A 55278-nucleotide genomic window follows, 5' to 3' on the forward strand; every position below is an offset into this window, starting at 1 on the left:
GCAACTCGTGCCACATCCACATCAGCCTGCGCTCCGCCGCGGGTGAACCCGTCCTGGCGGGCGACGGTCCCGGCGGGTTCTCGCCGCTGATGGAGCACTTCCTCGCGGGCCAGCTCGCCGGGCTGCGTGAGCTGACCTACTTCTTCGCGCCGAACATCAACTCCTACAAGCGTTTCGTCCCCGGCAGCTTCGCACCGACGGCCGTCGCGTGGGGCACCGACAACCGCACGTGCGCGCTCCGCGTCGTCGGCCACGGGGATTCGCTGCGCACCGAGAACCGCGTCCCCGGCGGCGACGTGAACCCGTACCTCGCGGTGGCCGCGCTGATCGCGGCCGGGCTGCACGGCATCGAGAACGAGCTGGAGCTCGAACCGGAGTTCCAGGGCAACGCCTACGTTTCCGGCAAGCCGACCGTGCCGACCACCTTGCGGGAGTCCGCGGCGCTGCTGGACGGGAGCGAGCTCGCGAGGTCCGCGTTCGGGGACGAGGTCGTCGACCACTACCTGAACGCGGCGAAGATCGAATTGGCCGCGTACGACGCCGCCGTCACCGACTGGGAGAGGATTCGTGGCTTCGAGCGGCTCTGAACCCCTGATCGGGCTGACGTCCTATCTGGAGCCCGCGAAATTCCTGGTGTGGGAGACGGAAGCGGCGCTGCTCCATCGGGTCTACGTCGACGGGATCGTCGCGGCGGGCGGCATCCCGGTCCTGCTGCCGCCGGTGAGCGGGGCACACGATCGGCTGATCTCCGCCGTGGACGGGCTCGTGCTGGTCGGCGGCGCCGATGTCGACCCGGCGCGCTACGGCCAGGAGCAGCACGCGACGACGTACACGAGGCCGAACCGGGACGCCTTCGAGTTCGGCCTGCTGCGGTCCGCTTTGTCCGCCCGTAAGCCGGTGCTCGGCGTGTGCCGGGGGCTCCAGGTGCTCAGCGTCGCTCTGGGCGGCACGCTCGCGCAGCACCTGCCGGACACTTTGGACAGTGCGGATCACCAACCCGCGCCAGGGACCTTCGGCACCACTACGGTGAGGCTTGCCGAGGGCAGCCGCGTCGCGTCGATCCTCGGCGCCGAGACCAAGGTGCCGTGTTACCACCATCAGGCGATCGACAAGCTCGGCGACGGGCTGGTCCCGGTCGGCTGGGCCGCCGACGGGACCATCGAGGCGGCCGAACTGCCCGGCGACGGGTTCGTCCTCGGCGTCCAATGGCATCCCGAACAGAATCCCGACGACATCAGGCTTTTCGAGGCACTCGTGGAAGCAGCTAAGGAGCGCGCATGACGTTCGAGGTGATCAACCCCGCCACCGAAGAGGTGGTGCGGTCGGTCGAGCTGACCTCGGCCGAGGAGGCCGACGCGGCGATCGCCCGCGCGCACGCGGCGTTCCCCGCCTGGCGTGCGGTGGCCCCCGGCGACCGGGCGCGGCTGCTGCGCCGGTTCGCCGACGCCGTCGACGCCGACATCGAGAACCTCGCCCAGCTGGAGGTCGCCAACGCCGGCCACACGATCGGCAACGCGCGCTGGGAAGCGGGCAACGTCCGCGACGTGCTGACGTACTACTCCGCGTCCCCCGAACGGTTGAGCGGCAAGCAGATCCCGGTACCCGGCGGCGTGAACATGACGTTCCACGAGCCGCTCGGCGTGGTCGGGGTGATCGTGCCGTGGAACTTCCCGATGCCCATCGCGGGCTGGGGGTTCGCACCGGCGCTCGCCGCGGGGAACACCGTCGTGCTCAAACCCGCCGAGCTCACCCCGCTCACTGCGATCCGCCTCGGCGAACTCGCCCGCGAGGCGGGGATCCCCGAGGACGTCTTCCAGGTGCTTCCCGGCAAGGGATCGGTGGTGGGGCAGCGCTTCGTGGACCACCCGGCGGTGCGGAAGGTGGTGTTCACCGGCTCCACCGAGGTCGGCAAGCAGATCATGGCGGGCTGCGCCGCGCAGGTGAAGCGGGTGACGCTGGAGCTCGGCGGCAAGAACGCGAACATCGTCTTCGCCGACGCCGACCTGGACAAGGCCGCGGCCACCGCGCCGTACGGCGTCTTCGACAACGCCGGGCAGGACTGCTGCGCGCGGTCGCTGATCCTGGTGCAGTCGAGCGTGTACGAGAAGTTCATGGAGCTGCTGGAACCGGCGGTGAACGGTGTGGTCGTGGGGGATCCGCGGCTGGAAGTGACCGAGATGGGGCCGCTGATCTCGGCGGGGCACCACGCGAAGGTCTCGTCCTATGTGGACGAATCCGCGCCGGTCGCCTTCCGGGGCAACGCGCCCGTCGGCCCCGGATACTGGTTCGCGCCGACCGTCGTCACCCCACCGGACCTGCGGCATCCGCTGGCGTCCGAGGAGATCTTCGGCCCGGTCGTCGCCGTGGTCCCGTTCGACGGCGAGGCGGACGCGGTGACGATGGCCAACCAGACCGAGTACGGGCTGTCCGGCTCGATCTGGACCCGCGACGTCGGCCGCGCCTTCCGCGTCGCGCGCGGTGTCGAAGCGGGGAACCTGTCGGTCAACTCGCATTCGTCCGTCCGGTACTGGACGCCGTTCGGCGGATTCAAGCAGTCCGGGCTCGGCCGCGAACTCGGTCCCGACGCCGTCGACGCCTTCACCGAGACCAAGAACGTCTTCATCAGCACGGAGGAATAGGAAATGGTTCAGCGTTTCGAGGGCCGGGTCGCGGTCATCACCGGCGGCAGCAGCGGCATCGGCCTCGCCACCGCGCGGCGGCTGGCGAGCGAAGGCGCGAAGGTCGTCATCGGCGACATCTCCGCCGAGGCGGGCAAGGCCGCGGCCGACGAGGTCGGCGGGCTGTTCGTGCAGGCCGACGTCACCGACGCCGAGCAGGTCGAGGCTCTGTTCCAGACCACTGTGGACACTTTCGGCTCGGTCGACGTCGCGTTCAACAACGCCGGCATCTCCCCGCCCGAGGACGACTCGATCCTCACCACGGGCATCGACGCGTGGGAGAAGGTCCAGAAGGTCAACCTGACGTCGGTGTACCTGTGCTGCAAGGCGGTGCTGCCGCATATGCAGCGGCAGGGCAAGGGCTCCATCATCAACACGGCGTCGTTCGTCGCGGTGATGGGCGCGGCGACGTCGCAGATCTCCTACACCGCGTCGAAGGGCGGGGTACTGGCGATGAGCCGGGAGCTGGGCGTGCAGTTCGCGCGGGAGAACATCCGGGTGAACGCGCTGTGCCCGGGTCCGGTGAACACGCCGCTGCTGAAGGAACTGTTCGCGAAGGACCCAGAGCGGGCGGCGCGGCGGCTGGTGCACGTGCCGGTCGGGCGGTTCGCGGAGCCGGAGGAGATCGCGGCGGCCGTCGCGTTCCTGGCGAGCGACGACGCCTCGTTCATCACGGCTTCGCAGTTCCTGGTGGACGGCGGTATCTCGGGCGCCTACGTCACCCCGCTCTGATCGCCCGCGTTTAGTCCTCTGAATGCGGTGCTCCCCGGCTGCTCTGTCCGTGAAGGCCTCCTTCCCTACTCTCAAGGTAGGGAAGGAGGCCTTCACGGACTCGGAGCCTGCCCCGGCGCGTTTAGTCCTCTAAATGCGCGGCGTCACTCGTCCCGGTGGCTGGGATGGCGGGCCGCTGACCTGCGCTGTAGTCCTGACAACGCGTAGCCAGCATCCAGGACCACCAGGAGGCCCAGCATGACCCGGCAGATGAGCACCGCCATGCGTGACTGCATCGACCTGTGCAACGAGTGCCACGCCAGGTGCGAAGAGATGATGACGCGCTGCATGGAGGTGGGCGGCGCGAAGCTCGGCATGATGATGGTGACCTGCGCGGACATGTCCCGCATGTGCGCCGACATGATGATGCGCTGCTCCGCCATGGTCGCCGACCTCGAGATGATGCGCATGTGCGCGAAGATGTGCGGCCTCGCCTCCCAGATGATGCGCATGTGCGCCGACGAGTGCGCCAAGACCGGTGACGCCGAGCTCGCCGACGCGGCCGACATGATGACGCGGTGCGCCGAACTCTGCGGCACCATCACCGCCGAGATGATGATGGAGAACGCGTAACTCGCGTGCTCAGAGCCGTCACTCGCGTGATTGAAGGCGTAACTCACGAGTTACGCCTCCGATCACGCGAGTTACGGCTCCAAGCACGCAAGTGACGTGCTCGGCTGGAAGTAGACGCGCGCTGAACACGCCAGGTACGGTGTGCGCACAACTTCAGACAGGGCCGTCGAGCTGGAGCGGGAGAGCCCCCACGAACGTGGTGGGGCACCGAAGGAGCAAACTCCCCGGAATCTCTCAGGTACCCACTACCGCTTCACGCGAGGCCACTCTGGAAAGCAGGCGCGCAAGTGCGTCTCACCCAAGGTGAAAGCCACCCCGTTCACGGGTGGTGAAACTCTCAGGTGCCATGACAGAGGGGGAGTTCCCAGCGCACCGGTCTATCCGGCGCCTGACCCAAGGAGCTCCCTTGACCAGTACGTCCTTCGACGACCGGCACATCGGCCCCTCGGAGTCCGAGCAGGCCAAGATGCTCGCCGAGGTCGGCTACGGCAGTCTCGATGCCCTGGTGCAGGCCGCCGTGCCGTCCGCGATCCGGGTCACTCGCGACCTCGAACTTCCCCCCGCCGCGTCCGAAGAGGACGCCATCGCCGAGCTTCGCGCGCTCGCCGCGCTCAACAAGCCGATGACCCAGATGATCGGCCTCGGCTTCCACGACACGGTCACCCCGGCGGTCATCCGCCGCAACGTGCTGGAGAACCCGGCCTGGTACACGGCGTACACGCCGTATCAGCCGGAGATCTCGCAGGGCCGTCTCGAAGCCCTCCTCAACTTCCAGACCATGGTCTCCGAGCTGGCCGGTCTCGCCACCGCGAACGCCTCCCTGCTCGACGAGTCCACCGCCGTCGCCGAGGCCGTCATGCTGATGCGCCGCGCGTCGAAGGCGAAGTCGAACAAGGTCGTCCTCGACGCCGAGTGCCTGCCGCAGACCATCGCCGTCGTCCGCACCCGCGCCGAGGCGATGGGCGTCGAGGTCGAGGTCCGTGACCTGCTCACCGGCCTGCCGGAGGAGTTCTTCGGTGTCGTCGTCCAGTACCCGGGCGCTTCCGGTGTGCTGCGCGGCGCGGGCTTCTACTCCGCCATCTCCGAGACCGCGAAGGCCGCCGGCGCGCTGTACACCGTCGCCGCCGACCTGCTCGCCCTCACGCTGATCACCGCGCCGGGTGAGTTCGGCGCCGACATCGCCGCCGGTTCCACCCAGCGCTTCGGCGTCCCGCTCGGTTACGGCGGCCCGCACGCCGGGTACATGGCCGTCCGCGCCGGGCTCGAGCGCTCGCTGCCGGGCCGCCTGGTCGGGGTCTCGGTCGACGCCGACGGCAACCCCGCGTACCGCCTGGCCCTGCAGACGCGTGAGCAGCACATCCGCCGCGAGAAGGCGACCTCCAACATCTGCACCGCGCAGGTCCTGCCCGCCGTGCTCGCCGCGATGTACGCGGTCTACCACGGTCCGGACGGCCTCAAGCGCATCGCGACCCGCGTCCACGGGCTCGCCGCCGGCCTGGCGGACGCCCTCCGCACGGCAGGCGTGGAGGTCGTCCACGAGGGCTTCTTCGACACCGTCCTCGCCCGCATGCCCGGGCAGGCCGAAGCGGTCGTCGCGGTCGCGCGCGAGAACGGGATCAACCTCGGCCCGGTCGACGCCGACCACGTCCGCGTCGCCGTCGACGAGGTCACCACGCCCGCGATCATCGCCAAGGTGCTCAACGCGTTCGGTATCGACACCCCCGCCGCCGACGCCAGCGCGCTGCCCGCCGGCCTCGGCCGCGAGAGCGACTACCTGACCCACGAGGTCTTCCACTCCCACCGCTCCGAGACCGCGATGCTGCGCTACCTGCGCAGCCTGTCCGACCTGGACTACGCGCTCGACCGCGGCATGATCCCGCTCGGCTCCTGCACGATGAAGCTCAACGCCACCACCGAGATGGAGCCGATCAGCTGGCGCGAGTTCGCGGGCATCCACCCGTTCGCCCCCGCCGACCAGGCCGAGGGCTACCACACCCTGGTCGAGCAGCTGTCGAGCTGGCTGGCCGAGGTCACCGGCTACGACAAGGTGTCGCTGCAGCCGAACGCGGGCAGCCAGGGCGAGCTCGCCGGCCTGCTCGCGATCCGCGCGTACCACCACGCGAACGGGCAGGCCGAACGCGAGGTCTGCCTGATCCCGTCGTCCGCCCACGGCACGAACGCCGCCTCCGCGGTCATGGCCGGGATGCGCGTCGTCGTGGTGAAGTGCACCGCCGAGGGCAACGTCGACCTCGAAGACCTGCGCGCCAAGGTCGAGGCCAACCGCGACACGCTGTCCGCGATCATGGTCACGTACCCGTCCACGCACGGCGTGTACGAGCACGGCATCGACGAGCTGGCCAAGATCGTCCACGACGCGGGCGGCCAGGTCTACGTCGACGGCGCGAACCTCAACGCGCTGCTCGGGCTCGCCAAGCCGGGTGAGTTCGGCGGCGACGTCTCGCACCTGAACCTGCACAAGACCTTCTGCATCCCGCACGGTGGCGGCGGCCCCGGCGTCGGCCCGGTCGCGGTCCGCGCGCACCTCGCGCCGTACCTGCCCAACCACCCGATGCTGGAGAAGGCCGGTCCCGAAACCGGTGTCGGCCCGATCAGCGCCGCCCCGTACGGCTCGGCGTCGATCCTGCCGATCTCCTGGGCGTACGTCCGCATGATGGGCGCGGGCGGGCTCACCGCCGCGACGCAGGTCGCCGTCCTCGCGGCGAACTACGTGGCCAAGCGGCTCAACCAGCACTACCCGGTGCTCTACACCGGCCAGGACGGCCTGGTCGCGCACGAGTGCATCCTCGACCTGCGCGGGCTCACCAAGGAGACCGGCGTCAGCGTCGACGACGTGGCGAAGCGCCTGATCGACTACGGCTTCCACGCCCCGACCATGTCGTTCCCGGTCGCGGGCACGCTGATGGTCGAGCCGACCGAGTCCGAGGACCTCGGCGAGATCGACCGCTTCATCGCGGCGATGATCGCCATCCGCGCGGAGATCGACGCCGTCGCGCAGGGCAAGTGGGCCGCGGACAACAGCCCGCTGCGCAACGCCCCGCACACCGCCGAAACCCTGGTCGGCGAGTGGGACCTGCCGTACGGCCGCGAACTGGCGGTGTACCCCGCCGGGGTGAACCGCAAGTCCAAGTACTGGCCCCCGGTGCGCCGCATCGACGGAGCGCGCGGGGACCGTAACCTCGTCTGCTCCTGCCCGCCGCTCAACGCCTACGAGAACTGAGGCACTTGATGTCGAAAGAGACGTCCCTGCACGGAGTCCACAAAGGACTGGGTGCGCTGTTCACCGATTTCGCGGGCTGGTCGATGCCGATCCGCTATTCCAGCGAGCTGGCGGAGCACAAGGCGGTCCGCGAGGCCGCGGGCCTGTTCGACCTCTCGCACATGGCCGAGATCGAGGTGACCGGCCCGCAGGCCGCCGACACCCTCGACTTCGCGCTGGTCGGCAACCTGTCGGGCGTCAAGCCGGGCCGGGCGCGCTACACGATGATCTGCGACGAGAACGGCGGCGTGCTGGACGACCTGGTCGTCTACCGCCTCGCCGACGAGAAGTTCCTGGTCGTTGCCAACGCCGGCAACGCCGACGTGGTCGCGGCGGCGCTGGCCGAGCGGGTCTCCGGGTTCGACGCGGTCGTCGAGAACAAGTCCGAGGACGTCGCGCTGATCGCCGTCCAGGGCCCGAAGGCCGTCGAGATCGTCGGCGCCGTCACCGACGCCGACCTGGGCGCGCTCAAGTACTACGCGAGCGTCCCGGCCGTCGTGAAGGGTCACGACGTCCTGCTCGCCCGCACCGGCTACACCGGCGAGGACGGCTTCGAGCTGTACGTCCCGGCCGGTGAGGCTCCCGCCGTCTGGCGCATCCTGACCGACGCCGGCGAGCCGCACGGCCTGCTCCCGGCCGGTCTCGCCTGCCGCGACACGCTGCGTCTCGAAGCCGGAATGCCGTTGTACGGCAACGAACTCAGCCTCCAGCTGAGCCCGTTCGAAGCCGGTCTCGGCCGCGTGGTCAAGTTCGAGAAGCCGGGCGACTTCGTCGGCAAGGCCGCGCTCGAAGAGCTGTCCAAGAAGGACGTTCCCCGCGTGCGTGTCGGGCTCAAGGGCTCCGGCCGCCGCGCGCCGCGTCACGGCTACACCGTCCTGGCGGGTGACACCGAGATCGGTGAGGTCACCAGTGGTGCCCTTTCGCCGACGCTGGGTTACCCGATCGCCATGGCCTACGTGGACCGGGAGCACTCCGAGCCCGGCACCGAGCTTTCCGTCGACATCCGGGGCCGTATCGAGCCCGTCGAGGTCGTCGCCCTGCCCTTCTACTCCCGCGCCTGAAAGGCCCTTTTTCGATCATGAGCATCCCCCAGGACCTGAAGTACACGAAGGAACACGAGTGGCTGAACGTCGCGGACGGCGTCGCCACCGTGGGCATCACCGCCTTCGCCGCCGAGTCGCTCGGTGACATCGTGTTCGTCCAGCTCCCCTCGGTCGGCGACACCGTCACCGCGGGTGAGGTGTTCGGTGAGGTCGAGTCGACCAAATCGGTCAGCGAGCTGTACGCACCCGTGGACGGCGAGGTCGTCGAGGTGAACGAGGCCACAACGGACACCCCCGAGCTCATCAACTCGGACCCGTACGCCGAAGGATGGCTCCTGAAGGTGCGTCTGTCCGGCGACGTGCCCGCCCTGCTCGACGCCCAGGCGTACGCCGTCTTGACCCAGGAGAACTGAGACTCACATGGTGAACGCTGCTGTGTTCAATTCAAGCCTGTCCGAAGTGGACCCCGAGGTCGCCGCGGCCGTCGCCGCCGAACTCGACCGGCAGCAGTCGACCCTGGAGATGATCGCCTCGGAGAACTTCGCCCCGGTGGGCGTGCTCGAGGCGCAGGGTTCGGTGCTGACGAACAAGTACGCCGAGGGCTACCCCGGCCGCCGCTACTACGGCGGTTGCGAGCACGTCGACGTCATCGAGCAGCTGGCGATCGACCGCGCGAAGGCCCTCTTCGGCGCGGAGCACGCCAACGTCCAGCCGCATTCGGGCGCGCAGGCCAACGCCGCCGCCATGGTCGCGGTGCTCAACCCCGGCGACACCATCCTCGGTCTCGACCTCGCGCACGGCGGGCACCTGACCCACGGGATGAAGATCAATTTCTCGGGCAAGCTCTACAACGTCGTCGCCTACCACGTCGACAAGGAGACCGGGATCGTCGACGTCGAGGAGATCGAGCGCCTCGCCAAGGAGCACAAGCCGAAGCTGATCATCGCCGGCTGGTCGGCGTACCCGCGTCAGCTCGACTTCGCCGAGTTCCGCCGTATCGCCGACGAGGTCGGCGCGAAGGTCATGGTCGACATGGCGCACTTCGCCGGTCTCGTCGCCGCCGGGCTGCACCCGAGCCCGGTGCCGTACGCCGACATCGTCACCACGACCACGCACAAGACCCTCGGCGGACCGCGCGGCGGCATCATCCTGTGCCGCCAGGAACTCGCCAAGAAGATCAACTCGGCGGTGTTCCCCGGCCAGCAGGGCGGTCCGCTGGAGCACGTCATCGCCGCCAAGGCCGTCGCACTCAAGATCGCCGCGAGCGAGGAGTTCCGCGAGCGTCAGCAGCGCGTGCTCGAAGGCGCGAAGATCCTGGCCGACCGCCTTTCGCGCACGGATTGCTCCGAAGCCGGCGTCCGCGTCCTGACCGGCGGTACCGACGTGCACCTGGTGCTCGTCGACCTGGTCAACTCCACTTTGGACGGTCAGCAGGCCGAGGACCGGCTGCACTCGGTCGGTATCACGGTCAACCGCAACGCCGTCCCGTTCGACCCGCGGCCGCCGATGGTCACCTCCGGCCTGCGGATCGGCACCCCGGCGCTGGCGACCCGCGGCTTCGGCGCCGAGGACTTCGCCGAGGTGGCCGACGTCATCGCCGAGGCGCTGCGCCCGGACTTCGACGAGGCCCTGCGCCAGTCGCTGTCCGCCCGGGTCGAGCTGCTGGCCAAGAAGCACCCGCTGTACGCGGATCTCAACCGATGAGCGCGCTCCCCGAGGGGCGCAAACTTCTCCGGCTCGAGGTCCGCAACGCGCAGACCCCGATCGAGAAGAAGCCGCCGTGGATCAAGACCCGCGCGCGGATGGGTCCGGAGTTCACCGAGCTCAAGGGACTGGTCAAGCGCGAAGGCCTCCACACCGTCTGCGAAGAAGCCGGGTGTCCCAACATCTACGAGTGCTGGGAAGACCGTGAAGCTACCTTCCTGATCGGCGGTGACCAGTGCACCCGGCGCTGTGACTTCTGCCAGATCGACACCGGCAAGCCGGCGGCGCTGGACCGGACCGAGCCGCGCAAGGTGGCGGAGTCGGTGCAGGCGATGGGCTTGCGCTATTCGACGGTGACCGGTGTCGCGCGTGACGATCTCGAAGACGGTGGCGCGTGGCTGTACGCGGAGACCGTGCGGCAGATCCACGCGTTGAACCCGGGCACGGGTGTCGAGCTGCTGATCCCGGACTTCAACGCGGATCCCGACCAGCTGGCCGAAGTCTTCGGCTCCCGCCCCGAGGTGCTGGCGCACAATGTCGAGACGGTGCCGCGGATCTTCAAGCGGATCCGGCCGGGCTTCCGGTACGCGCGGTCGCTGGAGGTCATCACCCGCGCTCGCGAGGCCGGTCTGGTGACGAAGTCGAACCTGATCCTCGGCATGGGCGAGACCCCCGAAGAGGTCGCGCCCGCGATGAAAGACCTGGTCGACGCGGGCTGCGAGATCCTGACGATCACCCAGTACCTGCGGCCGTCGCCTCGTCACCACCCGGTGGACCGGTGGGTCAAGCCGGAGGAGTTCGTCGAGCACTCGAACGCCGCCGAGGCGATGGGCTTCGCCGGCGTGATGGCCGGGCCGCTCGTACGCTCGTCTTATCGGGCCGGGCGGCTGTTCGCGCAGACGAAGGCCCACCGCGGCGAGCCGCTGTCGGAGAACTTGGCCCATCTCGCCGCCGAAGGGCCCGCGGCCCAAGAAGCCAGCTCACTGCTGGCCAGATAGGAAGGAGGGCAGATCAATGGCGATCAGCGTCTTCGACCTGTTTTCGATCGGCATCGGCCCCTCCAGCTCCCATACGGTGGGCCCGATGCGCGCCGCACTGACCTTTGTGGACGGTCTGGCCGCCGACGGCGACCTGACGGCCACGACGCGTGTCCAGAGCGAGCTTTTCGGCTCGCTGGGCGCCACCGGGTTCGGGCACGGCAGCGACAAGGCCGTGCTGCTCGGGCTGTCGGGGGAGCGTCCGGAGGAGATCGACACCGACACGGTGCCCGGCAAGATCGCGGAGATCCGCGAATCCTGCCGGTTGAAGGTGCGTGGTGAGCACGAGATCGTGTTCACCGAGGACACCGACCTGACCATGCACCGGCGGAAGTCGTTGCCGGCGCATCCGAACGGGATGATCTTCCGCGCGTTCGACGCCGACGGGAAGGTGCTGCGCGAGCGCACCTACTACTCCGTCGGCGGCGGGTTCGTGCGGGACGAGTCCTACGAGACCGACACTGTCGTCGTCGAGGACTCGACCCGGCTGGAGTTCCCGTTCCGCACCGGCGCGGATCTGCTGAAGCACTGCGAGGACACCGGGCTGCCGATCAGCGAGATCATGCTGCGCAACGAGCTTTCGTGGCGCACGCGCGAGGAAGTCCGCGAAGGGCTGCTGGAGATCTGGCAGGTCATGGCGGAATGCGTGCGCAACGGCTGCGAGCACGAGGGCGTCCTGCCGGGCGGGCTGAAGGTGCCGCGCCGCGCGAAGGCGTTGCACGAGAAGCTGCTCGCCGAGGACGGCGTCGGCGACCCGCTGTACGCGATGGACTGGGTGAGCCTGTACGCGCTGGCGGTCAACGAGGAGAACGCCGCGGGCGGCCGTGTCGTGACCGCGCCGACCAACGGCGCCGCGGGAATCATCCCGGCCGTCCTGCACTACTACCAGCGGTTCATCCGGGGCTCCTCGGACGACGGCATCGTGACGTTCATGCTCACCGCGGGCGCGATCGGCTCGATCCTCAAGCAGACGGGCTCGATCTCGGGCGCCGAGGTCGGCTGCCAGGGCGAGGTCGGTTCGGCCAGCGCCATGGCCGCCGCCGGGCTCACCGAGGTCCTCGGTGGCTCGCCCGCGCAGGTGGAGAACGCCGCCGAGATCGGCGTCGAGCACCACCTGGGGCTGACCTGCGACCCGGTCGGCGGGCTGGTGCAGATCCCGTGCATCGAACGCAACGCAGTCGGCGCGTCCAAGGCGATCCACGCCGCGCGGATGGCGATGCGCGGCGACGGTTCGCACGTCGTGACGCTGGACAAGGCGATCAAGACCATGCGCGAGACCGGCGCCGACATGAGTGTGAAGTACAAGGAAACCGCACGCGGTGGCCTCGCCGTGAACGTCATCGAGTGCTGACGCCCGCGTTCAGTCCTCTGGATGCGGTAGTTGCACACGCAAGTACCGCATCCAGAGGACGAATTGCGGGCCGCCTAAACTCGAAGGGTGGAGTCGAGCACGGTCGCGAACGCGGGTGACGCGCTGTTCCGCCCGGTGCGCGCGGGCAACGCCTTCGAGGAGACCGTCGAAAGGCTGCTCCAGGCGATCCGGCTGGGCGTGGTGGGCGCGGGGGAGCGGCTGCCCTCGGAACGCGAGCTCGCCGAGCGGCTCGGGGTCAGCCGGGTGACGCTGCGCGAGGCCATCCGCGCGCTGTCCGACGCGGGCTACGTCGAGTCGCGGCGCGGACGCTACGGCGGCACGTTCGTCAACGACGTCTTGCCAGACCCGCCCGCAACCGAAGGGCTGAAGGTCGACAACGCCACCCTGGAGGACGCGCTCGGCCTGCGGCACGTCCTGGAGACCGGTGCCGCCGAGATGGCGGCGTCGCGGTCCCTCAGCCCGGCCGACCGGCAGCATCTGACCAGCACGCTCGCCGAGGCGGCCGCGGCCGACGTCGGCGACTACCGGCGCAAGGATTCGCGGCTGCACCTGGCGATCGCCGAGGTCACCGCGTCCGGCTCGCTGACCACGGCGATGGCCGACGCGCGGATGCGGATCAACCAGCTGCTCGACATGATCCCGCTGCTCGAACCCAATCTGGAGCACTCCAACGCCCAGCACGAGGCCATCGTCGACGCGATCCTCGCCGGAGACTCCGAGGCGGCGCGGCGGGCGATGACGGAGCACGTCGAAGGGACCGCTTCACTGCTTCGCGCGTTCCTCGCTTGAGGTCAGCAGCGCGTGCGCGAAATCGATGGCGTGCGGTGTATCCGGGAAGACCCGGCCCTCCGCGCGGAGCCGGTCCGCGACGCCGAGTTCGTCGAGCACCTTCTCGTGGCCGGGTCTGATCCCCGACACCAGGACCGTGATCCCGCGATGTTCGAGGCGTTCGATGGCGTCGCGCAGGACGAGGGCGCCGGTGGCGTCGATGGCCGACACCCGTGACATCCGGAGGATGACCACCCGGACGTCGGCCACCTCGGACAGCTCCAGCAGGAACTGGTGGGCCGCGGCGAAGACCAGCGGTCCGTCGAGCCGGAACGCGACGATGTGCTCGTCCAGCAGCGCCCGTTCCTCGGCCGCGTGATCGGCGTGATCGAGCGCGACCTCTTCGATGCGAGCCGCCTTCGCGATCGCCCGCAAGGCCAGTGCGCCCGCCACGACGAGGCCGAGGATGACCGCGGTGACCAGGTCCAGGATCAGCGTCGCGGCCGCGGTGAGCACGAGGACCAGCGCGTCACGCCGGGTCGAACGCAGGAGCGCGCGGACCGAGCCCGCCTCGACCATGCGGACGGCGGTGGCCAGCAGCACCCCGGCGAGCGCCGCGATCGGGATCGTGGCCACGAGCGGCGCCGCCGCGAAGACGATCACCGCCAGCACCATCGCGTGGGTGAACGAGGCGAGCCGCGACTTCGCCCCGGCACGGACGTTGACCGCGGTGCGCGCGATAGCCGCGGTGGCGGGCACGCCGCCGAACAGCGGGGTGACGAGATTCGCGAGGCCCTGCCCGAAGAGTTCCCGATCCGGGTCGTGGCGTTCGTTGACGCTCATCGCGTCGGCGACCGTGGCCGAAAGGAGGCTTTCCAGCGCGGCAAGTGCCGCGACCGCGACGGCGGAGGGCGCGAGCGCGCCCAAGGTCGACAGATCCAGGAAGTCCAGCGAAGGGGCGGGAAGGCCGTTGGGCAGGGCGCCGATGCGAGCGACCGGCAGCTGCGCGAACTGACTCACGAGGGTCGCGATGGCCACCGCGACCAGCGAGAACGGGATCGACGGCTGCCACTTCGCGCCGAGCAGCATCAGGGCGGCGACCCCGGCGGCGATCGCGATCGAGGGCCAGGCGGGATGCCCGGCGAAATCGGCCACCGCCTTCGCCGCGACGACGGCCAGCTTCTCGCCCTCGGGGGTGGCGACGCCGAGCGCGCCGGGGACCTGCTGCAACGCGATCACCCCGGCGATGCCCAGCGTGAAACCCTCGACCACCGGCGTCGGCACATAACGCATGTACCGGCCGGCGCGGGCGACCGCGAGCAGGAGCAGCAAGACCCCGGCGAGCAGGCCGACCGTCAGCACGCCGCCCGCTCCGTGCGTGGCCATGATCGGCACCAGCACCACGGTCATCGCGCCGGTCGGCCCGGACACCTGGAGGTTGGAGCCGCCGAAGATCGCGGCCAGCGCGCCGGCGACGATCGCGGTGACCAGCCCGGCTTCGGCCCCGAGGCCGGACGAGATGCCGAAGCCCAGCGCCAGCGGCAAGGCGACGATCGCGACGGTCAGGCCCGCCGTGAGGTCGCGCCGGGGAGCGCGCTTGAGCGTCCGCAGGTCTTCACGTCCGGGCAGGAGCGAGCGCAGTTCCGAAAGCTTCAGACCCGCCACCCAGTCACTCCGCGTCGCGTAGCTGGGCGAGCAGGACGTTCTGGTCGGCCAGCAGCTCGGTGAGGATCCGCCGGGCCGCGCGCAGGAGCTCGACGACGTCGCCGCCGGCGAGCGCGTACACCACCGTCGAGCCCTCGCGGGTCGAGGTGACGATTCCCGACCTGCGCAGGACGGCCAGCTGCTGCGAGAGGTTGGAGGCCTCGACCTCGATCTCGGCGAGCAGGTCGCGGACGGCCTTCGGGCCTTCGGCGAGCAGCTCCAGCACACGAATCCGGACCGGGTGGCCCAGCATGCGGAAGAACTCCGCCTTGGCCTGGTACAGGGGGACGGGCATCTGACCATATTATCAAATGAAGAATTCTTCAAGTCATGAACAGGAGGCAGTTCGGTGACTTTCCCACAACCTTTTCACTCGTTCGGGCGTCTAACCTGGCGTGGAAAACCCGGATGAGGCAGACGCACCCGAGTCGGAGACCACGGCCCCTCCCGAGCCGAAGAGCAAGAGGCGCAGGTGGCGACGGATCGCCGCCTGGACGCTCGGCCTGCTGATCGGCATCCCCGTCGTCGCGTTCGGGCTCGCGTACGTCCTGCTCGACGTCCGCAGCCCGCAAGAGGTCCTCGCCGACCTCGACAAGACCGTGGTCCTGCAGAACGCCGACGGTTCCGAGCTGCTCAAGGTGGTACCGCCCGGCGGCGACCGGCTGTTCGTGCCGTACGACGCCATCCCCGCGAAACTACGCGACGCGATCGTCGCGACCGAGGACCCGACCTTCTGGGACAACGAGGGTTTCGACCTCACCGGGCTCGGCCGCGCGCTGGTGACCGGCGTCGGCGGCGGTTCGGGGATCACCCAGCAGTACATCAAGAAGTCCACCGGCAACGAGGACGCCACCCTCACCCGCAAGTTCTCCGAGCTGGTGCTCGCCACGAAGATCACCCAGCAGCAGACCAAGAAGGAGATCTTCGAGAGTTACGTCAACATCATCTCGTTCGGCCGCGGCACCTACGGCCCGGCTTCGGCGATGAACGCCTACTTCGGCCGCAAGCTCGATGACTCGATGACCTGGAGCGAGGCGGCGTTCCTCGCGGGCATGATTCAGTCGCCTTCGGTGCACGACCCGTACGCCTCCAGCCACGAGCACGCGATGAAGCGCTGGTCCTACGTGATGAACAAGCTGGTCGCGCGCGGTTACGTCAGCCAGGCCGAAGCGGTCACCATGACCTACCCGGAGGACGCGATCCAGGCGCCGTCGGAGACCCGGGCCGGTCGCGTGACCTACGAGCAGTACCACATCAAGCAGCAGGTCCTCGCGGAACTGGAACAGGTCGGCTACCCGCTCGACCGGCTCCGCGGCGGTGCGATGAAGGTCGAGACGACCATCGATCCGCGAGCGCAGGCCGAAGCCGAGAAAGCCGTCAAGGAGCGGTTGAAGGGTCAGCCGGAGCACTTCCGCGCGTCGCTGGTCGCCGTCGAACCCGGGACCGGCGCCATCCGCGCCTACAACGGCGGTGGCTGGAGCGTGCACGACTACGCCGGCACCCCGTACGGCACCGGCTCCGCCTTCCAGCCGTTCATCCTCGCCGCCGGTCTCGAACGGGGCATCGGCGTGGACGAACCGCTCAAGGCGCCCGCGGAGGTCGACTTCCTCGGCGAAACCTTCAAATTCGAGGACCAGTGCGGTGAAGCCGGGAAGTGCACGCTGCGTGAGGCGATGGGGCGGGGCGCCCAGGGCCCGTTCGTCGACCTGGCGAAGAAACTGGGCGCGGAAGCGGTCCGCGAAGGCGCCCGCGCGGCCGGGATCCCCGAGACCGTCGACGGCGCGGTGACACTGCGGGAGAAGGACGGGTTCCTGATCGGCCCCGGGATCGCGGTCGGCCGGTATCCCCTGCGCCCCAGCGACATGGCCGGTGCCTACGCGACCTTCGCCGCCGACGGTATGCGCGCCACCCCGCATCTGGTGTCGAAGATCCGGGACGAGAACGGCGAGATCGTGTGGGAACGGCCGTCGGACAGGGCGCCCGCGTTCAAAGACGACGAGGCGCTGAGCCGCCGGATCGCGAGCGAAATGAGCCAGGTGCTGGCCACCGGCCTGAAGGACCGCCCGGCGGCGCTGAAGACCGGCGACTTCCAGTTCGAGGAGACGGACGACAACGCCGGTGGCTGGGCGGTCGGGTACACGCCGCAGCTCGCGACGGCGGTCTGGGTCGGCTCCGACGAGCCGCGCCGGATGCGGGACGCCGCCGGGGAGAAACTGACCGGGCGGACGATCCCGGCCGACGTGTGGCAGCGCTTCATGACCGGTGTGCACCAGGGGGTGCCGGTGCGGTGGCCGGACGGCTCGGGCCCGCGGCCGGTCACGACGGCGCCGCGGTGAGGCTTCGGTCCAGGTCGCCCTGGACGCGGTGTCGCGAAAGCCACTTTCGGGACATCAGACGTCGCGAAAGTGGCTTTCGCGACATGCTCACCAGGCCTCGTGAGTGGCTAGGACGATTCCAACTGTCCTGACCACTCACGAGGGCTTGGTGCGGCGGCTGCTCCGCACCAGAGTCATGNCGCGAAAGCCACTTTCGGGACATCAGACGTCGCGAAAGTGGCTTTCGCGACACGGTCACCGGGACGGCACACGCCCGGCCGAAGCGCGACGACCCGGCCGAGCGGGAGCCGTCAGGGCTTCACCAGCACGACGGTGAGCCCGTCGTAGCCCTTGCTGCCCACCGTCTGGACGGCCGTCGCGTCGACGCGGGGTTCGGCGGCGATCATCTCGTGCAGCCGCCTGATCCCTTGGATGTTGGGGTCTTCGCTGGCGGCGTCGGTCACCGCGCCGCCTCGGACGACGTTGTCGACCACGATCACGCCGCCGGGCCGGACGAGCTCCAGCGACGCCTCGAAGTAGGCCGGGTTGTTGACCTTGTCGGCGTCGATGAAGGCCAGATCGATCGGGCCCTCGACCGAGGGCAGCAGGTCCAGCGCCTTGCCGACGCGGACGTCGACCAGCCCGCCGAGCCCGGCCGCTTCGATGTTGCCGCGCGCGACCTCGGCGTGTTTCGGGTCGTATTCGAGGGTGACGAGCCTGCCCTGCGGCGGCAGGGCGCGGGCGAGCCAGATCGTGCTGTATCCGCCGAGCGTGCCGATCTCCAGGATGGACCGGGCGCCGATCATCCTCGCCATCAGGTTGAGCAGTTTGCCCTGGTTCGGCGCGACGGCGATCGACGGCAGCCCGGCCTGATCCGACGCCTCGCGCGCGCCTTCGAGGGCGGGATCGGACGGGATGAGCACCCCGGACAGATAATCGTCCACTTCGGACCACAGTTGCTGTGACATGGCACCTCCGCCGCCAACCTACTCCGGGATGATCAAGCGGCGCGGCGACCGGCCTTCGGGATCACCAGCGGGGTCCCGGTTTCGGGGCACGGCATCACCCGGCAGGGCAGCTCGAAGATCTTCTCGACGTTGGCCGCGGTCACGACCTCTTCGGGCGAGCCCGTCGCCAGGACCTCTCCGCCGCGCATCGCGATCATGTGCGTCGCGTAGCGGGCGGCGTGGTTGAGGTCGTGCAGCACCGCGACCAGCGTGCGGCCCTGTTCCTGGTGCAGCTGCGCGCACAGGTCGAGGATGTCCATCTGGTGGGCGATGTCCAGGTACGTCGTCGGCTCGTCGAGCAGCAGGAGATCGGTCTCCTGCGCGAGCGCCATCGCCATCCACACGCGCTGCCGCTGACCGCCCGACAGTTCGTCGACCAGCCGCTCGGCGAGGTCGTCGACCCCGGTGGCGCGCATGGACTCCGCGACCACGGTGGCGTCCTCGCGGGACCACTGGCGCAGCAGGCGCTGGTGCGGGTACCGGCCACGCGCGACGAGGTCCGCGACGGTGATGCCGTCGGGCGCGATCGAGCTCTGCGGGAGCAGGCCGAGCCGCCGCGCGACCTCCTTGGCGGGGAAGGAGCTGATCACCTGCCCGTCGAGGAACACCGACCCCTGGCGGGGTTTGAGCATCCGCGCGAGCGCGCGCAGCAGGGTCGTCTTGCCGCACGCGTTCGGGCCGACGATCACGGTGAACGACCGGTCGGGGATGACCACCCCGAGGTCTTCGGCCACGGTCCGGCCGTCGTAGGCGAGCGTCAGCGCGTCCGCGTGCAGGCGGGACGTCGTGCTCTGCTCGGTGAGGGTTTCCACGGTCTCCACGCAGGTTAGGCTAACCTAGGAGTCCGCCGTTGTGGTGTTCCGTAGGTCGCAGTCGGCTCACGACGTTCGTCGATGGCATCATCCGCAGTGCACTATCGCAGTGCAATCCCGCGAGCGGTCTCGGTGCGATCGAAGGAACCTGTATGGAGGACTACCGGATAGTCGCGGACGAGATCTCCGCCGACGTCGAGGCGGGAAGGCTCCGTCCTGGCGACCGGCTGCCCCCGCAGCGGCGCTTCGCCCGCGAACGCGGAATCGCGAACTCGACCGCCGCCAGGGTCTACGGCGAACTCGTCCGGAGAGGTGTCGTGGTCGGCGAGGTCGGCCGGGGCACGTTCGTCCGCGCCGGGAGGCCGCCGCTGGAGACCGCGCTCGCCGAACCCGGTGGCGCGACGGTCGACCTCGAGCTCAACTTCGCCGTCCTGCCAGAGCAGTCGGCGCTGGTCGGGAAGGCGCTGGAGCCGCTGCTGCGTGACGACGTCCTGACCGCGGCGCTGCGGCCGGGAAGCGTCTCGGGTTCGAAGCAGGCGCGTGACGCCGTCGTCGGGCTGCTCGCGAAGGACGGCTGGACGCCGGAGATCCTCTTCGCCGGGAGCGGGCGCCAGGCCATCGCGGCCGCCATCGCCGCCTTCGTGCCGATGGGGGAGCGCCTCGCCGTCGAAGCCATCACCTATCCCGTGGTCAAGGCACTCGCCGGACGGCTCGGGGTCCAGTTGGTGCCCATCGAGACCGACGAGAGGGGTCTCATACCCGAGGCGCTCGAAGCCGCGTCCGTGCGCGCGCTGTACGTCCAGCCGACGCTGCACAACCCGCTCGGGTCCACAATGGACGAAGCGCGGCGCGTTGAGCTGGCGGAAACCGTGCGGCGGATGGACATCCCGGTGATCGAGGACGGTATCTACACCTTCCTCCGGCCCGAGGTCCGCCCGTTCGCGGCGTACGCGCCGGAGCGCACCGTGTTCGTCGACAGCATGTCGAAACGGCTCGCCCCGGGGCTGACCACCGGTTTCCTCGCCGTCCCGGCGGAATGGCGGGAACGGCTGGCCGCGTCCGTGCGCTCGGGCGGCTGGGTCGCGCCCCGGTTCGCCGTCGAAGCCGCCACCCGGTGGATCACCGGCGGGACGCTGGAAACCGTCGAGCGGGCGAAACGGCTCGACGCCGCGGAACGCCAGCGGGTGACGGCGGCGCGGCTGGCCGGGTTCGCCCTGCACGCCGATCCGCAGGCGTATCACTGCTGGTGGGAGCTCCCCGAACACTGGCGCGCCGAGACCTTCGTCGCCGCGGCCGCGCGGCGCGGGATCGCGGTCACCCCGGCGGCCGCGTTCGCCGTCGTCCCCGGTCACGCCCCGAACGCGGTGCGCCTCGCCGTCTCGTCGCCGCCCCTGGAGACGCTCGCGGCCGCCTTGGACGTCCTCGCCGGTCTCGCTTCCGGTCGCCCCGAGGACGCCGGCGTCGACTGACCCCCCCGCATCCAGAGAACGAAATGCGTCAGGGGCGGGGCGCCCACTTGCCGACGAAGCTGCCGCAGGTGACGGTCTGCCCGGTGAGCCGGGACCGCAGCGCGTTCTCCAGGCCGAGGTAGTCGAAGATCGGCGCGTCCCCGGCGACCTCGGCGGGCACCGGCCCGCCTCTGGCCAGCGCGGGCATGCTGACGGTCTGAAACAGCACCAGGTAATCGCCTTCGCGGTTGAGGACGTCGGCGGTCGCGAGCATGCGCTCCGGAGCGTCGGCGACGATCTCCAGCGGCAGCGGCCATTCCAGCGGGAACGGGTTGCGCAGGCCGAAGGCGGGATAGGCGAACGGGTTGTCCGGCAGGACGGCCGTGCGCCCGGCGGGGAATCGCGTGACGCAGTCCTGGATCTGGGAGATGTAGGTGAAGGTGCCCGGATTCGTCCGGATCCCGCGCATCGACGGCGTCACCTCGCCGAGATCGCCGGTCAGCTTCTCGTGCGCCATGTCGAGGTACGCGGCTTCGTCGTGGTGCGCGACCACGGCCCAGCCCGACGCCAGCACCGCGACCAGGCCCATCGCCGTGGCGCCGGCCAGCCCGAGCCGGCGGGACGGCTCCGGCAGCGGCGGCAGCGCGTCCGCCAGCAGCAGGATCGCCGTCAGCGCCAGTGTTCCGGTGAACAGCGTCGGCGTGTCGTTCCCCCAGGACAGGCTGGTCATGAAGCCGGTCGCGAAGACGAGCGCGCCCATCCGCGAGAACCGCCGCGTCGCCGCCCAGTTCACCAGCAGCGCGACACCGAGGATCCACCAGAGGACGTCCGCCCAGCGCGACGCGCCGGTGAAGTGCCCGTCGACGACCGTGCCGACCACCACCGCCACGCCGGCCAGGAGCAGCAGCCGCGCGAGGACCGCCCCGGCGCGGCCCGCGCGCTCGCGGAAGATCCCCAGCAGCGCCAGGAACACCCCTGCGATCGCGAAGAAGGTCAAGCCACGTACCGGCGGCCGCAGCAGCGACGCGGGGTTTTCCAGCCACAGCCCGAGAAGGCGCTGGCCGTACGCGGGCAGGCCGCCGGTGAGCTGCTCGGCCATCGCGCCCAGCCCGCCGTCGAGGGTGACGATTCCGATGTAGAACACCAGGAAAGCGCCCAGCGCCAGCAGATCCCAGGCCAGCCGGGCCCACCAGCGGCCGGTGCGGAACGCGCCTTCCCGCAGCGACGGGTGCAGCAGCAGCCAGCACAACGCGATCAGCGGTACCGGCGCGAAACTCTGTTTGACGAACACCGCGGTGCCCAGCAGCACCAGGCCGAGCCGCCGCGGCCACGCCTTGCCGTTGCGCAGCCCCGAATCCAGCGCCCAGGCACCGCAGGCGGTCAGGAAGATCCCGTCGATCGTGTGCCAGGCCATCAGCGGGAAGGCGTTGAGGTTCAGCAGCGACGCGGCCGCCGTCAGCCCGGTGAGCCCCGGGCCCCAGTCACGGACGCGGCGCCGGGTGACCAGCACGGCGAACGCGATGGTCGCCAGGATGATCTCCAGCATGCTGAGCACGCTGGAGACGAAGAACAACGGACCCGGCAGCATGAAGTCGACGATGTGCAGGTACGCCGAACCCAGTGGCCGCGCGGAGATGATGTCGGAATGCGGGACTTCGCCGTGCAGCACCCGCCACGCCTGGGCGAGGATGAAGCCCTGGTCCGACGGATGGAAACCGAAGCGCCCCACCCGGAGTTCGGTGGCGACGGCGAGCGCGAGCACCCAGATCGCGTGCAGGGAAAGCCGCAGCACTGTCCTGGACGGACGTACCGCTGGCACCCCAGCCGCGTCCGGTCCGGTCGACAGCGGGGGACTGGCGACGTCCACACTGCCCCTTCCCGGTCGTCCTGCCTCGGCCCGTGCCCGCCGACCCCCCGGCGTATCGGAAACCGATGGTAGCGGCCAGGGGCGTCCCCCGATCGAGCCCCGGCGGCGGGACGTCAGGGACGGCGGCGCCAGACCAGCCGGGTGACCGCGCCCGCCACCGACGCGAGCGGAGCCTTCCGGGGCAGGCCACGGGATTCCGGGGCGGACTCGGGCATCGCGCGGTAGACGAGGTGGGCGAAGAACCTCGCCGTCTTGGGTGCGACGAGCGTCACGAGTTCGGCGGCGGTTCCTTCGGGCAGGTTCAGGATCTCGGGTCGTTTCTCCAGTGCCTTCACCACCAGAGCGGCGGCGCGTTCGGGGGAGCTCGACGGCATGCCTCGATAGGACCCGGTCGGTGCGATCATGTCGGTGCGCACCAGCGGCATCCGGACCGAGGTGAAGGTGACGCCGTCGGAAAGCGTTTCCCGGCCGGCGGTCAGCCCGAACTCCTCCAGCGCGGCCTTCGAGGCCAGGTAAGCGGAAAACCGCGGGGTGTCCGTTTGCAGTCCTTGGGTGGTCACGTTGACGACGTGCCCGAATCCGCGCGCGGTCATCGACGGCAGCAGGCCCAGCGTCAGCCGCACGGGGCCGAAGTAGTTGATCGCCATCGTCCGCTCGTAGTCGTGGAACCGTTCGGTGGACAGCGAAAGCGACCGCCGGATCGAGCGGCCCGCGTTGTTGACCAGCATGTCGACGGCGCCGTGCGCGGCGAGCACGTCCTTGACCAGCGCGTCGACGGCACCGCCGTCGGTGAGGTCGCACGGATACGCCGACGCCTTCCCGCCCGCCGCGACGATCTGCTCGCGGACCTGTTCGAGTTCGTCGGCGCGCCTGGCCACGAGGATCACTTCGCCGCCCTTCGCGGCGACGGCCAGCGCGGACGCGCGACCGATGCCCGAGGAGGCCCCGGTGATCAGCACCTTGCGACCGACGAGGGGTGCCGGCCCCGGACGGCGGCGGCCGCGGTCGGGATCCAGGTGCTCCAGCCAGTACCGGTAGAGCGGACCGGCGTACTCCTTCAACGGCGGCAAGGTGATGCCGCTGCCTTCGAGCGCGGCCGTCGTCGCGCTCGTGTCGAAGTCGACCTCCATGCTCAGATGCGGCAGGACTTCGAGCGGGATGCCGAGTTCCGCCAGCACCGCAGCCCTGGCCGAACGCCCGCCAGGGACCCGGTCGAATCCGGCGGCCGCGGATTTCGCCAGCCGGGTTCCGGCGCGCTTCAGCGCTCCGGACGGTCCGGGAGGGAGGACCGCGGAGATCTTCGGCCCGCCCGCGGCCCCCGCGAAGGCGTTGTAGACCTCGTGAAGCGGTTGCGGCCGCGGTGACGCGAGGTGGTACGTGCTCCCGCTGGGCGCGTCGGCGTGCATGAGGTGTTCCATCGCCTCGACGACGTAGTCGACCGGAACGAGGTTCGTGGCGCCGAGATCCGGTGCGGCCAGCGGAAGCCGCCGGGGCAGCGCGGCGAGCCGCGAGATCGCGGGCAGGAAGTAGTACGGACCGTCGATCTTGTCCATCTCGCCGGTGCGCGAATCACCGGCCACCGCGGACGGCCGGTACACCCGGAACGGCGTTTTCCCGTGCTGCCGCACGAGTTTCTCCGCCTCGAACTTCGTCGCGTGGTACGGCGAAGCGAAACTCTGGCCGAGGTCGAAGTCGGCCTCGGTGAACCGCCCGGCGTACCGCCCGGCGACCGCGATCGACGAGACGTGGTGGAAGAGCCCGGCCTTCGCGGCGGCGGCGAACTCCAGGACGTTGCGGGTGCCGTCGACATTGGCCGCGCGGTTCGCCGCTTCGTCCGCGGTGAGGTCGTAGATCGCGCCGAGATGCACGACGTGGTCAAGGGGCTCCAGGCGGGCGGGATCGATGCCCAGCAGGGGTTCGGTCAGATCGCCGGTGACGGGAACGAGCTTCTCGTGGCTCGGGAGCTTCCCGCGTGAGGTCTCCCGCACGAGAACGTGGACGGCTACGGTCTCAGGTCGCCGTAGTAGGCGCGCGACCAGGCGTTTTCCCAGAAAACCCGTCGCGCCCGTCACGAAGTAGGTGGTCATGGCCGGCTCCTTCCGAACGGGGCCGACTCTACCTACTCAGAAGTAGGAACGGTAGTTGTCATTCATGGTGGTCCGGATGCTCGGCCACCGCGACCACGGCGTCGCGGAGCGCGGCGCGCAGGCGCCCCACGTCCAGCGGCCCGAGCACGGCGGCCTCTCCGGGCGGCGCCACGAGCACGATCTTGTCGCTGCTCACGAACACCGTCACGTCCCTGCGCCTGCCCGCGAGATCCCGGCAGCCGACCGACCATTCGTCCCGGGGTGCCAACGTCCTCATCCTCCCGTATCCCATGATCTCCCTTTCTCGTCCGAGGCTGGGACGAGGCGCTTTCGGGGCCGTGACGCGAGTTACCCGACATTCCTGCTGATGGGTTAACCGATCCTTCATATCGTGATCGACTTCCGTTCTCGCTAGGCCGGAAGTGGAGGAACGGGAGTAGCGTCCGGGGGAGGACTGCTTGGGAGGTCATGGATGTCCGAACCCAGGAAGATCGTCATCGTCGGAGCCGGTCTCGCCGGAGCGACGGCGGCCGGGACGCTGCGGGAACGCGGTTACGCGGGAGAGATCCTGCTGCTCGGCACCGACACGCATCGCCCGTACGAATTACCGGCGTTGTCCAAAGGGCTTTTGCTCGGCAACACCGATGAACCCGACTGGGTGCACGACGACGGTTTCTACGCGGAGAAGGACATCGCGTTCTCCAGCGGCGCGACCGCGACCAAGATCGAACTCGGCGCCCGCCTCGTGCACGACGACGCGGGCGGTGAACACCGTTTCGACCGGCTCGTGCTCGCGACCGGCTCACGGCCGCGCTCGTTGCCGGTGCCCGGCGGGGATCTGCCGGGTCTGCGGACCCTGCGCACCCTCGACGACGCGCTGGCGCTGCGCTCGGCGTTCAAGGACGCCGGGCGGGTGGTGATCGTCGGCGCGGGCTGGATCGGCACCGAGGCCGCCGCGGCCGCCAGGGAACACGGCGCCGAGGTGACCGTGGTCGATCAGGTCGGCTCGCCGTTGCTCGCGGTACTGGGCGAGCAGGTGTCCGGGGTCTTCAAGGATCTGCACACCGAGCACGGGGTGAACTGGCGGCTGGGCGAAGGCGTCGCGGGCTTCACCGGCGGTCCCGGCGGGGTGACCGGCGTCCGTCTCCAGAGTGGTGACGAGCTTCCCGCGGACGTCGTACTGGTGGCCGTCGGCGCCGCGCCGCGGATCGACCTCGCGCACGCCGCCGGGCTGGAACTGTCCGACGACGGCGGTGTCTGCGCCGACGCCGGCCTGCGGACCGCGGCGCCCGACGTCTACGCCATCGGCGACATCGCCGCGCATTTCCATCCCCGTTACGGAAAACGCGTCCGCGTCGAGCACTGGTCGAACGCGAAATGGCAGGGCGAGCACGTCGCCGGGAACCTGCTGGGCGAGAACGAGCCGTACCTGCGGAGCCCGTATTTCTTCTCGGACCAGTACGACCTCGGCTGCGAATACCGGGGGCTCGCCGATCCCGAAAGCGACGAGCTCGTGGTGCGGGGCGACCTCGCGTCGCGCGACTTCACGGCGTTCTGGCTGCGGGACGGGCAGGTGGCCGCCGCGATGAACGTCAACCAGTGGGACGACGGGGACGCCTTGAAGGCCCTGGTCGAGGGACGCGCGGCGGTGACCGCGGAGCAGTTGAGGACCGCTGACCTCAAGGTACTCGTGAGTGGTCAGGACGGTTAGAACCGTCCTGACCACTCACGAGGNCCTTCGGCGTGCTCGCGCTGCTGGCCTTCGGGACCATGACGCGGTCCGCCACGGCGGCTTTGGCGGTCGCGCGGGCGTAGGTACTCGTGAGTGGTCAGGACGGTTAGAACCGTCCTGACCACTCACGAGTACCTACGCCCGCGCGACCGCCAAAGCCGCCGTGGCGGACCGCGTCATGGTCCCGAAGGCCAGCAGCGCGAGCACGCCGAAGGCCGCCATCACGATCCCCATCGGGACCGCGGTGCCCGGACCGCCCAGCCCGACCAGCGGCGTCGCCAGCCCGCCGACGACGAACTGCAGCACGCCGAGCAGCGCCGACGCCGAACCGACGGACCGCGCCTGTTCGGCGAGCGCCAGCGAGCTCGCGTTCGGCGCGACCATGCCGATACTCGACACCAGGACGAACAGCGGGATCAGCAGCCCGATCAGGCCGAGGTCCAGCACCGTCGCGGCCAGGACGCCGAATCCGGCGATCGCCGCGATGACGAGACCGACGGTCAGCAGGGTCCGTTCCGGGAAGCGGCCGACGATGCGCCCGTTCAGCTGGCCGACGGCCACGATGCCGATGCCGTTGAGCCCGAACACCAGGCTGTACGCCTGCGGGCTGAGCCCGTAGACGCCTTGCAGCGCGAAGGACGAGCCGGAGATGTAGGCGAACAGGCTCCCGAACATCAGTCCGGAGGCCAGGGCGTAGCCGAGGAAGCCGCGGTCACGGAGCAGGCTCGCGTACTTCCGCAGCACCGAGCCGAACCGTGCGGGGGTGCGGCGTTCCTCGGGCAGGGGTTCCGGCAGCAGGAAGAAGACGACGGCGAGCAGGATCGCGCCGAACACGGTCAGGCAGACGAACACGCCGCGCCACGAGGTCCAGTTCAGGATCTGGCCGCCGATGATCGGCGCCAGGATCGGGGCGAGCCCGTTGACCAGCATGAGCAGCGAGAAGAACTTCGTCATCGCGGTGCCGGAGTAGAGGTCGCGCACGGTCGCCCTGGCGATCACGATGCCGGCCGCGGCACCGAAGGCCTGGACGCCGCGTGCGGCGATGAGCAGTTCGGCGGTCGGGGCGACGGCGCACAGGACCGAGCCGACCATGTAGAGCGCGAGGCCCGCCACGAGCGGTTTGCGGCGGCCGATCGCGTCGGACAGCGGTCCGAGGATCAGCTGGCCGATGGCGAGCCCGATGATGAACGCGCTCAGCGTGAGCTGGACGGTCGCGTCCGCCGCGCGCAGTTCGCCCGCCATCTGCGGCAGCGCGGGCAGGTACATGTCGATGGACAGGGGCCCGAAGGCGGACAGGCCGCCGAGGATCAGGACGAACCGGGCGCGGCCGGTCGTGACGGGCCGCGCGACGGGTTCTTCCACTCGCTCGGGCGCGATGGTCATGCTCGTTCCTTCCCCAGTCATGGTTCCTCGAGGAACAACTTGCTTAGAGTAGGTAACTATTCCCCCTGTGAGTCTCGCCACCCACACTTCGCAAGACTGATCCGATCAATTTTCGATCCAAATCCGAACGGCCCCTAGATCTCGGCGAAGGTCGTCGGGTATACATCGGATGTCTGTTCGTTGCTGTGGGAGCCGTTGATTGTTGGCGGTTCGGCTTGAAGGGAAGATCCGTGCAGCTGTTGCGACTCGGGGAGCCGGGAAGTGAGCGTCCGTTCGTACGTGCCGGGGACGGCACGCTGCGCGACCTCTCGGCGCTGACCGCCGACATCGATGGCGGCTTCTTCGCGGGCGACGGCATCGCCAGGGTCGCCGCCGCGCTGGCCGCCGGTGAGCTGCCCGAAGCCGGTCCCGAAGCCGCGCGGGCCAGGGTGGGCGCGCCGATCGCGCGGCCCGGCAAGGTCGTCTGCATCGGCCTCAACTACCGGCAGCACGCCGAGGAGTCCGGCGCCGAGGTCCCGGCCGAGCCGGTCGTCTTCATGAAGGCCCCCGACGTCGTCGTGGGTCCGCAGGACGACGTGCTCGTGCCGCGCGGTTCGACGAAGACCGACTGGGAGGTCGAGCTCGGCGTAGTCATCGGCAAGACCGCGCGCTACCTCGAAAGCGCCGAAGAAGCCCTGGAGTACGTCGCCGGCTACACCGTCTCGAACGACGTGTCCGAGCGCGAGTTCCAGCTCGAACGCGGCGGCACCTGGGACAAGGGCAAGTCGTGCGAGAACTTCAACCCGCTCGGCCCGTGGCTGGTCACCGCCGACGAGGTGCCCGACCCGCAGGACCTCGGCCTGCGGCTGTGGGTCAACGGCGAGAAGAAGCAGGACTCCTCGACCAAGGACATGATCTTTCCGGTCGCGGAGATCGTGCACTACGTGAGCCAGTACATGGTGCTGCGCCCCGGAGACCTCATCAACACCGGTACGCCGCAGGGCGTCGCCCTCGGGCAGCCGGACCCCAAGCCGTACCTGCGTGAAGGCGACGTCATCGAGCTCGAAATCGACGGCCTCGGCCGTCAGCGCCAGAACGTCAGGCAGGCGTGATGGCGAAGATCGTGGGTATGGAGGTGCTCGACGTCCGGTTCCCCACCTCGCGGGAACTCGACGGTTCGGACGCCATGAACCCGGACCCGGACTACTCGGCCGCGTACGTCGTGCTGCACACCGACGGCGGTCCGGACGGTTACGGGCTCGCCTTCACCATCGGCCGCGGCAACGACGTCCAGGCCGCGGCGATCCGCGCACTGGAACCGCACGTCGTCGGCATGGACGTGCCGACCGACGCCGCCGGGCTCGGCGCTTTGTCGCGGACACTGGTCGGCGATTCGCAGCTGCGCTGGCTCGGCCCGGAAAAGGGGGTCGCGCATATGGCGATCGGCGCGGTCGTCAACGCCGCGTGGGATCTCGCCGCGCGGATCGCCGGGCTCCCGGTCTGGCGCTTCGCCGCCGGGATGTCGCCCGAGGACCTGGTTTCCCTCGTAGACTTCCGCTACTTGACCGACGCGCTGACCGAACAGGAGGCGCTCGACATCCTCCGCGCCGCCGAGCCGGGCCGCGCCGAGCGGATCGCCCGGATCGAGCGCGACGGCTACCGCGCGTACAGCACTTCCCCCGGCTGGCTCGGCTACTCGGACGCGAAACTGATCCGGCTCGCCGAACAGGCGGTGGCGGACGGCTTCGAGATGATCAAGCTGAAGGTCGGCGGGAATCTGGAGGACGACGTCCGCCGGATGAAGCTCGCCCGCGAGACCGTCGGCCCGGACATCCGGGTCGCCGTCGACGCGAACCAGCGCTGGGACGTCTCGACCGCGATCACCTGGATGACCGCGCTGGCCCCGTACGACCCGTACTGGATCGAAGAACCCACCTCGCCGGACGACGTGCTCGGGCACGCCGCGATCGCCAAGGCGCTCGCCCCGATCCGGGTGGCCACCGGCGAGCACGTCCAGAACCGCGTGGTGTTCAAGCAGTTGCTGCAGGCGGGCGCGATCTCGGTGCTGCAGCTGGACGCCGCCAGGGTCGGCGGGTTCAACGAGAACCTGGCGATCCTGTTGCTGGCGGCCAAGTTCGGCATCCCGGTCTGCCCGCACGCCGGCGGTGTCGGGCTGTGCGAACTGGTCCGGCACCTGTCGATGTTCGACTTCGTGGCGGTGTCCGGTATCGACACCGACCGGTCCATCGAATGGGTCGACCACCTCCACGAGCACTTCACCGATCCGGCCGCCGTCGTCGACGGCCGCTACGTCGCCCCGTCCGCGCCGGGCTTCTCGGCCCGGATGCACGACGCGACGCTGCGCCGGTTCACCTTCCCCGACGGTCCGGAATGGACGGAGACAAGCAAGTGAGTGAGTTCGAAGGCCTCGTCGCGGCGGTCACCGGAGGCGCGTCGGGAATCGGCAGGGCCACCGCGGACCTGCTCGCCGCGCGCGGGGCGAAGGTCGCGGTGCTGGACCTGAATCCCGGCGACCTTCCCGAAGATCTCGCCGGATTCCGCTGCGACGTCGGCTCCGACAAGGAGGTCCGGTCGGCGATCGACGCGGTCGCGGACCGGTTCGGCAGGCTCGACGTCCTGGTCAACAACGCGGGCATCGGCGCGCAGGGTGACGTCACCGCCAACAGCGACGACGAGTGGCACCGCGTGCTCGACATCAACGTCGTCGGCATGGTGCGGCTGGCGCGGGCGGCGTTGCCGCAGCTGAAGAACTCGCCGTCGGCCGCGATCGTCAACACCTGTTCGATCGCCGCGTGGGCGGGCCTGCCCAACCGCGCGCTGTACTCGGCCAGCAAGGGCGCGGTGCTCTCGCTGACCCTGGCGATGGCGACCGACCACCTCGCCGACCGGATCCGGGTCAACTGCGTCTGCCCGGGAACCGCGGACACCCCGTGGGTCGGCAGGCTGCTCGACGCGGCGGGCGATCCGGAGGCCGAACGCGCCGCGCTCGCCGCCCGTCAGCCCATGGGCAGGCTGGTCACCGCGGACGAGGTCGCGAACGCGGTCGTGTACCTCGCCAGCCCGCTGTCGGCTTCGACCACCGGCACGGCGCTCGCTGTCGACGGAGGTATGTACGGGCTGCGTCCGCGCGGCCCGGTCCACCACCAGTAGTTTCGCTGTCATCAAGGAGGATGCGGTGCGTACGAGGGTGATCAAGGTGGCCGCCGCGGCCACCGCGCTCGGGCTGACCCTGTCGGCGTGTGGGTCCACAAAGGACAACGTTCCCCAACCGGGTGCGGGTGGAGGCGGCAAGGTCGGCGCGACGATCCCGTTGCTGACCTCGCCGTTCTGGCAGGCCTACAACAACTACGTACCGCTGAAGGCGAAGGAGCAGGGCGTCGAGGCGCTGCCGACGGTCAACGCCGACAGCGACTCGGCGAAGCAGATCACCGACATCAACACCCTGCTCAACCAGGGCGTCAAGGGTTTGGTCGTGACGCCGCTGGACTCCGCCGCCGTCGTGGCCGGTCTCAAAGCGGCGGAGAACAAAGGTGTTCCGGTGGTGGCGGTCGACGTCGCGCCGGAGAGCGGCAAGGTCGCGATGGTGGTGCGCGCGGACAACAAGGCGTACGGCACCAAGGCCTGCGAGGCGATCGGCGCGAAGGTGACGTCGGGCAAGGTCGTGCAGGTCATGGGCGACCTCGCCTCGGTCAACGGGCGCGACCGCTCCGAGGCGTTCCGGCAGTGCATGAAGACGAAGTACCCAGACGTGCAGGTACTCGAGGTCGCCGCCGAATGGAAGGCGGACAAGGCTTCGTCCGGTTTGGACAGTCTCCTGACCGCGAACCCGGACATCAAGGCCGTGTACATGCAGGCGGGCGGCGTGTACCTGGCGCCGACGCAGCAGGCGCTCAAGCGCAAGAACCTCTACTTCCCGGTCGGCGACCCGAAGCATGTCGTGCTGGTCAGCAACGACGGCATCCCGCAGGAACTCGCCGCGATCCGCGCCGGCGAACTCGACGCGACCGTCTCCCAGCCCGCCGACGACTACGCCAAGTACGGCATGTACTGGATCAAGAAGGCCATGGCGGGGGAGACCTTCAAGGCGGGTCCGACCGACCACGGCAGCACCGTCGTCGAGGTCCGCCCAGGCATCCTCGAAGACCAGCTCCCCGCGCCCGTCGTCACCAAGGACAACGTGGACGACAAGGCCCTGTGGGGGAACAACCTGTGAGCGCGCTGCCCGCCGGATCCGCCGCCGTGCCGGTGGTCAGCGCACAGGGCGTCGGCAAACGCTACGGCCCGACCGTGGCGCTGTCCGACGTCAGCCTCACCGTGCACCCCGGCGAGTCGCACGCGCTCGTCGGCCGCAACGGTGCGGGGAAGTCGACCCTCGTGTCCATCCTCACCGGACTGTCCAAAACGGACACCGGGTACGTAGAGTTCGGTGGTGTCCCCGCGCCGCCCTTGTCCAGGCAGGACGACTGGAAACGCGCGGTCGCCTGCGTCTACCAGCACGCGATGGTCGTGCCGCAGCTGACCGTCGCGGAGAACCTGTTCCTCAATCGCCAGTCGGGCAAGGGTTTCGCGATCGGCTGGCAGCGGTTGCGCCGTCAGGCACGGGACCTGCTCGACTCCTGGGACGTGCGCGTCGACGTCGACACCCCGGCGGGCGAGCTTTCGGTGGAGGACCGGCAGTTCGTCGAGATCGCCAGGGCGCTCTCCTACGGTGCCCGGTTCATCGTGCTGGACGAGCCGACGGCGCAGCTGGACAGCCAGGCGATCGAACGGCTCTTCGCGCGGATGCGCCAGATGCAGGACAGCGGGGTGACGTTCCTGTTCATCTCGCACCACCTCCACGAGGTGTACGAGGTCTGCCAGGCGGTCACCGTCCTGCGCGACGCGAAGCACATCCTGACCGCGCCCGTTTCGGAGGTCGGCCGTGCCGAGCTGATCGACGCGATGACCGGCGAGCAGGGCGGGCTTTCCGTCCGTGACGCCGCCACACGCGAGGCGTTGGACGAGGACGCCGCAGAGGTGCTGACCGTCGACGGGCTTTCCGGTGACGGCTTCGAGGATGTGACGTTCCGGATCCACCGCGGCGAGGTGATCGGGCTCGCGGGCAGCAACGCCAGCGGCAAGCACCAGGTCGCCGAAACCGTGTACGGACTGCGTTCGCCGTCCTCCGGCACCATCCGGGTGGATGGGAAGCCGTTGAAACCGGGTGACATCCCGGCCGCCATCCGCGCCGGGATCGGCTGTGTGCCGAGGGACCGGCATCACGAGGGACTGGTGCTGGAGCATTCCATCGCGGACAACGCCACACTGTCTATTTTGGACCGTATGGGGAAGGCGGGCCTGGCGTCACCGGTCGCGCGGTATGGCCGCGCCGCCCAGGCGTTGAAGGACTACGACATCGTCGCGGCCGACGCGGGCCAGCCGGTGTCCGACCTCTCCGGCGGTAACCAGCAGAAGGTCGTCCTCGCCCGCGCGCTGGCCGGGGATCCGCGCCTGGTGGTGCTGATCAACCCGACCGCGGGGGTGGACGTGAAATCGAAGGAAGCGCTGCTCGCGGTCGTCGACCGGGTGCGCGCGGAGGGCAAGGCGGTGCTGATCGTCAGCGACGAGCTGGACGATCTCCGTCTGAGCGACCGGGTACTGGTGCTGCGCGCCGGCGCCGTGGTCGCCGAACACCGGGCGGGCTGGCCGGACGGCGACCTGGTGGCCGACATCGAAGGAGTCGAACGGTGACCGAACTGATGACCGATCCGAAGACTTCGACGTCCGCGGCGCCGCCGAAGCGCCGGAAGTTCCGCTGGCTGCGCGAACTCGCTCTCGTCCCCGCGCTCATCGTGGTGCTGATCATCGGAGGACTGATCAGTGACACCTTCCTGACCTTCGGCAGCATCGTCGGGATCCTGTCCGCCTCGGCCGCGCTGTCGATGGTGGTGCTGGGCGAATCGCTCGTGCTGCTGACCGGGAAGTTCGACCTGTCGCTGGAATCCACCATGGGCATGGCGCCCGCGCTCGGCGCGATGCTGGTCATCCCGGTGGCGTCCTCGGGTTTCGGCACGGAGATCCCCGGGTTCGCGGGCATCCTCGCCGTGCTGGTGGCCGGTGCCGCGGTCGGCTTCGTGAACGGTTTCCTGATCGTCAAGCTGAAGCTGAACGCCTTCATCGTCACCCTGGCGATGCTGACCGTGCTGCGCGGCACGCAGATCGGGTCCACCCAGGGGAAGACGCTCTTCGACCAGCTGGACGTGTTCACCGCGCTGGCCACGACGACGTTCATCGGGCTGCCGATGTCGGTGTGGCTGGCCGCGGCGCTGTTCACCGTGTTCGGGCTGGGGCTGCGGTATCACCGGATCGGCCGGTCGCTGTACGCCATCGGCGGTAACCGCGAAGCCGCGCGGGCCGCCGGTATCCGCGTCGACCGGATCTCGTGGGGTGTCTTCGTGGTCGCCGGGGTGCTGGCCGCGCTCGGCGGGCTCGCGTACACCGGCTACGTCGGTGCGCTCGGCGCCGATCAGGGCGACGGATTGATCCTTCAGGTGTTCGCCGCTGCGGTGATCGGCGGTGTCTCACTGGACGGTGGGAAGGGCACGCTGGTCGGGGCGCTCACCGGCGTGTTGCTCCTGCAGACGGTCACGAACCTGCTGCAGGTGGCGCAGGTGCCGCCGGAATGGCTGAAGGCGATCTACGGCGTGATCATCCTGGTCGCGTTGATCATCTCCCGCTATGCGGGCGGGAAGGCCCAGACCTAGCTCGAAAGTCCGTGAAGGCCTCCTTCCCTACCTTGAGCGTAGGGAAGGAGGCCTTCACGGAGCGTCGATGGAGGAGAGAGCGGTGTCAGGAAGCTTCGGCGGCCGAAGTGGGGTCGTCGGCGGTGCCGAGTGCGTTGCGGAGCCATTGCTCCACGCCCGCCACGTGCACGGTCGCCCACGAACGCGCGAGTTCGGGCTCGCGGGCCGCGATGGCCTCGTAGATCGCCGTGTGCTGCTCGCGGGTCTTCGCGACCGCGCCCTCCTGGGTGAGCCCGCGCCAGATGCGGGCGCGCGCGGTCGGGCCGGACAGGCTGTCCAGCAGCGAGCACAGCACCGGATTGCCGGAGCCGTCGGCGATCTTGCGGTGGAACTGCAGGTCGTTCGCGACCAGCGCCTCCACGGTCGGCGAGTCGGCCAGTTCGCCGAGCAGGCGGCCTAGTTCCTCGATGTCCTCGTCGCTCATGTGCACCGCGGCCATCGCCGTCGCCGCCGGTTCGAGGATCCGGCGCACGGCGAGGAAGTCCAGCACGGTGTCGTCGCGGTGGAAGTCCACCACGAACGTCATCGCGTCGAGGAGGAGATTCGGTTCGAGGCTGGTGACGTACGTCCCGTCGCCCTGGCGGACGTCGAGCACGCGGATCAGGCACAACGCCTTCACCGCTTCGCGCAGCGAACTGCGGGACAGACCGAGCCGCTGGGCCAGTTCGGCCTCCTTCGGCAGCCTGTCGCCCGGAGCAAGCTCACCGGAGATGATCATGTCCTTGATCTTGTCGATCGCGACATCGGTGACCGGCATGTTCCACCGCCCTCCCCGAAGACCTCGGATGTTTGAGTGTTAGTTGACAGAGTGCCATGTTTCGAGTCGAGGAGGCGCGGTGACCCACGGTGTCGCACTACAAAGAGTGGCACTCCACACCCGGTTGAAGCCGGGCAAGGAGGCCGAATACGAGTCGGTCCACGCCGTCATCCCGCCGGATCTGGACGAGGCCCTGCGCGGTGCGGGCGTGCGTTCGTGGCGGATCTGGCGGGACGGGCTCGACCTTTTCCACGTCGTGGAGGTCGAGGACTACGCGAAGATGCGCGCGGTCCTGCGCGATCATCCGGCCAACATCCCGTGGCAGGCACGGATGTCGGAACTGCTCGACGTCGAGGACGACTACTCGGGCGGCGATTCGGGGCTCGGCCTCGTCTGGGAGCTTCCGTGAAGATCTCCTTGTCCCCGCTGGGGCTCGGCTGCGCGCAGCTGGGCAACCTGTACCACGCCATCACCGACGAGACGGCCGAAGCGACCGTCCGGCAGGCATGGGACGAAGGCATCCGCTACTTCGACACCGCCCCGCACTACGGTCTCGGGCTGTCGGAACGGCGGCTGGGCGCGGCGCTTTCGGCGTATCACCGCGCGGATTTCGTGGTCTCGACGAAGGTCGGCCGCGTGCTGGAACCCGATCCCGGCGGCGCTTCGCGTACCGACTCGCAGGGTTTCGTCGTTCCCGCCGCCTACAAACGGCGGTGGGACTTCAGCCGCGACGGGATCCTCCGGTCGCTTGAGGACAGTCTGGAGCGGCTGGGGCTCGACCGCGTCGATGTCGTCTACGTGCACGACCCGGACGAGCATTTCGAGGACACCGTCAACGGCGCGTTCCCCGCGCTGCTCGAACTGCGGGAGCAGGGTGTCGTCGACGCCATCGGGGCCGGGATGAACCAGGCGCCGATGCTCACGGAGTTCGTCCGCCGCTTCGATCTCGACGTGATCCTGCTGGCGGGCCGGTACACCCTGCTCGACCAGCCCGCGCTCGACGACCTTCTCCCGTTGTGCGCGGAACGCGGCGTGGACGTGGTGGCCGGCGGGGCGTTCAACGCCGGGATCCTCGCCACCGCGTCGCCGGGCACGATGTACGACTACGCCGAGGCTCCCGCCGAACTGGTCGAGCGCGCCCAGCGGATCGCCGACGTCTGCGCGCGGCACGACGTCGAACTCCCGCAAGCCGCGCTGGCGTTGCCCGCCGCGCATCCGTCGGTGGTGTCCGTCGTGGTCGGCGCGCACGATCCCGGCCAGGTCCGGCTCAACGCGGAACGTTTCCGGCGCCCGGTGCCTCGCGAGTTGTGGACGGAGCTGATCCGTGCGGGACTGTTGCGCGAGGACATCGTGCTGCGACAGGAGGGACGGCCGTGATCGACGCGCACCACCATCTTTGGGACCCGTCGCGGCGTGACTATCCGTGGATGACCGGTACGGCGCTGGATCCGATCCGTCGTCCGTACACAGTGGACGATCTCCGCGCGGTGACGAAGGCGGCGGGGGTGAAGGGGACCGTGCTGGTGCAGACGGTCTCGTCGGAAGAGGAGACGCGCGAGTTCCTCGCGGTGGCTCAGGCCGAACCGCTCGTCGCCGGCGTCGTCGGCTGGACGGACCTCGCCGCGCCCGACGTCGCCGAGCGAGTGGCCTCTTTTTCCGGGCCACTGGTGGGGATCCGGCATCAGGTGGAGGATGAGGCGGACCCGTCGTGGCTGACGCGGCCCGAGGTCCTGCGCGGTCTCGCCGCCCTCGGCGAGGCCGGGCTGGCGTACGACCTGCTGGTGAAGCCACCGCAGCTCCCCGCCGCGCTCGCCGCCGCGAAAGCGTTGCCGGACCAGGTTTTCGTACTCGACCACGCCGCGAAGCCGCCGATCGCCTCGGGCGAATGGCAGCCGTGGGCGGACGGTGTCGCGGCGCTGGGGGAGCTGGACAACGTGTACTGCAAGCTTTCGGGGCTGGTGACCGAGGCCGACTGGGCGCGCTGGAAGGTCGGTCAGCTGGCGCGCTGGGCCGAACACGTCCTGGAGTCCTTCGGGGCTTCGCGGCTCATGTTCGGCTCCGACTGGCCGGTCTGCGAGCTCGCGGCCGCGTACGAAGTCGTCGTGGACACGGCTTTTTCGCTGACGGGCTCACTGAGCGATGCCGAGCGGCTGGAGTTCTTCGACGGGACGGCGAAGCGCGCCTACCGCCTCTCGTGAGTTTCGCGTGATCGAGGGCGTCACTCGCGTGCTCAGACACGTAACTCGCGTGATCAGAGGCGACACACGCGAGTTACGCCTTCAATCACGTGAGTTACGTGTCCGAGCACGCGAGTCACGGGATACGACGAAAACCCGGCTGTGAACCGGGAAAGGACGAAGTGGTCGGCGCGGGGTCCGGGCGCCTGAGAGCCGCCGGTCGATGACCTGCGGCAGGGGAGGAAAGATCAGAACTCGTCCTGCTTGACCATCGTGCGCAGGCGGGCCAGTGCGCGGTGCTGCGTCACGCGCACGTTGCCGGCGGAGATCCCGAGCGCCTCGGCCGTTTCGGCGGCGGAAAGGCCGACGGCGATGCGGAGGGCGAGAATCTCCTGCTGCACCCGCGGCAGGGTGGAGAGCAGGCGGCTGAGCCGGGCACCGAGGTCGAGGTGCAGGGCGTGGGTTTCGGGTTCGTTGTCGCCGATGGGCCGTTCCGGCAGTTCCGGGACCGGTTCCGACCGGTCACGGGAGACCGCGCGGTAGGCGTCGGCGACCTTGTTGGCGGCGATGGCGTGCACGAGGTAGAGGAACGAACCGCCGCGATCCTGATAACCGGGCAGCGCCTTCAGCACCGCCATGCACACTTCCTGCGCGACGTCGTCCGCCGACAGGTAGGACAGGTCGCGGCCACCCATTCTGGCGCGGCAGTAGCGGACCACGACGGGCCCGATCATCCGCAGGAGGGACTGGATCGCGGCGGGATTCCCGTCGCCCGCGTCCTTGACGAGCGGATCGAGGTCTTCCTTCGTCAGCCGTCCGCCCGGCCGCGGCAGGTTCTCCGGAGTCGTGTACCCGGGGACCGCGTCGGGGGCGACGGTTCTGGACGCGCTGGAAGGTGCTTGCATGGTCGTCCTCCCCGGCCGACCCTGCGACCGTCGCTGTCGAGGGGTCAACACTCCGTAACGATTGAGGGCGGCAGATGCTCCGTAAGATCAGATCCATCTGCCGCCGTTGCGACGCAGCGTAATCGTAGGCGCCGGTCGGGCGGCAGTAAAGATTTCAACTAGAGATAGCCCATTCGCCGGAGTCGGCTTAATACAACCGAGACTCTGCGCCGGGAAAACGGGCTTCGTCGTCGCAGGATGTGCGCGGCACTTAGCGTACCGCGATCAGGGCGATCGCCGTCGCTACGACGAGTGCCGATGCCGTGACAGCAAGGGATGGGTTAAGAGGTTTCGGGGTTTCCGCACGGCGCAGTGCTCGTTCACGGATCGCGCCGGCGACGACGAAGGTGATCACCATGGCGCCCGCGAACACGACCGGGACGACCGCCGTCCCCCAGCCTCGCCGGGCCGCGGTGTGCAAGAGGAGGAGTGTGCAGGCAGTAGCCGCGAGCGCTGTCCGGCGCCACGCCAGCCCGGTCCGTTCCGCTTGCGCTCCGTGATCGCGCGGGCTCACGAAAAGACCACCAGCGCCGCCGCCGTCAGGGTGATCGCGAGGATCCCGGCGGTCAGCAGGACCAGCATCCCGCTCTTCGGCAACGGCCGTCCCGCGCGCATCGCGCTCTGCACCTGCCGCCAGCGTGGATACGCGCTCGCCGCGAGGACGGCGGCCAGCAGGACGCACAGCCCCGCCAGGACGGTGCTCAGCGCGCTCGGGTCGGGAACCAGCTGATGGACGGCGACGCCGCCGGCCAGCAGGCCGAGTGCCGTCCGGAGCCAGGCGAGGAAGGTCCGTTCGTTGGCGAGCGTGAATCGGTAATCGGGTTCGGAGCCGCCTTCGTGCGGGCCGTTGATCTCTGCCACCTGAAGGAGACTAGGCGCTGCCCTGCGAGTCCGCGCCTTTCCCCAAATGTCCACAAGGGACGATTTTGGCGGCCTGGTGTCCGCTTGATGCCTGTGTGTGAGGTTTCCTGTGGGGCGTGAGTGGCGTTTCGGGTTCTAACCCGAAACGCCACTCACGACCCCACTAAGTGCTCGTCTTTGTCTTTTTCACGGAGCGGAACTGCAGCAGCGCGGCCAGGACGATGATCACGCCCTTGGCGATGTTCTGGANTCGCGAAAGCCACTTTCGCGACGTCTGGTGCCCCGAAAGTGGCTTTCGCGACACTGGGGCACTGAGGCTGCCAACAGGACTTACGTGAAGGAGGCTAGGCGTTCCGCCGCGCGAAGACCCACCAGCGAAGGACCGCGAAGCGCGCGATGCCGCCCACGACGCTGGCCGCGAGCAGGGCGCCCGTCTGTTCCAACGCGGTCGGCTCGGTGATCACCGCGTCGAGCGACGCGAGCACGATCGAGCCGTACGCGGCATAGAAGGCGAAGGTCACCAAGTCCTGGAAATGCCGCTTGCCCGCGTTGCTCTTCCGGGCGGCGAAGGTGACCCGACGGTGGAACTCGGTGTTCCCGGCGGTCGTGACCGCGAGCGCGACCAGATTGGCCACCTGGGGGCCGAGGATCGGCTGCAGGACAAGGAACAGCACCGCCTGCAGACCGGTGGCGGCGACGCCGGCGACGACGTACCAAGCGGCATGGTTGCCGAGTTCGTGATGCCGCTCCGGCGCGCGCCGGATGATCCGGTGCCCTGGCGCCCACCTGGTGGTGGTCATACCGACGACGCTACTCCTTGTTTCACAAACTTGTGAAGGTAATGAACCACCTGAGAAATTGTGATCCCCGCGACAGCGCCGCCGTTTGGCCTGCGGAGACGCCGGGTAAGCCACGGGAACCGGGTCGAGTACAGCATGTCCCGGCCAACGTCCGACCAGGAGGGAGCGGCCGATGAGCGACCGTGAGACCGCGGAGCCGGAAACGTTGGATCCCAGCGAGGCACTCGACGAGGACGAACTCCGCGTCGACCCGCTCGAGGAAGGTGTCGAACCGCCCGAGCACTGGAGCGGGGCAGACCGCTTCGGGACCACGCCCGCGGAGATCCGCGAAGGGGAGTCGCACGCGATGCGGCTGGCCGAGGAGGAGCCTGACGTCGGCGAGAAATGATCATCACTCAGACGGCGGGCCATGCCGACAGCCCCTAGCGTGGTCGGTCAAGTGCAAGACCGCGACGAAGGAAGGGCAGAGATGCTGACAGTCACCGAAGCCGCCGCCGAGGCGATCACCGCACTGACCGGCCAGGAGAACGGCCAGGACGGGGGCGGCCTGCGGTTCGCGATGCATTCCCAGCAGGGGGACAGTCCCCAGCTCGCGGTTTCCGTCGCCCCCGAACCGGAAAGCGGCGACAAGGTCCTCGGCGCCGACGGCGGCCCGAAGGTGTTCTTGGAGCCGGAAGCGGCCGAGTTGCTCGACGACAAGGTGCTCGACGTCCAGCAGGACGAAACCGGCGAAGTCGCCTTCGCCGTACTCCCGCAGGCTCAGCCCCAACCCGGCAGTTAAGTCCGGGCCCAGGCGCGGACCAGCTCGCCGGCCCGTTCGCGCAGGAGCTCCGCCGCGTGCGCACGCGCGTGGTCGAGCGAAGGCGCGTGGTCGATCAGGGCGGCGCTGCCCACGACACCGAGGCCGGCGAGCTGGCCCTGATCCAGCTGGATCCGCCCGGCCAGCACCATCAGCGGCACCGCGTGCTCCCGCGCGCGGGCCGCGATACCCGCCGGGGCCTTGCCGTCGAGGCTCTGTTCGTCCAATGAGCCCTCGCCGGTGATGACCAGGTCGGCGCGTTCGATGGCGCCGGCGACCCCGGTGAGCCCGGCGATGAGCTGGAAACCGGATTCGACGCTCGCGCCGAGTCCCGCGATCGCGCCCGCGGCGACCCCGCCGCCCGCGCCCGCCCCGGGAAGATCGGAGACGTCGGGGGCCCCGGCGTTCCGCAACGCCTGTGCCCAGCGGGACAGGGACGCGTCCAGCTGCTCGACCTCGCGGGGGCCCGCGCCCTTTTGCGGGCCGAAGATCGCGGCCGCGCCACGGGGGCCGAGCAAGGGGTTCGTCACGTCGGTGGCGACGGCGACCTCGACGGAGCCGAGCCGTTCGCGCACCGGGCCGAGTTCGGCCAGCGCGACTCGGCCCAGCGTGCCGCCGCCGAGCCCCACCGGCGCGTTGAACGCGTCGAAGACCCCGGCGCCCAGTGCCGCCAGCATCCCGGCGCCGCCGTCGGTGCTCGCCGTCCCGCCGACGGTCAGCACCAGGCGCCGCGCGCCGTTGTCGAGCGCGTGCGCGAGGAGTTCGCCGACGCCCCAGGTGTGCGCGGCCAGCGACACTTCCGGGCTCGGCTCCACGAATTCGATACCGCACGCGCGGGCCGATTCGACGTAGGCCGTTCCGTCGAGCATCACGTAGCTCGCGTCGACGGTGTCGTCGAGCGGTCCGCGGACCGGGAGTTCCACGAGACGGCCACCCGCCGCGACGAGGACGTCGAGCGTTCCCTCTCCGCCGTCGGCGACCGGGCAGGAGGAGACCTCGGCTCCGGGCAGCGCGTCGCGGACGCCGTCGGCGATCGCCGCCGCGGCCTCGACCGCGGTCAGGCTTCCCTTGAACTTGTCGGGCGCGATGACCACGCGAGTCATGGACGAACCTCCGTCAGCGGGTTTCCGCCGGTGAGCACCGACGCGACGTTCTCGGCCGCGAGCACGGCCATGGCGGTACGGGTCTCGACCGTCGCCGATCCCAGATGCGGCGTCAACACGACGTTTTCGCGGTTCAGCAGCCGCGGTTCGACGTCGGGTTCGGCCTCGAACACGTCGAGGCCCGCACCGGCGATCTCGCCCGCTTCGAGCGCGTCCGCCAGCGCGGCCTCGTGGACGACGGGGCCGCGGGTGGTGTTGATCAGGTACGCGCCCGGTTTCATCGACTTCAGCGCGTCCGCGTCGACGAGGTGCCGGGTCTCCGGCGTGAGCGGGCAGTGCAGCGACACGACGTCGGAGCTTCGCAGCAGCTCATCGAAGGGCAAGTACTTCGCGCCCAACGTCTTCTCGGCGTCCTCGCTGGCCCGCGACCGTCCTGAGTAGACGATCCGCATCCCGAAACCGAGCGCGCGCCGCGCGACCGCCTGCCCGATCTGGCCGAGCCCGACGATCCCGAGCGTCTTGTCCTGCAGCGAGGAACCGAGCAGGAAACCCAGATGGAACGACCACGGGGTGCGCGAGCGGATCAGCCGTTCGCCCTCGCCGAGCCGCCGGGTGACCGCGAGGATCAGCCCGAACGCCAGATCCGCGGTGGCGTCGGTGAGCACGCCGGGGGTGTTGGTGACGGTGATCCCGCGCTCGGACAGCGCCGCGACGTCGACGTTGTCGTAGCCGACGGCCACGTTCGCCACGACCTTCAGCCCGGGGCCCGCCGCGTCGGCGACCTCGCCGTCGAGCCGGTCGTGCAGCATGCCGACGATCCCGGACGCGCCGCGGACGAACTCGAGCAGCTCGTCCCGCGTCAGCGGCCGGTCGGCGCGCGACAGTTTCACCTCCCCGGCTTCCGCGAGCACTTTCAGCGCTTCGTCGGGGATCCACCGGGTCACCGCGATCTTCGAGGTCACGTCCTCAGCCTAGTGCGCGACGGTTGGTATCCCAAATGTGGAAATCCCCGCTATGAGGGAGGCGCTTCCCCTGCGCGGGGGAGTCGTCACCGCCGGGTGCGCCGGGATGGTGATGAGTGCGGAAAGGGTCCGCGAGCAGGGGATTCCAGGGGTGGAACATGAAACGATCACGAGAACTCGCCGCAGTCGGCGCCGCGATGGTCCTCGCCACGACGCTCGTCGCGGCCGGCCCGGTGTCCGCCGCGGAGGAGGGCAAGCCGTCCGAGCCGAGCCTGGTGGGAAGCGCGAAGCTGCTGCGCAAGGACGGCCAGGACGTCCGGTTCGCCTTCGACGCGCACGGTCTCTTCCCGGAGAGCAGGGGCACCTTCCGGGTGAGCCACGCGGGCGAAGGGTTCTCCGCCTACTTCCGGGGCAGAATCGACTGCCTGGTCGTCGGCGGCCCGGTCGCCGTGGTCACCGGCATCGTCGAGGACACGGACGTCCCCGGCCTCAAGGACCGCCGGGTCGGGATGACGGTGTACGACGACGGCAGGCGCGACCGGCTCGGCTACAGCTGGGGGCCGGATCCGGAGAACAAGCAGATCGTGCCGCCGTGCCTGAGTACCGCGACCTTCGAACGGGTCGAGAGTGGTGACTTCAGGGCCGTCGAATGGTTCCCGCCCGGCAGCGGGATCGGCTGATCACAGGAGTTCGGCCACCTTCTTCGCGGTCTCCTTCGCCGATCCCGGGTTCTGGCCGGTGACGAGGTTGCCGTCGACCACCGCGTAGGAGACGAAGGGCAGCTTCGCCTTTTCGTAGAGCGCGCCGCGCTTCTTCATCTCTTCTTCGGCGTTGTAGGGCACGAGCTTGTCCACCTTCGCGAGGACTTCCTCACGCCAGGCGAAACCGGTGACCTTGCGTCCCGCGACGAGGTACGAGCCGTCGGACAGCTTCGTGTTCAGCAGGCCGCAGTAGCCGTGGCAGACGGAGGAGACGATGCCGCCGCGTTCGAAGATCTCACGGGTGATCCGCTGCAGCTCTTCGCTGTCCGGGAAGTCGTACATGACCGCGTGGCCACCGGTGAAGTAGATCGCGTCGAAGTCCGCCGAGTCGATCTCGCCGGGTGCCGCGGTGTTCTCCAGCAGCGCCATCCGCTCCGGATCGGCATGCCAGGCCTTGGCGGTCTTGTCGTAGCTGGGGAATTTCAGCGAGCGGGGTTCGAGCGGCGATCGTCCGCCCTGGGGGCTGACGATCGTCTGCTCGAAGCCTCGTCCGGCGAAGACGTGGTAGGCGTGGGTGAGCTCGGAGAGCCACAAACCCGTGGGGTGCGACGGATCGTCGTAGTGACCGACGTTGGTGACGACGTGCAGAACGCGTTTGGTCATTTGCGGGCCTCCTGTTCCCGGACGGAGGTGGGGACCGGCATGTGGAGGGCGAGTTGTCCCTCGGTCATCACGTCGAAACGGATCGGACGGCGGGGTTCGAGCGAGCGGACGTCGTCGGAGAGCCTGCCCTCGCCCAGCCGGAGGGCGACGCCGCGCGGGAACGTCGCGCCGCCCGCCGAAAGGACGTTCGTCTGGCTCAGTGTCGCATGCCACGCGTCCCCGATGGTGGTGTACGACGTGAGGCTCGAGACCCGCTCGCTGGACCGGTGCGCGGTCTGGCGCGGTGTCGCCGCTGAAAGGGCGAGGTCGGTCTCGCCGCGGTCGTTCGCCACGTGCGCTTCGGTGCGCTCGGCGTCGATGCCGACGTCCAGACGCGTCACCCATTTCGGGAATCCGTAGCCGTCGTGGCCGCGGACCTGGGCGATTTCGCTGCTGACCGGAAGCGACAGCACGTACGAGTGAAGGTGCTCGTTCTTGAGCAGTCGGGCGACGATCGCACCCGTGCGCGGGAGGCCTACTTCCTGACCCTCGCCGAACAACTCGTGCGGACGAGCACGGTGCCGCTGATGCTGACCGGCGGCGTGGTCCGCAGGCCGGTCGCGGAAGAGGTGCTGGCGAGCGGGGTCGAACTCGTCGGCATGGGCAGCGCGCTGGCCGTCGATCCCGGGCTGCCCGCCAAGTGGCGGCACGACGAGGACGCCAAGGTGACACTCGAGCCGGTCCGGATCGGCGACAAGGCCGTCGCGTCCGCCGCGGGCATGGCCCGGGTCCGGCGGCAGCTGCGCCGTCTCGGTGCGGGGCGGCCGACGAAGCCCGGCATCGACCCGAAACTGGCCCTGGTGGTGGAAACGGTGCTGCAGGCCGTCGCGCTTCGCCGATACCGCGGCTGGCTGCGCGGTCGCGCGAGCTGATCCGGATTCACCGGGTCGAAGCAGTGTCACGGGCCACTCGGCTGTGCTAAGTTCACATGTAGAACATGTGTGCGCGATACGAACAAGTGCTTCGAAACAAGCCGGGAGTGGGGATGGCTGAGCTGCTGTCGTTGAAAGAGGCCGTGGCACGGCTGGTGCACGACGGGGACACCGTCGCGCTCGAGGGCTTCACGCACCTCATCCCCGTGGCCGCCGGACACGAGATCATCCGCCAGCGCCGCACCGGCCTGACGCTGGTCCGCATGACCCCGGACATCGTCTACGACCAGCTCATCGGCGCGGGCTGCGCGAGCAGGCTGATCTTCTCGTGGGGCGGCAACCCCGGGGTCGGCTCGCTGCACCGGTTCCGTGACGCGGTCCAGCATTCCTGGCCGGTACCACTGGAGATAGAGGAACACAGTCACGCGGGCATGGCGAACCGGTACGTCGCCGGCGCCTCGGGCCTGCCGTTCGCCGTCCTGCGCGGGTACACCGGCACCGATCTCGCCGCGCAGACCGACACGATCAAACCCATCACCTGCCCGTTCACCGGTGAGCGGCTGGCCGCCGTCCCCGCCCTCAACCCGGACGTCACGATCGTCCACGCCCAGCGCGCGGACCGGTCCGGCAACGTCCAGATCTGGGGCATCACCGGCGTGCAGAAGGAGGCGGTGCTCGCGGCGAAACGGTCGCTCGTCACCGTCGAGGAGGTCGTGGACGAGCTGGAGCCCCGGCCGGGCGCGATCGTGCTGCCGTCGTGGGCCGTCACCGCCGTGGCCGAGGTGCCCGGCGGCGCGCGGCCGTCGTACGCGGCGGGCTACTACGAACGGGACAACGACGCCTACCAGGCATGGGACGCGATCGGCCGGGACAGGGAGAGCTTCACCCGCTGGCTCGGCGAGCTGACGGGAGTGAAGGCATGACCGAGTACACCTCCGACGAGATGATGAGCGTCGCCGCCGCTCGCGCGCTCGGGGACGGGATGTCGTGTTTCGTGGGCATCGGCCTGCCGAGCACGGCCGCGAACCTGGCCCGCCGCGGGCACGCGCCGAACCTGACGCTCATCTACGAATCCGGTTGCCTCGGCGCCAAGCCGAGCAGGCTCCCGTTGTCCATCGGGGACGGCGAACTCGCCGACACCGCGGACGCCGTGGTCAGCGTCCCCGAGGTCTTCAACTACTGGCTGCAGCCCGGCCGGATCGACGTCGGTTTCCTCGGCGCCGCGCAGCTGGACAAGTTCGGCAACATCAACACCACAGTCATCGGCCCGGACTACGCCAACCCCAAGGTGCGCCTCCCCGGCGCGGGCGGCGCCCCGGAGATCGCCGCCTCCTGTCGCGAGGTGTTCGTCGTGCTCCGGCAGAGCCCTCGCACCTTCGTCGAGAAGGTCGACTTCGTGACGTCGTTCGGGCACGGCACCGGCAAGGGTGATCGCGAGCGCCTCGGCCTCCCCGGCGCCGGGCCGACGCTGGTGGTCACCGACCTCGGCCTGATGCGGCCCGACCCGGAGACCGCCGAGCTCACGCTCACCGAAGTGCACCCCGGGGTCGAGGTCGATCAGGTCGTCGAAGCGACCGGGTGGAAACTGAAGGTGGCAGGCGACCTGGGGACCACCCCGGCGCCGACCGAGGCAGAACTCCGCATCCTCCGAGACCTCACAAGGGCGAGCGCATGACCGACGTCTTCCTGTTCGACGCCATCCGTACCCCGTTCGGCAAGTACGGCGGCGCCCTGTCCGGCGTCCGCCCGGACGACCTCGCCGCCACCGTCCTGCGGGCGCTGGCCGAGCGCAACGACCTCGACCCGGCCACCGTCGACGAGGTGGTGCTCGGCGACGCCAACGGCGCGGGCGAGGACAACCGGAACGTCGCGCGGATGGCGGCGCTGCTCGCGGGCTGGCCCACGACCGTGCCCGGCGCCACGGTCAACCGGCTCTGCGGCTCCGGCCTCGACGCCGTCATGCAGGCCAGCCGGTCGGTCCAGGTCGGTGACGCCTCGCTCGCCGTCGCGGGCGGGGTCGAGTCGATGAGCCGCTCGCCCCTGGTCATGCAGAAACCGGAGAAGGCCTTCCCGGCGGGCAACCAGACGCTGTACTCCACCGCGCTGGGCTGGCGCATGGTCAACCCGAAGATGCCCGAGCGGTGGACGGTCTCGCTCGGCGAGTCCACCGAGCAGCTCGCCGAGCGCTACGGCATCGGCCGCGACGAGCAGGACGCGTTCGCCGTCCGCAGTCACGTCAACGCCGCCCGCGCCTGGGACGAGGGGTTCTACGACGACCACGTCGTCCCCGTCGAGGGAGCCGAACTCACCCGCGACGAAGGTATCCGGCCGGATTCCAGCCCGGAGAAGCTCGCGAAGCTGAAGCCGGTGTTCCGTCCACAAGGGACGGTCACGGCCGCGAACGCGTCGCCGTTGAACGACGGCGCCTCCGCGCTGCTGCTCGGTGACGAGGCGGCGGGCAAGCGGCTCGGCAAGGCGCCGCTGGCCCGGATCGCCGGCCGTGGCGCCGCGGGTGTCGACCCGGACGTCTTCGGCATCGGCCCGGTGCGCGCGGCCGAGATCGCTCTGGAGCGGGCCGGGATCGGCTGGGAGGACCTGGCGGCCGTCGAACTGAACGAGGCCTTCGCCGCGCAGTCGCTGGCCTGCCTGCGGGACTGGTCGAAGCTCGACCCGGAGATCGTCAACGTGAACGGCGGCGCGATCGCGATCGGGCATCCGCTGGGCGCGTCCGGCGGCCGGATCCTCGGCACGCTGGCCCACCACCTGCGCCGCACCGGCGGCCGGTGGGGACTGGCCGCCATCTGCATCGGCGTCGGCCAGGGGCTGGCCGTCGTCCTCGAAGCCCACTGACCCGCGCTGGAGGGAACAGTATGTCCGCACCCGCCGAACTGAGGCTCCCGCGCTACCGGCGCGATCCCGACGGCACGCATCCACCGCTCGGCTACCCCGGCTACCGGTCGACGGCGCTGCGGCACCCGAAAGAGCCGTTGATCGTGCTCCCGCATCTGCTGACCGAGGTCACCGGGCCGGCGCTGGGGCCGGGCCGGATCGGCGAATTCGACAACGACCTCACCAAGGGGCACGCGGGGGAGCCGCAGGGCCAGCGGATCATCGTCACCGGACGGCTGCTCGACGGCGACGGGCGGCCGATCCGCGATTCGCTCGTGGAGATCTGGCAGGCGAACGCGGGCGGCCGGTACCGGCACACCGGCGATCGCTGGCCGTCGCCGCTTGACCCGAACTTCGACGGCGCGGGCCGGACGCTCACCGACTCCGAAGGGCGCTACACCTTCACCACCATCAAACCGGGCGCGTACCCGTGGAAGAACCACGACAACGCCTGGCGGCCGGCGCATATCCACTTCTCGGTGTTCGGCAGCGCGTTCACCCAGCGGCTGGTCACCCAGATGTACTTCCCGGAAGACCCGCTGTTCTCGCAGGATCCGATCTTCAACTCCATCCCGGACGAGAAGGCCCGGCAGCGGATGATCGCGCGTTTCGACCTCGACCGCACGGAAGCCGAGTGGGCGCTGGCCTTCCAGTTCGACATCGTCGTGCGCGGCCGCGAGGCCTCGGTCTTCGAGGACGAGGAGGACGAGCACTGATGCCGGAGACGACGCCTTCCCAGACCGTCGGCCCGTACCTGTCCATCGGCCTGCCCTGGCCGGACGGGCCGGACGTCGTCCCCGCGGACGAGCCCGCCGCGGTCCGGATCCACGGCCGCGTTTCCGACGGCGCGGGCGAACCGGTGCCGGACGCGATGATCGAGACCTGGCAGGCCGACGCAGACGGACGGTTCGATCACCCCGACGACCCGCGCGGAGCGGTCGCGAGCGGATTCCGGGGCTTCGGACGCTGCCCCACCGATCCGGGTGGCCACTACGAGATCCGGACGATCATGCCCGGCTCGCTGCCCGGTCCGGCCGGCAGCACGCAAGCGCCGCATGTCGACGTCTCGGTCTTCGCCCGTGGCCTCCTGCACCGGGTGGTCACCCGGATCTACTTCGAGGACAACGACAACTCCGGAGATCCGGTGCTGGCGTCGGTCCCGGAGGCCCGCCGGGGAACCTTGGTCGCCACCAAGGACGGTGACGGCTACCGGTTCGACATCCGGTTGCAGGGCCAGGGGGAGACGGTGTTCTTCGATGTCTGAGCCGGTGTACAGCGTCGCGGAAGGGCCCGCGGACGGCCCCGTCGTGGTGTTCAGCGGATCGCTCGGCAGCGATCACCGCATGTGGGAACCGCAGGTGAAACCCTTGGTGGAGAAGGGTTTCCGGGTGATCCGGTACGACACCCGCGGGCATGGCGCGTCACCCGTCCCGCCCGGGCCGTACACCCTCGCGGGCCTCGGCGGTGACCTGCTCGCGCTGCTCGACGAGCACGGGGCCGAGCGTGCCCACGTCGTCGGGCTCTCGCTCGGCGGGATGACCGGGATGTGGCTCGGCGTCAACGCGCCGGACCGGATCGCGAGCCTCGTGCTGTGCTGCACGTCCGCGAAGCTCGGGCCGCCGAGCATGTGGGCGGACAGGGCGAAGACGGTCCGCGAGAAGGGCACCGCCGCGGTCGCCGAGGCCGGGGTCGGCCGCTGGCTGACCCCGGGCTACGCCGCCGCCCACCCCGACCAGGCCGGGTTCCTGCGCGAGATGATCGCGAGCGTTCCCGCCGAGGGTTACGCATCGTCCTGCCAGGCCATCGAAACGATGGACCTCGTGGGCGACCTGCCCAAGATCGCGGCGCGGACCCTGGTGATCGCCGGGGCCGAGGATCCGGCCACCCCGGTCGAGCACGCCGAGGTGATCGCGGGCGGCATCCCCGACGCGAGGCTCGAAGTCGTCGAAGGCGCCGCGCATCTCGGGAGCTTCGAACAGCCCGAGCGGTTCACCGCGTTGATCCTCGAACACCTGGAGGCCGCCCGATGACCGACGACACCTACGAGACCGGCATGAAGGTGCGCCGCGAGGTCCTCGGGGACGCGCACGTGGATCGGGCGGTCGCCCGCACCACCGAGTTCAGCCGCCCGTTCCAGGACTACATCACCCGGGGCGCCTGGGGATCGGTCTGGTCGAGGGACGGGCTCGACCGCAAGACCCGCAGCTGCGTCACCCTGGCCGCGCTCACCGCGCTGCACGCCCATGACGAGCTCGCGATGCACGTCCGCGCCGCCGTCCACAATGGACTCACCGCGCAGGAGATCTCCGAGGTTCTGCTGCACACCGCCGTGTACGCGGGTGCCCCGGCCGCCAACGCCGCGTTCGCCGTCGCGCAGCGGGTACTGGCCGAACTCGGTGAGCCTGCCGCCGAGGAAGAAGGAGGCCGTTAGGGTTCTCATATGGACGAAGGCGAGGTGACCGAGCGCGGGGCGCATCATGTCCAGTCGCTGGAGCGCGGGCTGGCCGTGATCAAGGCGTTCAACGCGGACGCGGCGGAACTCACCCTGAGCGACGTCGCCCGCGCGACCGGGCTCACCAGGGCGGCCGCCCGCCGGTTCCTGCTCACCCTCGTCGATCTCGGGTACGTGCGCACGGACGGCAAGTACTTCTCGCTCACCGCGCGCGTCCTCGAACTCGGCTACTCGTATCTGTCGAGCCTGTCGCTGCCGGAGGTCGCCCAGCCGCATCTGGAGCGGCTCTCCGCCGAGGTGCACGAGTCGAGTTCGGTCTCCGTGCTCGAAGGCAGGGACATCGTCTACGTCGCGCGCGTGGCCGTTTCGCGGATCATGACCGTCAGCATCAACGTCGGCACCCGCTTCCCGGCGCACGCGACGTCGATGGGGCATGTCCTGCTGGCCGGTCTCGATGACGCCGACCTGCGGGACTACCTCGCCGAAGCGACGCTCGACAAGCTCACCGCGCGCACCAAGAGCAGGCCGGACGAGTTGATCGCCGAGCTGGTCAGGGTCCGCAAGCAGGGCTACGCGATGGTCGACCAGGAACTCGAAGAGGGTCTCCGCTCGATCGCCGCGCCGATCCACGACCGGCGGGGCAGGGTCGTGGCCGCGGTCAACCTCTCCACCCACGCCAGCCGCACCACACGTGAGTCGGTCGAACGGGAACTGCTGCCGCCGTTGCTCGCGGCGGCACGCGCCATCGAGACCGATCTGGCCTCGGCGCCGCCCTCCAAAGCGCGGCATGGCTGAGGTCGCCGGGCTGCTGCTCGCGGCCGGAGCCGGCCGCCGGTTCGGCGGGCCGAAGGCACTGGCCGTCCTCGACGGCGAGCCGTTCGTCGTCCGGTCGCTGCGCGTGCTCACCGACGCGGGCTGCGCGCCGGTCCGGGTGGTGCTGGGTGCCTCGGCCACGGAAGTCCGCGCGATCCTGCCCGACCCCGAAGTCGCCGTCGTGGCCGAAGACTGGGAGTCCGGAATGGGCGCGTCCTTGCGCGCCGGCCTGAGGGCGCTCAGCGGAAGCGATGCCGAAGCCGCCGTCGTGCATCTCGTGGATCTGCCCGGCGTCGGCGCCGAAGTGGTCCGCCGGGTCGCCGCCGGAGCCGGCGAAGTGACCGTCGCGCGTGCCGCGTACGAAAACGTTCCGGGACATCCCGTCGTACTCGGCCGCCGATGGTGGCCGGAGATCGTCGCGGGCGCGTCCGGGGACAAGGGCGCCCGCGACTGGCTCAAGGGACGCCAGGACCTGCGGCTCGTCGAATGCGGCGACCTCGGCACCGGGCACGACGTGGACCGCCGCGAGGATCTTCCGGGCTGATCTCCGGCCCACAGACGTCGCGAAAGCCACTCTCGCGACGTCTGATGTCCCGAAAGTGGCTTTCGCGACACCGTCCAGTCGTCGGCGGGCGACTTCGGCCACTGCCGCGAGGATCTTCTGGGCTGATCTCCGGCTCGCCGAGGCTTACGATCGGCACGTGACCGTCGAATCGCCCGAGAAACTGGCCGAAGCCCTCGAAACGGTCGGCTATCTCGCCGACGACGGCATCGCCACGGCCGGGTTCCTCGCCGTGGCGCTCGGCCGCCCGCTGTTCTGCGAGGGCGAACCGGGCACCGGCAAGACCTCGCTCGCGCTGGGCCTTGCCGAAGCGCTCGGCCTGCCGCTCATCCGGCTCCAGTGTCACGAAGGGATCGACGCGGCGCAGGCACTGTACGAATGGGACTTCCCGCGCCAGCTGCTGCATCTGCGGGCGCTGGAAGCCGCCGGTGACGGCGGCCTCGACGTCGAGGCCGCCGAACAGTCCCTCTACACCGAACGTTTCCTGCTCTCCCGGCCGCTGCTGAAGGCGTTGCAGACCGCGCCGTGTGTCCTGCTGGTAGACGAGATCGACCGCGCCGACGACGAGTTCGAAGCCTTCCTTCTGCAACTCCTCGACGAGAACGCGGTGACGATCCCCGAGTTCGGCGAGGTACGCGCCGAGCATCCGCCGCTCGTGGTGCTCACCTCCAACCGGACGCGGGAGGTGCACGACGCGCTGAAGCGCCGCTGTCTCTATCACTGGCTCGAACATCCGGACCTCGGCCGCGAGATCGAGATCCTGCGCCGCAAGATTCCGGCCTTGGGCGAGGCGCTCGCGACTCAGGTCGCGACGGCGGTGCAGCGGCTGCGCGCGATGGAGTTGCTGAAACCGCCCGGGGTGGCGGAATCCCTCGATTGGGCGCAGGCGCTCCTCGCGCTCGGGATGTCCGAATTGGACGCCGCGACCGCCGCCCGGACCCTCGGTTCGGTGCTCAAGTACAGCGAGGATCTGGACCGGGTCCGGGCCAAGCTGGACAAACTGCTGGCCTGAGCGTCAGCGGCGCCGCAGCGACGCGTCGAGCAAGGCGGGCGGGGTGTCGTGCTTCTCCTCCGGGGCCAGGTCGGTGCCCGGGGCGACGATCTCGTCGATCGCGTCGAGGACGTCGGCGGAGAGCACGGTGTCCGCGGCGGCGAGTTGCGACTCGAGGTGCTCCAGCGTGCGGGGGCCGATGATCGCGCTCGTCACCCCCGGATGCGCTACGACGAAGCCGAGTGCGAGCTGGATCAGGGTCAGCCCGGCCTGGTCGGCGACCTTGACCAGCCGTTCGACGCCTTCCAGCCGGGCCCGGTTGGCGGGCCGCGTCAGGTCGAAGCGCTGGGGCATGACCGCCGAACGGTTCGTGCTGATCTCACGGCCTTCCCGGACCGCGCCGGACAGCCAGCCGGAAGCCAGCGGGCTCCACGCGAGCACGCCCATGCCGTATTCCTCGGTCACCGGCAGGACCTGAGTTTCGATCCCGCGCTGGAGGATCGAGTAGCTGGGCTGCTCGGTGACGTAGCGGCCCGAACGGAGTTCGCGGGCGGCCCACTGCGCCTGCACGATGCGATACGCGGGGAACGTCGACGAACCGAAGTAGCGGATCTTCCCCGCCTGCCGCAGATCCGTCAGCGCGGAAAGGGTTTCCTCGTCGCTGGTCTTCGGGTCCCAGCGGTGGATCTGGTAGAGATCGACGTGATCGACGCCGAGGCGGCGCAGGCTGGCGTCCAGTTCGGTGACCAGCCACCGGCGTGAAGCGCCCTGGTGATTGCGCTCGTCACCCATCGGCATGCTCGCCTTCGTGGCCAGCACGATGTCCTCACGGCGGCCCGCGATGGCCTTGCCGACCATCTCCTCCGACTGCCCGGCGCTGTACATGTCCGCGGTGTCGATCAGGTTGACACCGGCGGCCAAGGCGGCGTCGACGATGGCGGTGGCCTCGTCCTGGGTGGTGCGCCCGATCGCGCCGAAGTTCATCGCGCCGAGCGCGAGGGTGCTGACCTGCACGCCGGTCCTGCCCAAGGTGCGGTACTGCATGACGATGTCCTCCATGGCAAAATGAGCAAGCGGAACGTTGCTCCGCTAACGATACGGAGCAGTGTTCCATTTGGCAACCCTGGCGGCAGAGGAGTGGTGTGATGAGGGAAGAGGGCACCAAGGCCAAGCGCGCGGACGCCCGCCGCAACGAGAAGACCTTGCTCGACGCCGCCGCCGCGGTCTTCGTCACCTCGGGTGTGGAGGCGCCGGTCCGTGACATCGCGGCCAAGGCGGGCGTCGGCATGGGCACGATCTACCGGCATTTCCCGACCAGGGCCGACCTCATCGTCGCCGTCTACCGGCATCAGGTCGACGCGTGCGCCGAAGCCGGGCCGGAACTGCTGGCGTCGAGCGATTCCCCTTATGAAGCCCTGCGGCGCTGGATCGACCTCTTCGTCGATTTCCTGGTCACCAAACACGGGCTGGCGGCGGTGCTGCAGTCTGACAACGCCGGGTTCGAGACGCTGCACACCTACTTCCTCGACACCCTTCTGCCGGTGTGCGCCCGGCTGCTCGGCGCGGCGGCGGAAGCGGGCGAGATCCGCGCCGATCTCGAGGCGCTCGAAGTCCTGCGCGGCGTCGGAAACCTCTGCATCGGCGCCGAAAGCGATCCGCGCTACAACGCGCGCAAGATGGTCGGGGTGCTCATCGCCGGCCTTCGCGAGCGGTAGGCAAAGGCCGGTGTGACCCCGCGTTTCGTCCTCTGGACGCGGTAGTTGCACGCGCAAGTACCGCATCCAGAGGACTAAACGCGCGCACAATGGAGGAGTGAGCGATCCACTGGCGGGCTTCGTCGGCTTCGCGGAGGCATTGCGCGAAGCCGGTTTGCCGTGCGACGCGCACCGAGTGCAGGCGTACCTCGGAGCCGTCGGCGAAATCGATCTGGCCGATCCGGACCAGCTGTACTGGGCCGGCCGGTTGACGCTGTGCGCCGATCCCGACGACCTCCCGCGCTACGACGCCGCGTTCGACGGCTGGTTCACCGAAAAGGAAGCCGGACCACGGCGGCGAAGCCGGGAAGCGGCCCCGAAGCGCGCCAGGATCGCCACGCTCGCGCAGGCGGGCCAAGGCGAATCCGGCGCGGAGCCCGACGAGCTCCGCGTCGCGGCGAGCGAAGAAGAGATCCTGCGGCACCGCGACCTCGCTGAGCTGAGTGTCGCCGAACGCGCCCACCTGCGGGAACTGCTCGCGAAACTGCGCCCTGCGCTCCCGGTGCGCTCGTCCCCGCGCCGTCGCGCGGCCCGGCGGGGCACGCTCGATCCGTCGCGTACGCTCCGCGCGATGCTGGCCGGGGGCGGCGAGCCCGTGCGCCTGGCGTACCGGCGGAAGGGGAGCAAACCGCGCCGCGTCGTCCTCCTGATCGACGTCTCCGGCTCGATGGGGCCGTACGCCGACTCCCTCCTGCGGTTCGCGCACATCGTGGCGCGGCGCGCTCCCGGCCGGGTCGAGGTGTTCACCCTGGGCACCCGGCTCACCAGGGTCTCCCGCC

General features: G+C 69.7%; 57 protein-coding genes, 1 pseudogene and 1 riboswitch (2 of these 59 cut by a window edge). Of the genes and pseudogenes, 40 read left to right on the forward strand and 18 right to left on the reverse strand.

What is annotated here, in order from left to right; translation table 11 throughout:
- The 12 genes from ACXIZN_RS01490 to ACXIZN_RS01545 all read left to right on the forward strand — a co-directional run.
- A protein-coding gene (locus ACXIZN_RS01490) for a glutamine synthetase family protein (RefSeq protein WP_457952074.1) crosses the window boundary here: on the forward strand, positions 1–587 show its 3' portion. Its footprint begins 778 nt before the window's first position; 587 of the gene's 1365 nt are visible here — the last part of the coding sequence; the start codon falls outside the window, past its left edge; it ends in the stop codon at positions 585–587.
- The gene (locus ACXIZN_RS01495; RefSeq protein WP_457952076.1) at positions 568–1281 is read left to right on the forward strand and encodes a gamma-glutamyl-gamma-aminobutyrate hydrolase family protein; all 714 of its coding nucleotides are present in this window, start codon (positions 568–570) and stop codon (positions 1279–1281) included. Before ACXIZN_RS01490 ends, ACXIZN_RS01495 begins: the two co-directional genes overlap by 20 nt.
- Positions 1278–2639, forward strand: a complete 1362-nt coding sequence (locus tag ACXIZN_RS01500; protein WP_457952078.1) for an aldehyde dehydrogenase family protein — start codon at positions 1278–1280, stop codon at positions 2637–2639. Before ACXIZN_RS01495 ends, ACXIZN_RS01500 begins: the two co-directional genes overlap by 4 nt.
- Before the next feature lie 3 nt (positions 2640–2642).
- Positions 2643–3410 carry a 3-oxoacyl-ACP reductase gene (locus ACXIZN_RS01505; RefSeq protein WP_125786634.1) on the forward strand — a complete coding sequence of 256 codons (768 nt, stop codon included), beginning with the start codon at positions 2643–2645 and terminating at the stop codon, positions 3408–3410.
- A 237-nt stretch (positions 3411–3647) separates the two neighbouring features.
- The gene (locus ACXIZN_RS01510) at positions 3648–4022 is read left to right on the forward strand and encodes a hypothetical protein (protein ID WP_457952080.1); all 375 of its coding nucleotides are present in this window, start codon (positions 3648–3650) and stop codon (positions 4020–4022) included.
- A 167-nt stretch (positions 4023–4189) separates the two neighbouring features.
- A riboswitch (glycine riboswitch) is annotated at positions 4190–4283 on the forward strand.
- A gap of 145 nt (positions 4284–4428) precedes the next feature.
- Positions 4429–7260: an aminomethyl-transferring glycine dehydrogenase gene (gene gcvP, locus ACXIZN_RS01515; RefSeq protein WP_457952082.1), complete on the forward strand. Its 2832-nt coding sequence runs from the start codon at positions 4429–4431 to the stop codon at positions 7258–7260.
- Between the two features lie 8 nt (positions 7261–7268).
- Positions 7269–8360, forward strand: a complete 1092-nt coding sequence (gcvT, locus tag ACXIZN_RS01520) for a glycine cleavage system aminomethyltransferase GcvT (RefSeq protein WP_457952084.1) — start codon at positions 7269–7271, stop codon at positions 8358–8360.
- Between the two features lie 17 nt (positions 8361–8377).
- Positions 8378–8755, forward strand: coding sequence for a glycine cleavage system protein GcvH (gene gcvH / locus ACXIZN_RS01525; RefSeq protein WP_016336369.1), 378 nt, complete (start codon positions 8378–8380; stop codon positions 8753–8755).
- Between the two features lie 7 nt (positions 8756–8762).
- Positions 8763–10046 carry a serine hydroxymethyltransferase gene (gene glyA / locus ACXIZN_RS01530; RefSeq protein WP_457952086.1) on the forward strand — a complete coding sequence of 428 codons (1284 nt, stop codon included), beginning with the start codon at positions 8763–8765 and terminating at the stop codon, positions 10044–10046.
- The gene (gene lipA / locus ACXIZN_RS01535) at positions 10043–11044 is read left to right on the forward strand and encodes a lipoyl synthase (protein WP_457952088.1); all 1002 of its coding nucleotides are present in this window, start codon (positions 10043–10045) and stop codon (positions 11042–11044) included. The genes glyA and lipA overlap by 4 nt, the downstream gene beginning before the upstream one ends.
- Before the next feature lie 16 nt (positions 11045–11060).
- The gene (locus ACXIZN_RS01540; RefSeq protein ID WP_034323423.1) at positions 11061–12434 is read left to right on the forward strand and encodes an L-serine ammonia-lyase; all 1374 of its coding nucleotides are present in this window, start codon (positions 11061–11063) and stop codon (positions 12432–12434) included.
- A gap of 87 nt (positions 12435–12521) precedes the next feature.
- A complete protein-coding gene (locus tag ACXIZN_RS01545; protein ID WP_457952090.1) occupies positions 12522–13244 on the forward strand; it encodes a FadR/GntR family transcriptional regulator in 723 nt (240 codons plus the stop codon).
- Here ACXIZN_RS01545 and ACXIZN_RS01550 read toward each other — a convergent pair.
- Both ACXIZN_RS01550 and ACXIZN_RS01555 read right to left on the reverse strand, forming a co-directional pair.
- Positions 13218–14888: a SulP family inorganic anion transporter gene (locus ACXIZN_RS01550; RefSeq protein WP_457952092.1), complete on the reverse strand. Its 1671-nt coding sequence runs from the start codon at positions 14886–14888 to the stop codon at positions 13218–13220. The two genes, ACXIZN_RS01545 and ACXIZN_RS01550, sit on opposite strands and share 27 nt — an antisense overlap.
- A gap of 4 nt (positions 14889–14892) precedes the next feature.
- Positions 14893–15222, reverse strand: coding sequence for an ArsR/SmtB family transcription factor (locus tag ACXIZN_RS01555; protein ID WP_457952094.1), 330 nt, complete (start codon positions 15220–15222; stop codon positions 14893–14895).
- A 100-nt stretch (positions 15223–15322) separates the two neighbouring features.
- Here ACXIZN_RS01555 and ACXIZN_RS01560 point away from each other — a divergent pair, with 100 nt between their 5' ends.
- Positions 15323–17263, forward strand: a complete 1941-nt coding sequence (locus ACXIZN_RS01560) for a transglycosylase domain-containing protein (protein ID WP_457952096.1) — start codon at positions 15323–15325, stop codon at positions 17261–17263.
- Positions 17264–17553: 290 nt separating this feature from the next.
- Here ACXIZN_RS01560 and ACXIZN_RS01565 read toward each other — a convergent pair whose 3' ends face one another.
- Positions 17554–18210 (reverse strand): O-methyltransferase, encoded by a 657-nt coding sequence (locus ACXIZN_RS01565; protein ID WP_457952098.1) that lies wholly within the window; start codon positions 18208–18210, stop codon positions 17554–17556.
- Positions 18211–18242: 32 nt separating this feature from the next.
- Entirely contained in the window at positions 18243–19070 is an 828-nt protein-coding gene (locus ACXIZN_RS01570) for an ABC transporter ATP-binding protein (RefSeq protein ID WP_126733523.1), read from the reverse strand.
- A 143-nt stretch (positions 19071–19213) separates the two neighbouring features.
- Between ACXIZN_RS01570 and ACXIZN_RS01575 the strand changes: the two genes are divergently transcribed.
- Positions 19214–20530 (forward strand): aminotransferase-like domain-containing protein, encoded by a 1317-nt coding sequence (locus tag ACXIZN_RS01575; protein WP_457952100.1) that lies wholly within the window; start codon positions 19214–19216, stop codon positions 20528–20530.
- Between the two features lie 28 nt (positions 20531–20558).
- Here ACXIZN_RS01575 and ACXIZN_RS01580 read toward each other — a convergent pair whose 3' ends face one another.
- The 3 genes from ACXIZN_RS01580 to ACXIZN_RS01590 form a co-directional block, all read right to left on the reverse strand.
- Positions 20559–22376: a hypothetical protein gene (locus ACXIZN_RS01580; RefSeq protein ID WP_457952102.1), complete on the reverse strand. Its 1818-nt coding sequence runs from the start codon at positions 22374–22376 to the stop codon at positions 20559–20561.
- Between the two features lie 113 nt (positions 22377–22489).
- Positions 22490–24463, reverse strand: a complete 1974-nt coding sequence (locus ACXIZN_RS01585) for an SDR family oxidoreductase (protein WP_457952104.1) — start codon at positions 24461–24463, stop codon at positions 22490–22492.
- A gap of 58 nt (positions 24464–24521) precedes the next feature.
- A complete protein-coding gene (locus tag ACXIZN_RS01590; RefSeq protein ID WP_126733519.1) occupies positions 24522–24740 on the reverse strand; it encodes a hypothetical protein in 219 nt (72 codons plus the stop codon).
- 195 nt (positions 24741–24935) lie between these two features.
- On the opposite strand from ACXIZN_RS01590, the gene ACXIZN_RS01595 reads away from it, so the two are divergent.
- Positions 24936–26174, forward strand: coding sequence for an NAD(P)/FAD-dependent oxidoreductase (locus tag ACXIZN_RS01595; RefSeq protein WP_457952106.1), 1239 nt, complete (start codon positions 24936–24938; stop codon positions 26172–26174).
- A gap of 156 nt (positions 26175–26330) precedes the next feature.
- Here the strand turns inward: ACXIZN_RS01595 and ACXIZN_RS01600 are convergent, their stop codons facing one another.
- Positions 26331–27578 (reverse strand): Bcr/CflA family multidrug efflux MFS transporter, encoded by a 1248-nt coding sequence (locus tag ACXIZN_RS01600; RefSeq protein ID WP_457952108.1) that lies wholly within the window; start codon positions 27576–27578, stop codon positions 26331–26333.
- Positions 27579–27808: 230 nt separating this feature from the next.
- On the opposite strand from ACXIZN_RS01600, the gene ACXIZN_RS01605 reads away from it, so the two are divergent.
- From ACXIZN_RS01605 to ACXIZN_RS01630, 6 genes are read left to right on the forward strand one after another with little or no spacing between them, the layout of a single operon-like run.
- Positions 27809–28669: a fumarylacetoacetate hydrolase family protein gene (locus ACXIZN_RS01605; RefSeq protein ID WP_457952110.1), complete on the forward strand. Its 861-nt coding sequence runs from the start codon at positions 27809–27811 to the stop codon at positions 28667–28669.
- The gene (locus tag ACXIZN_RS01610; protein WP_457952112.1) at positions 28669–29970 is read left to right on the forward strand and encodes an enolase C-terminal domain-like protein; all 1302 of its coding nucleotides are present in this window, start codon (positions 28669–28671) and stop codon (positions 29968–29970) included. Before ACXIZN_RS01605 ends, ACXIZN_RS01610 begins: the two co-directional genes overlap by 1 nt.
- Entirely contained in the window at positions 29967–30728 is a 762-nt protein-coding gene (locus ACXIZN_RS01615; RefSeq protein WP_457952114.1) for an SDR family NAD(P)-dependent oxidoreductase, read from the forward strand. The genes ACXIZN_RS01610 and ACXIZN_RS01615 overlap by 4 nt, the downstream gene beginning before the upstream one ends.
- A 37-nt stretch (positions 30729–30765) precedes the next feature.
- Positions 30766–31791 (forward strand): sugar ABC transporter substrate-binding protein, encoded by a 1026-nt coding sequence (locus tag ACXIZN_RS01620; RefSeq protein WP_457960436.1) that lies wholly within the window; start codon positions 30766–30768, stop codon positions 31789–31791.
- Entirely contained in the window at positions 31788–33308 is a 1521-nt protein-coding gene (locus tag ACXIZN_RS01625) for a sugar ABC transporter ATP-binding protein (protein WP_457952116.1), read from the forward strand. Before ACXIZN_RS01620 ends, ACXIZN_RS01625 begins: the two co-directional genes overlap by 4 nt.
- On the forward strand, positions 33305–34321 hold the full coding sequence (locus ACXIZN_RS01630; protein WP_457952118.1) for an ABC transporter permease: 1017 nt from the start codon (positions 33305–33307) through the stop codon (positions 34319–34321). The genes ACXIZN_RS01625 and ACXIZN_RS01630 overlap by 4 nt, the downstream gene beginning before the upstream one ends.
- Positions 34322–34406: 85 nt before the next feature.
- On the opposite strand, the gene ACXIZN_RS01635 is transcribed toward ACXIZN_RS01630, so the two are convergent.
- On the reverse strand, positions 34407–35117 hold the full coding sequence (locus ACXIZN_RS01635) for a FadR/GntR family transcriptional regulator (protein WP_457952120.1): 711 nt from the start codon (positions 35115–35117) through the stop codon (positions 34407–34409).
- A 106-nt stretch (positions 35118–35223) separates the two neighbouring features.
- Between ACXIZN_RS01635 and ACXIZN_RS01640 the strand changes: the two genes are divergently transcribed.
- The 3 genes from ACXIZN_RS01640 to ACXIZN_RS01650 are packed head-to-tail and all read left to right on the forward strand — an operon-like array spanning position 35224 to position 37315.
- Positions 35224–35526, forward strand: a complete 303-nt coding sequence (locus ACXIZN_RS01640; protein ID WP_007031375.1) for an L-rhamnose mutarotase — start codon at positions 35224–35226, stop codon at positions 35524–35526.
- Positions 35523–36494: an aldo/keto reductase gene (locus ACXIZN_RS01645; protein WP_457952121.1), complete on the forward strand. Its 972-nt coding sequence runs from the start codon at positions 35523–35525 to the stop codon at positions 36492–36494. The genes ACXIZN_RS01640 and ACXIZN_RS01645 overlap by 4 nt, the downstream gene beginning before the upstream one ends.
- Complete coding sequence (locus ACXIZN_RS01650) at positions 36491–37315, forward strand: amidohydrolase family protein (RefSeq protein WP_457952123.1); 825 nt, start codon at positions 36491–36493, stop codon at positions 37313–37315. The genes ACXIZN_RS01645 and ACXIZN_RS01650 overlap by 4 nt, the downstream gene beginning before the upstream one ends.
- Positions 37316–37542: 227 nt before the next feature.
- On the opposite strand, the gene shbA is transcribed toward ACXIZN_RS01650, so the two are convergent.
- From shbA to ACXIZN_RS01670, 4 genes are all read right to left on the reverse strand, one after another.
- Positions 37543–38199 (reverse strand): RNA polymerase sigma factor ShbA, encoded by a 657-nt coding sequence (gene shbA / locus ACXIZN_RS01655; protein ID WP_457952125.1) that lies wholly within the window; start codon positions 38197–38199, stop codon positions 37543–37545.
- Between the two features lie 250 nt (positions 38200–38449).
- Positions 38450–38752, reverse strand: a complete 303-nt coding sequence (locus tag ACXIZN_RS01660) for a DUF202 domain-containing protein (RefSeq protein WP_457952126.1) — start codon at positions 38750–38752, stop codon at positions 38450–38452.
- Entirely contained in the window at positions 38749–39099 is a 351-nt protein-coding gene (locus ACXIZN_RS01665; protein WP_192742719.1) for a YidH family protein, read from the reverse strand. The genes ACXIZN_RS01660 and ACXIZN_RS01665 overlap by 4 nt, the downstream gene beginning before the upstream one ends.
- 344 nt (positions 39100–39443) lie before the next feature.
- Positions 39444–39899, reverse strand: a complete 456-nt coding sequence (locus tag ACXIZN_RS01670) for a GtrA family protein (protein ID WP_457952128.1) — start codon at positions 39897–39899, stop codon at positions 39444–39446.
- Between the two features lie 172 nt (positions 39900–40071).
- Between ACXIZN_RS01670 and ACXIZN_RS01675 the strand changes: the two are divergent.
- Positions 40072–40272 (forward strand): annotated as a pseudogene (locus ACXIZN_RS01675) (hypothetical protein); the annotation flags it as partial.
- A 96-nt stretch (positions 40273–40368) separates the two neighbouring features.
- On the forward strand, positions 40369–40680 hold the full coding sequence (locus ACXIZN_RS01680; protein ID WP_016336340.1) for a hypothetical protein: 312 nt from the start codon (positions 40369–40371) through the stop codon (positions 40678–40680).
- Here the strand turns inward: ACXIZN_RS01680 and ACXIZN_RS01685 are convergent.
- Positions 40677–41801: a glycerate kinase gene (locus ACXIZN_RS01685; protein ID WP_457952129.1), complete on the reverse strand. Its 1125-nt coding sequence runs from the start codon at positions 41799–41801 to the stop codon at positions 40677–40679. The genes ACXIZN_RS01680 and ACXIZN_RS01685 overlap by 4 nt on opposite strands.
- Complete coding sequence (locus ACXIZN_RS01690; RefSeq protein WP_457952131.1) at positions 41798–42763, reverse strand: 2-hydroxyacid dehydrogenase; 966 nt, start codon at positions 42761–42763, stop codon at positions 41798–41800. The genes ACXIZN_RS01685 and ACXIZN_RS01690 overlap by 4 nt, the downstream gene beginning before the upstream one ends.
- 158 nt (positions 42764–42921) lie before the next feature.
- On the opposite strand from ACXIZN_RS01690, the gene ACXIZN_RS01695 reads away from it, so the two are divergent.
- On the forward strand, positions 42922–43443 hold the full coding sequence (locus ACXIZN_RS01695) for a hypothetical protein (protein ID WP_457952133.1): 522 nt from the start codon (positions 42922–42924) through the stop codon (positions 43441–43443).
- Here the strand turns inward: ACXIZN_RS01695 and ACXIZN_RS01700 are convergent, their stop codons facing one another.
- Both ACXIZN_RS01700 and ACXIZN_RS01705 read right to left on the reverse strand, forming a co-directional pair.
- Positions 43444–44127, reverse strand: coding sequence for a type 1 glutamine amidotransferase domain-containing protein (locus ACXIZN_RS01700; RefSeq protein WP_257485115.1), 684 nt, complete (start codon positions 44125–44127; stop codon positions 43444–43446).
- The gene (locus ACXIZN_RS01705; RefSeq protein WP_457952135.1) at positions 44124–44579 is read right to left on the reverse strand and encodes a hypothetical protein; all 456 of its coding nucleotides are present in this window, start codon (positions 44577–44579) and stop codon (positions 44124–44126) included. Before ACXIZN_RS01705 ends, ACXIZN_RS01700 begins: the two co-directional genes overlap by 4 nt.
- A 12-nt stretch (positions 44580–44591) precedes the next feature.
- On the opposite strand from ACXIZN_RS01705, the gene ACXIZN_RS01710 reads away from it, so the two are divergent.
- The 11 genes from ACXIZN_RS01710 (at position 44592) to ACXIZN_RS01760 (ending at position 52766) form a co-directional block, all read left to right on the forward strand.
- On the forward strand, positions 44592–45038 hold the full coding sequence (locus tag ACXIZN_RS01710) for a hypothetical protein (RefSeq protein WP_457952136.1): 447 nt from the start codon (positions 44592–44594) through the stop codon (positions 45036–45038).
- Positions 45039–45151: 113 nt separating this feature from the next.
- Positions 45152–45961 (forward strand): CoA transferase subunit A, encoded by an 810-nt coding sequence (locus tag ACXIZN_RS01715; RefSeq protein ID WP_457952137.1) that lies wholly within the window; start codon positions 45152–45154, stop codon positions 45959–45961.
- Entirely contained in the window at positions 45958–46713 is a 756-nt protein-coding gene (locus ACXIZN_RS01720; protein ID WP_457952138.1) for a CoA-transferase subunit beta, read from the forward strand. The genes ACXIZN_RS01715 and ACXIZN_RS01720 overlap by 4 nt, the downstream gene beginning before the upstream one ends.
- Positions 46710–47888, forward strand: coding sequence for a thiolase family protein (locus ACXIZN_RS01725; protein ID WP_457952139.1), 1179 nt, complete (start codon positions 46710–46712; stop codon positions 47886–47888). Before ACXIZN_RS01720 ends, ACXIZN_RS01725 begins: the two co-directional genes overlap by 4 nt.
- A gap of 20 nt (positions 47889–47908) precedes the next feature.
- Positions 47909–48643 carry a protocatechuate 3,4-dioxygenase subunit beta gene (pcaH, locus tag ACXIZN_RS01730; protein WP_126733494.1) on the forward strand — a complete coding sequence of 245 codons (735 nt, stop codon included), beginning with the start codon at positions 47909–47911 and terminating at the stop codon, positions 48641–48643.
- Entirely contained in the window at positions 48643–49191 is a 549-nt protein-coding gene (gene pcaG / locus ACXIZN_RS01735) for a protocatechuate 3,4-dioxygenase subunit alpha (protein WP_457952141.1), read from the forward strand. Before pcaH ends, pcaG begins: the two co-directional genes overlap by 1 nt.
- Positions 49184–49957, forward strand: coding sequence for a 3-oxoadipate enol-lactonase (gene pcaD / locus ACXIZN_RS01740; protein ID WP_457952142.1), 774 nt, complete (start codon positions 49184–49186; stop codon positions 49955–49957). Before pcaG ends, pcaD begins: the two co-directional genes overlap by 8 nt.
- Positions 49954–50358 carry a 4-carboxymuconolactone decarboxylase gene (gene pcaC / locus ACXIZN_RS01745; RefSeq protein ID WP_457952143.1) on the forward strand — a complete coding sequence of 135 codons (405 nt, stop codon included), beginning with the start codon at positions 49954–49956 and terminating at the stop codon, positions 50356–50358. The genes pcaD and pcaC overlap by 4 nt, the downstream gene beginning before the upstream one ends.
- 9 nt (positions 50359–50367) lie before the next feature.
- Positions 50368–51174 (forward strand): IclR family transcriptional regulator domain-containing protein, encoded by an 807-nt coding sequence (locus tag ACXIZN_RS01750; protein ID WP_457952144.1) that lies wholly within the window; start codon positions 50368–50370, stop codon positions 51172–51174.
- A complete protein-coding gene (locus tag ACXIZN_RS01755) occupies positions 51167–51736 on the forward strand; it encodes a nucleotidyltransferase family protein (RefSeq protein ID WP_457952145.1) in 570 nt (189 codons plus the stop codon). Before ACXIZN_RS01750 ends, ACXIZN_RS01755 begins: the two co-directional genes overlap by 8 nt.
- Before the next feature lie 157 nt (positions 51737–51893).
- On the forward strand, positions 51894–52766 hold the full coding sequence (locus ACXIZN_RS01760; protein WP_457952146.1) for an AAA family ATPase: 873 nt from the start codon (positions 51894–51896) through the stop codon (positions 52764–52766).
- Between the two features lie 3 nt (positions 52767–52769).
- Here the strand turns inward: ACXIZN_RS01760 and ACXIZN_RS01765 are convergent, their stop codons facing one another.
- A complete protein-coding gene (locus tag ACXIZN_RS01765; RefSeq protein ID WP_457960437.1) occupies positions 52770–53789 on the reverse strand; it encodes an aldo/keto reductase in 1020 nt (339 codons plus the stop codon).
- Between the two features lie 101 nt (positions 53790–53890).
- Between ACXIZN_RS01765 and ACXIZN_RS01770 the strand changes: the two genes are divergently transcribed.
- Together ACXIZN_RS01770 and ACXIZN_RS01775 are read left to right on the forward strand one after the other, a co-directional pair.
- Entirely contained in the window at positions 53891–54460 is a 570-nt protein-coding gene (locus ACXIZN_RS01770) for a TetR/AcrR family transcriptional regulator (protein ID WP_457952148.1), read from the forward strand.
- Positions 54461–54557: 97 nt separating this feature from the next.
- Positions 54558–55278, forward strand: the 5' portion of a protein-coding gene (locus tag ACXIZN_RS01775; RefSeq protein WP_457952150.1) for a vWA domain-containing protein. Its footprint extends 380 nt past the window's final position; only the first 721 of its 1101 coding nucleotides appear in the window; it begins with the start codon at positions 54558–54560; its stop codon lies off the right edge, out of view.

This window comes from Amycolatopsis sp. TRM77291 (assembly GCF_054166285.1).

What these genes read in the sequence shown, in the direction of transcription:
- ACXIZN_RS01585 (WP_457952104.1), bottom strand. Translation starts at nt 24,463, where the DNA reads ATGACCACCTACTTCGTGACGGGCGCGACGGGTTTTCTGGGAAAACGC.
- ACXIZN_RS01720 (WP_457952138.1), top strand. Translation starts at nt 45,958, where the DNA reads ATGACCGAGTACACCTCCGACGAGATGATGAGCGTCGCCGCCGCTCGC.
- ACXIZN_RS01695 (WP_457952133.1), top strand. Translation starts at nt 42,922, where the DNA reads ATGAAACGATCACGAGAACTCGCCGCAGTCGGCGCCGCGATGGTCCTC.
- shbA (WP_457952125.1), bottom strand. Translation starts at nt 38,199, where the DNA reads ATGCAAGCACCTTCCAGCGCGTCCAGAACCGTCGCCCCCGACGCGGTC.
- ACXIZN_RS01505 (WP_125786634.1), top strand. Translation starts at nt 2,643, where the DNA reads ATGGTTCAGCGTTTCGAGGGCCGGGTCGCGGTCATCACCGGCGGCAGC.
- ACXIZN_RS01750 (WP_457952144.1), top strand. Translation starts at nt 50,368, where the DNA reads ATGGACGAAGGCGAGGTGACCGAGCGCGGGGCGCATCATGTCCAGTCG.
- ACXIZN_RS01555 (WP_457952094.1), bottom strand. Translation starts at nt 15,222, where the DNA reads ATGCCCGTCCCCCTGTACCAGGCCAAGGCGGAGTTCTTCCGCATGCTG.
- ACXIZN_RS01500 (WP_457952078.1), top strand. Translation starts at nt 1,278, where the DNA reads ATGACGTTCGAGGTGATCAACCCCGCCACCGAAGAGGTGGTGCGGTCG.
- ACXIZN_RS01540 (WP_034323423.1), top strand. Translation starts at nt 11,061, where the DNA reads ATGGCGATCAGCGTCTTCGACCTGTTTTCGATCGGCATCGGCCCCTCC.
- lipA (WP_457952088.1), top strand. Translation starts at nt 10,043, where the DNA reads ATGAGCGCGCTCCCCGAGGGGCGCAAACTTCTCCGGCTCGAGGTCCGC.
- ACXIZN_RS01765 (WP_457960437.1), bottom strand. Translation starts at nt 53,789, where the DNA reads ATGCAGTACCGCACCTTGGGCAGGACCGGCGTGCAGGTCAGCACCCTC.
- pcaD (WP_457952142.1), top strand. Translation starts at nt 49,184, where the DNA reads ATGTCTGAGCCGGTGTACAGCGTCGCGGAAGGGCCCGCGGACGGCCCC.
- ACXIZN_RS01755 (WP_457952145.1), top strand. Translation starts at nt 51,167, where the DNA reads ATGGCTGAGGTCGCCGGGCTGCTGCTCGCGGCCGGAGCCGGCCGCCGG.
- glyA (WP_457952086.1), top strand. Translation starts at nt 8,763, where the DNA reads ATGGTGAACGCTGCTGTGTTCAATTCAAGCCTGTCCGAAGTGGACCCC.
- ACXIZN_RS01700 (WP_257485115.1), bottom strand. Translation starts at nt 44,127, where the DNA reads ATGACCAAACGCGTTCTGCACGTCGTCACCAACGTCGGTCACTACGAC.
- pcaC (WP_457952143.1), top strand. Translation starts at nt 49,954, where the DNA reads ATGACCGACGACACCTACGAGACCGGCATGAAGGTGCGCCGCGAGGTC.
- ACXIZN_RS01685 (WP_457952129.1), bottom strand. Translation starts at nt 41,801, where the DNA reads ATGACTCGCGTGGTCATCGCGCCCGACAAGTTCAAGGGAAGCCTGACC.
- ACXIZN_RS01565 (WP_457952098.1), bottom strand. Translation starts at nt 18,210, where the DNA reads ATGTCACAGCAACTGTGGTCCGAAGTGGACGATTATCTGTCCGGGGTG.
- ACXIZN_RS01510 (WP_457952080.1), top strand. Translation starts at nt 3,648, where the DNA reads ATGACCCGGCAGATGAGCACCGCCATGCGTGACTGCATCGACCTGTGC.
- ACXIZN_RS01715 (WP_457952137.1), top strand. Translation starts at nt 45,152, where the DNA reads ATGGCTGAGCTGCTGTCGTTGAAAGAGGCCGTGGCACGGCTGGTGCAC.
- ACXIZN_RS01595 (WP_457952106.1), top strand. Translation starts at nt 24,936, where the DNA reads ATGTCCGAACCCAGGAAGATCGTCATCGTCGGAGCCGGTCTCGCCGGA.
- pcaH (WP_126733494.1), top strand. Translation starts at nt 47,909, where the DNA reads ATGTCCGCACCCGCCGAACTGAGGCTCCCGCGCTACCGGCGCGATCCC.
- ACXIZN_RS01670 (WP_457952128.1), bottom strand. Translation starts at nt 39,899, where the DNA reads ATGACCACCACCAGGTGGGCGCCAGGGCACCGGATCATCCGGCGCGCG.
- gcvT (WP_457952084.1), top strand. Translation starts at nt 7,269, where the DNA reads ATGTCGAAAGAGACGTCCCTGCACGGAGTCCACAAAGGACTGGGTGCG.
- ACXIZN_RS01610 (WP_457952112.1), top strand. Translation starts at nt 28,669, where the DNA reads ATGGCGAAGATCGTGGGTATGGAGGTGCTCGACGTCCGGTTCCCCACC.
- ACXIZN_RS01725 (WP_457952139.1), top strand. Translation starts at nt 46,710, where the DNA reads ATGACCGACGTCTTCCTGTTCGACGCCATCCGTACCCCGTTCGGCAAG.
- ACXIZN_RS01770 (WP_457952148.1), top strand. Translation starts at nt 53,891, where the DNA reads ATGAGGGAAGAGGGCACCAAGGCCAAGCGCGCGGACGCCCGCCGCAAC.
- ACXIZN_RS01575 (WP_457952100.1), top strand. Translation starts at nt 19,214, where the DNA reads ATGGAGGACTACCGGATAGTCGCGGACGAGATCTCCGCCGACGTCGAG.
- gcvH (WP_016336369.1), top strand. Translation starts at nt 8,378, where the DNA reads ATGAGCATCCCCCAGGACCTGAAGTACACGAAGGAACACGAGTGGCTG.
- ACXIZN_RS01590 (WP_126733519.1), bottom strand. Translation starts at nt 24,740, where the DNA reads ATGAGGACGTTGGCACCCCGGGACGAATGGTCGGTCGGCTGCCGGGAT.
- pcaG (WP_457952141.1), top strand. Translation starts at nt 48,643, where the DNA reads ATGCCGGAGACGACGCCTTCCCAGACCGTCGGCCCGTACCTGTCCATC.
- ACXIZN_RS01680 (WP_016336340.1), top strand. Translation starts at nt 40,369, where the DNA reads ATGCTGACAGTCACCGAAGCCGCCGCCGAGGCGATCACCGCACTGACC.
- ACXIZN_RS01635 (WP_457952120.1), bottom strand. Translation starts at nt 35,117, where the DNA reads ATGCCGGTCACCGATGTCGCGATCGACAAGATCAAGGACATGATCATC.
- ACXIZN_RS01600 (WP_457952108.1), bottom strand. Translation starts at nt 27,578, where the DNA reads ATGACCATCGCGCCCGAGCGAGTGGAAGAACCCGTCGCGCGGCCCGTC.